At 71.2% G+C, this 57202-nt stretch carries 48 protein-coding genes and 1 tRNA gene (2 of these 49 only partly in view); 22 read left to right on the forward strand and 27 right to left on the reverse strand.

Going from position 1 to position 57202, the window contains the following annotated elements:
- Nucleotides 1-8: the final stretch of a hypothetical protein gene (locus tag VFR90_RS17305; protein ID WP_326407412.1), read on the forward strand. 487 nt of this gene lie to the left of the window's left edge; 8 of the gene's 495 nt are visible here — the last part of the coding sequence; its start codon lies beyond the left edge, outside the window; it ends in the stop codon at nt 6-8.
- A gap of 129 nt (nt 9-137) precedes the next feature.
- The gene (locus tag VFR90_RS17310; RefSeq protein ID WP_326407413.1) at nt 138-857 is read left to right on the forward strand and encodes a hypothetical protein; all 720 of its coding nucleotides are present in this window, start codon (nt 138-140) and stop codon (nt 855-857) included.
- Between the two features lie 842 nt (nt 858-1699).
- Here the strand turns inward: VFR90_RS17310 and VFR90_RS17315 are convergent.
- Nucleotides 1700-2344 (reverse strand): DUF6988 family protein, encoded by a 645-nt coding sequence (locus VFR90_RS17315; protein ID WP_326407414.1) that lies wholly within the window; start codon nt 2342-2344, stop codon nt 1700-1702.
- A gap of 220 nt (nt 2345-2564) precedes the next feature.
- Here VFR90_RS17315 and VFR90_RS17320 point away from each other — a divergent pair, with 220 nt between their 5' ends.
- The gene (locus VFR90_RS17320) at nt 2565-3767 is read left to right on the forward strand and encodes a hypothetical protein (RefSeq protein WP_326407415.1); all 1203 of its coding nucleotides are present in this window, start codon (nt 2565-2567) and stop codon (nt 3765-3767) included.
- 10 nt (nt 3768-3777) lie between these two features.
- On the opposite strand, the gene VFR90_RS17325 is transcribed toward VFR90_RS17320, so the two are convergent.
- From VFR90_RS17325 to VFR90_RS17340, 4 genes are all read right to left on the reverse strand, one after another.
- On the reverse strand, nt 3778-5265 hold the full coding sequence (locus VFR90_RS17325) for a site-specific integrase (protein ID WP_326407416.1): 1488 nt from the start codon (nt 5263-5265) through the stop codon (nt 3778-3780).
- 260 nt (nt 5266-5525) lie between these two features.
- Nucleotides 5526-5602, reverse strand: a tRNA-Met gene (locus VFR90_RS17330).
- A gap of 54 nt (nt 5603-5656) precedes the next feature.
- Nucleotides 5657-5851: a DUF2905 domain-containing protein gene (locus VFR90_RS17335; RefSeq protein WP_326407417.1), complete on the reverse strand. Its 195-nt coding sequence runs from the start codon at nt 5849-5851 to the stop codon at nt 5657-5659.
- Nucleotides 5852-5868: 17 nt separating this feature from the next.
- A complete protein-coding gene (locus VFR90_RS17340; protein ID WP_326407477.1) occupies nt 5869-6957 on the reverse strand; it encodes a class I SAM-dependent methyltransferase in 1089 nt (362 codons plus the stop codon).
- Between the two features lie 64 nt (nt 6958-7021).
- Here VFR90_RS17340 and VFR90_RS17345 point away from each other — a divergent pair, with 64 nt between their 5' ends.
- Genes VFR90_RS17345 through VFR90_RS17355 form a run of 3 tightly spaced genes read left to right on the forward strand, consistent with a single transcriptional unit; the run spans nt 7022 to nt 9476 of the window.
- A complete protein-coding gene (locus VFR90_RS17345) occupies nt 7022-7855 on the forward strand; it encodes an SDR family oxidoreductase (protein ID WP_326407418.1) in 834 nt (277 codons plus the stop codon).
- The gene (ttcA, locus tag VFR90_RS17350) at nt 7852-8799 is read left to right on the forward strand and encodes a tRNA 2-thiocytidine(32) synthetase TtcA (RefSeq protein WP_326407419.1); all 948 of its coding nucleotides are present in this window, start codon (nt 7852-7854) and stop codon (nt 8797-8799) included. The genes VFR90_RS17345 and ttcA overlap by 4 nt, the downstream gene beginning before the upstream one ends.
- 41 nt (nt 8800-8840) lie before the next feature.
- Nucleotides 8841-9476, forward strand: coding sequence for a DUF4136 domain-containing protein (locus tag VFR90_RS17355; RefSeq protein WP_326407420.1), 636 nt, complete (start codon nt 8841-8843; stop codon nt 9474-9476).
- 14 nt (nt 9477-9490) lie between these two features.
- Here the strand turns inward: VFR90_RS17355 and VFR90_RS17360 are convergent, their stop codons facing one another.
- Nucleotides 9491-10372: a DUF6279 family lipoprotein gene (locus VFR90_RS17360; protein ID WP_326407421.1), complete on the reverse strand. Its 882-nt coding sequence runs from the start codon at nt 10370-10372 to the stop codon at nt 9491-9493.
- On the opposite strand from VFR90_RS17360, the gene glmU reads away from it, so the two are divergent.
- Together glmU and VFR90_RS17370 are read left to right on the forward strand one after the other, a co-directional pair.
- Nucleotides 10371-11765 carry a bifunctional UDP-N-acetylglucosamine diphosphorylase/glucosamine-1-phosphate N-acetyltransferase GlmU gene (glmU, locus tag VFR90_RS17365; RefSeq protein WP_326407422.1) on the forward strand — a complete coding sequence of 465 codons (1395 nt, stop codon included), beginning with the start codon at nt 10371-10373 and terminating at the stop codon, nt 11763-11765. The two genes, VFR90_RS17360 and glmU, sit on opposite strands and share 2 nt — an antisense overlap.
- 98 nt (nt 11766-11863) lie before the next feature.
- Entirely contained in the window at nt 11864-12352 is a 489-nt protein-coding gene (locus VFR90_RS17370; protein WP_326407423.1) for a J domain-containing protein, read from the forward strand.
- A 6-nt stretch (nt 12353-12358) separates the two neighbouring features.
- Here VFR90_RS17370 and VFR90_RS17375 read toward each other — a convergent pair whose 3' ends face one another.
- Nucleotides 12359-12847: an Lrp/AsnC family transcriptional regulator gene (locus tag VFR90_RS17375; RefSeq protein WP_326407424.1), complete on the reverse strand. Its 489-nt coding sequence runs from the start codon at nt 12845-12847 to the stop codon at nt 12359-12361.
- 144 nt (nt 12848-12991) lie between these two features.
- Here VFR90_RS17375 and glmS point away from each other — a divergent pair, with 144 nt between their 5' ends.
- Together glmS and VFR90_RS17385 are read left to right on the forward strand one after the other, a co-directional pair.
- The gene (gene glmS, locus VFR90_RS17380; RefSeq protein WP_326407425.1) at nt 12992-14860 is read left to right on the forward strand and encodes a glutamine--fructose-6-phosphate transaminase (isomerizing); all 1869 of its coding nucleotides are present in this window, start codon (nt 12992-12994) and stop codon (nt 14858-14860) included.
- A gap of 100 nt (nt 14861-14960) precedes the next feature.
- Nucleotides 14961-16145 carry a PAS domain-containing sensor histidine kinase gene (locus VFR90_RS17385; RefSeq protein WP_326407426.1) on the forward strand — a complete coding sequence of 395 codons (1185 nt, stop codon included), beginning with the start codon at nt 14961-14963 and terminating at the stop codon, nt 16143-16145.
- 10 nt (nt 16146-16155) lie between these two features.
- Here the strand turns inward: VFR90_RS17385 and VFR90_RS17390 are convergent, their stop codons facing one another.
- From VFR90_RS17390 to VFR90_RS17455, 14 genes are all read right to left on the reverse strand, one after another.
- Complete coding sequence (locus tag VFR90_RS17390) at nt 16156-16620, reverse strand: response regulator (RefSeq protein WP_326407427.1); 465 nt, start codon at nt 16618-16620, stop codon at nt 16156-16158.
- 24 nt (nt 16621-16644) lie between these two features.
- Nucleotides 16645-18027 carry an ATPase domain-containing protein gene (locus tag VFR90_RS17395; RefSeq protein WP_326407428.1) on the reverse strand — a complete coding sequence of 461 codons (1383 nt, stop codon included), beginning with the start codon at nt 18025-18027 and terminating at the stop codon, nt 16645-16647.
- A 22-nt stretch (nt 18028-18049) separates the two neighbouring features.
- Complete coding sequence (locus tag VFR90_RS17400; protein WP_326407429.1) at nt 18050-22405, reverse strand: ATP-binding protein; 4356 nt, start codon at nt 22403-22405, stop codon at nt 18050-18052.
- A 190-nt stretch (nt 22406-22595) separates the two neighbouring features.
- Nucleotides 22596-23969, reverse strand: a complete 1374-nt coding sequence (gene miaB / locus VFR90_RS17405; protein WP_326407430.1) for a tRNA (N6-isopentenyl adenosine(37)-C2)-methylthiotransferase MiaB — start codon at nt 23967-23969, stop codon at nt 22596-22598.
- Nucleotides 23966-24373, reverse strand: a complete 408-nt coding sequence (locus VFR90_RS17410) for a hypothetical protein (RefSeq protein WP_326407431.1) — start codon at nt 24371-24373, stop codon at nt 23966-23968. Before VFR90_RS17410 ends, miaB begins: the two co-directional genes overlap by 4 nt.
- 93 nt (nt 24374-24466) lie before the next feature.
- The gene (locus VFR90_RS17415; protein ID WP_326407432.1) at nt 24467-25606 is read right to left on the reverse strand and encodes a CaiB/BaiF CoA transferase family protein; all 1140 of its coding nucleotides are present in this window, start codon (nt 25604-25606) and stop codon (nt 24467-24469) included.
- A gap of 26 nt (nt 25607-25632) precedes the next feature.
- The gene (locus VFR90_RS17420) at nt 25633-26595 is read right to left on the reverse strand and encodes a M48 family metallopeptidase (RefSeq protein WP_326407433.1); all 963 of its coding nucleotides are present in this window, start codon (nt 26593-26595) and stop codon (nt 25633-25635) included.
- Nucleotides 26596-26635: 40 nt separating this feature from the next.
- The gene (locus tag VFR90_RS17425; protein ID WP_326407478.1) at nt 26636-27409 is read right to left on the reverse strand and encodes a lysophospholipid acyltransferase family protein; all 774 of its coding nucleotides are present in this window, start codon (nt 27407-27409) and stop codon (nt 26636-26638) included.
- A gap of 103 nt (nt 27410-27512) precedes the next feature.
- Nucleotides 27513-28154: a D-glycero-beta-D-manno-heptose 1,7-bisphosphate 7-phosphatase gene (gene gmhB, locus VFR90_RS17430; protein WP_326407434.1), complete on the reverse strand. Its 642-nt coding sequence runs from the start codon at nt 28152-28154 to the stop codon at nt 27513-27515.
- Complete coding sequence (locus tag VFR90_RS17435) at nt 28151-28684, reverse strand: hypothetical protein (RefSeq protein WP_326407435.1); 534 nt, start codon at nt 28682-28684, stop codon at nt 28151-28153. Before VFR90_RS17435 ends, gmhB begins: the two co-directional genes overlap by 4 nt.
- Nucleotides 28681-29001: a hypothetical protein gene (locus VFR90_RS17440; RefSeq protein ID WP_326407436.1), complete on the reverse strand. Its 321-nt coding sequence runs from the start codon at nt 28999-29001 to the stop codon at nt 28681-28683. Before VFR90_RS17440 ends, VFR90_RS17435 begins: the two co-directional genes overlap by 4 nt.
- Before the next feature lie 26 nt (nt 29002-29027).
- Nucleotides 29028-31208 carry a glycine--tRNA ligase subunit beta gene (gene glyS, locus VFR90_RS17445; RefSeq protein ID WP_326407437.1) on the reverse strand — a complete coding sequence of 727 codons (2181 nt, stop codon included), beginning with the start codon at nt 31206-31208 and terminating at the stop codon, nt 29028-29030.
- Nucleotides 31208-32125 (reverse strand): glycine--tRNA ligase subunit alpha, encoded by a 918-nt coding sequence (gene glyQ, locus VFR90_RS17450; protein WP_326407438.1) that lies wholly within the window; start codon nt 32123-32125, stop codon nt 31208-31210. Before glyQ ends, glyS begins: the two co-directional genes overlap by 1 nt.
- A 100-nt stretch (nt 32126-32225) precedes the next feature.
- Nucleotides 32226-33695 carry a cytochrome P450 gene (locus tag VFR90_RS17455; protein WP_326407439.1) on the reverse strand — a complete coding sequence of 490 codons (1470 nt, stop codon included), beginning with the start codon at nt 33693-33695 and terminating at the stop codon, nt 32226-32228.
- Between the two features lie 302 nt (nt 33696-33997).
- On the opposite strand from VFR90_RS17455, the gene VFR90_RS17460 reads away from it, so the two are divergent.
- The 4 genes from VFR90_RS17460 (at nt 33998) to VFR90_RS17475 (ending at nt 40677) form a co-directional block, all read left to right on the forward strand.
- The gene (locus tag VFR90_RS17460) at nt 33998-35407 is read left to right on the forward strand and encodes a TolC family protein (protein ID WP_326407440.1); all 1410 of its coding nucleotides are present in this window, start codon (nt 33998-34000) and stop codon (nt 35405-35407) included.
- Between the two features lie 70 nt (nt 35408-35477).
- Entirely contained in the window at nt 35478-36773 is a 1296-nt protein-coding gene (locus VFR90_RS17465; protein ID WP_326407441.1) for a hypothetical protein, read from the forward strand.
- Between the two features lie 215 nt (nt 36774-36988).
- Nucleotides 36989-40225 (forward strand): efflux RND transporter permease subunit, encoded by a 3237-nt coding sequence (locus tag VFR90_RS17470; RefSeq protein ID WP_326407442.1) that lies wholly within the window; start codon nt 36989-36991, stop codon nt 40223-40225.
- 38 nt (nt 40226-40263) lie between these two features.
- Entirely contained in the window at nt 40264-40677 is a 414-nt protein-coding gene (locus VFR90_RS17475; RefSeq protein WP_326407443.1) for a chemotaxis protein, read from the forward strand.
- A 9-nt stretch (nt 40678-40686) separates the two neighbouring features.
- Here the strand turns inward: VFR90_RS17475 and lnt are convergent, their stop codons facing one another.
- Nucleotides 40687-42267, reverse strand: coding sequence for an apolipoprotein N-acyltransferase (gene lnt / locus VFR90_RS17480; protein WP_414676553.1), 1581 nt, complete (start codon nt 42265-42267; stop codon nt 40687-40689).
- Entirely contained in the window at nt 42267-43178 is a 912-nt protein-coding gene (locus VFR90_RS17485) for a CorC family transporter (RefSeq protein WP_326407445.1), read from the reverse strand. Before VFR90_RS17485 ends, lnt begins: the two co-directional genes overlap by 1 nt.
- Before the next feature lie 110 nt (nt 43179-43288).
- On the opposite strand from VFR90_RS17485, the gene VFR90_RS17490 reads away from it, so the two are divergent.
- The gene (locus tag VFR90_RS17490; RefSeq protein ID WP_326407446.1) at nt 43289-44332 is read left to right on the forward strand and encodes a CobW family GTP-binding protein; all 1044 of its coding nucleotides are present in this window, start codon (nt 43289-43291) and stop codon (nt 44330-44332) included.
- Nucleotides 44333-44449: 117 nt separating this feature from the next.
- On the opposite strand, the gene VFR90_RS17495 is transcribed toward VFR90_RS17490, so the two are convergent.
- Nucleotides 44450-44743 carry a hypothetical protein gene (locus tag VFR90_RS17495; protein ID WP_326407447.1) on the reverse strand — a complete coding sequence of 98 codons (294 nt, stop codon included), beginning with the start codon at nt 44741-44743 and terminating at the stop codon, nt 44450-44452.
- An 82-nt stretch (nt 44744-44825) separates the two neighbouring features.
- Here VFR90_RS17495 and dksA point away from each other — a divergent pair, with 82 nt between their 5' ends.
- The 6 genes from dksA to VFR90_RS17525 all read left to right on the forward strand — a co-directional run bounded on the left by dksA (nt 44826) and on the right by VFR90_RS17525 (nt 50805).
- The gene (gene dksA / locus VFR90_RS17500; protein WP_326407448.1) at nt 44826-45452 is read left to right on the forward strand and encodes an RNA polymerase-binding protein DksA; all 627 of its coding nucleotides are present in this window, start codon (nt 44826-44828) and stop codon (nt 45450-45452) included.
- Nucleotides 45453-45579: 127 nt separating this feature from the next.
- Nucleotides 45580-47445 carry a hypothetical protein gene (locus tag VFR90_RS17505; RefSeq protein WP_326407449.1) on the forward strand — a complete coding sequence of 622 codons (1866 nt, stop codon included), beginning with the start codon at nt 45580-45582 and terminating at the stop codon, nt 47443-47445.
- A 35-nt stretch (nt 47446-47480) separates the two neighbouring features.
- On the forward strand, nt 47481-48017 hold the full coding sequence (gene hslV / locus VFR90_RS17510; RefSeq protein WP_326407450.1) for an ATP-dependent protease subunit HslV: 537 nt from the start codon (nt 47481-47483) through the stop codon (nt 48015-48017).
- Nucleotides 48014-49354, forward strand: coding sequence for an ATP-dependent protease ATPase subunit HslU (hslU, locus tag VFR90_RS17515; protein WP_326407451.1), 1341 nt, complete (start codon nt 48014-48016; stop codon nt 49352-49354). Before hslV ends, hslU begins: the two co-directional genes overlap by 4 nt.
- Nucleotides 49355-49440: 86 nt before the next feature.
- Complete coding sequence (locus VFR90_RS17520; protein ID WP_326407452.1) at nt 49441-50475, forward strand: M4 family metallopeptidase; 1035 nt, start codon at nt 49441-49443, stop codon at nt 50473-50475.
- Nucleotides 50476-50520: 45 nt separating this feature from the next.
- Complete coding sequence (locus VFR90_RS17525) at nt 50521-50805, forward strand: protealysin inhibitor emfourin (protein ID WP_326407453.1); 285 nt, start codon at nt 50521-50523, stop codon at nt 50803-50805.
- Nucleotides 50806-50824: 19 nt separating this feature from the next.
- Here VFR90_RS17525 and VFR90_RS17530 read toward each other — a convergent pair whose 3' ends face one another.
- The 3 genes from VFR90_RS17530 to VFR90_RS17540 all read right to left on the reverse strand — a co-directional run bounded on the left by VFR90_RS17530 (nt 50825) and on the right by VFR90_RS17540 (nt 53949).
- A complete protein-coding gene (locus VFR90_RS17530) occupies nt 50825-51919 on the reverse strand; it encodes an NAD(P)-dependent alcohol dehydrogenase (protein WP_326407454.1) in 1095 nt (364 codons plus the stop codon).
- A gap of 106 nt (nt 51920-52025) precedes the next feature.
- Nucleotides 52026-52796: a type III pantothenate kinase gene (locus tag VFR90_RS17535; protein WP_326407455.1), complete on the reverse strand. Its 771-nt coding sequence runs from the start codon at nt 52794-52796 to the stop codon at nt 52026-52028.
- A 28-nt stretch (nt 52797-52824) separates the two neighbouring features.
- Nucleotides 52825-53949, reverse strand: coding sequence for a hypothetical protein (locus VFR90_RS17540; RefSeq protein WP_326407456.1), 1125 nt, complete (start codon nt 53947-53949; stop codon nt 52825-52827).
- 184 nt (nt 53950-54133) lie between these two features.
- On the opposite strand from VFR90_RS17540, the gene icmF reads away from it, so the two are divergent.
- Nucleotides 54134-57202 carry the 5' portion of a fused isobutyryl-CoA mutase/GTPase IcmF gene (gene icmF / locus VFR90_RS17545; RefSeq protein ID WP_326407457.1) on the forward strand. The gene runs 276 nt beyond the window's last position, so 3069 of the gene's 3345 nt are visible here — the first part of the coding sequence; its start codon is at nt 54134-54136; the stop codon falls past the right edge of the window.

Raw genomic sequence — 57202 nt, forward strand, 5'->3', positions numbered from 1 at the left:
ACGCCTGACAACGTATGCCCGAGCAGCTGCCGCAGTGGACACGCGACACGAGCTGGCGGCAGGGCCATGTCCTGCCGCAGGATGCTGCAGCCCGCTTCGGACTGACAAACGCCGCAGACCCAGGCTCGACCTGTGCCGTGGTCATCGCCCACGATTGCGACCTAGCAAACGACAGCTTGGAGGCCGAGCCGTACGTCGAGGTCATCATCGGGCGCACGGTCGCCGCTGCGAACGGCAACTTCTCCTGGGGCAAGGCTCCACGGACCTTGCACTACCCAGTGCAGTGCGAAGGAGCACCGGCCACCGTTGAGCTGGTCGCGACCGAAAAGGTCACCCTTCTCAAGTCCGAACTGGCTTGGTTCGAGCCGGACACGCGCTTCAGCGTGGACGGCCAGACCCTTGCGGTGCTGCGTAGTTGGCTCAGTGCTAGGTATGACCGCGCAGCCTTTGCCGATGCGTTCGTGGCTCGGATGAGGGAAACGAAGGCCGATGCCAAGTTGGCCAAGGCCCTGGAAGCTCACGGGAAGAATGTGTCATTCACGTACTTCGACGTTGACAAGGGCCAGTGCGTTGAACGGCTCGAGGGTGACCCATACTCGTTGAAGGTGGTCCTAGTCTTCAATCCTGGCGACGACCCAGATGCTGCAGCAGATGCCGCTGAGAAAGCGGCTGAGGCCGTAGAGGAGGCGCTGCGCGGACGGCTCCCAGAGGGAGGCACAGCTATCCGGCTCGATGCCTGCTTCGCAATCTCCGAAGACGATATCTCGGTGAGTCAGGCCAGAGTGCTCAACCACTGGCGCCTGGAGTACATGACCCACCGCGCCGAAGGACAGCAGCTCGGGCCTAAGGCGGACTGACGCCCCGTCCTGAGGCCCCCTTCCATAAAGACACTTCCTGATGGCTGCCCGTACTAAGGGCCAGGTGCGTTGGCGCGGCGCGCCTTCAATGTCGGCTTCCGGACGCCGCTGTCATAGGCGCACGATTCCAGAATGGCTGCAGGCAGTCTCCAGCCGACCCTCCGCTCCGGGCACGACAGGCGCTGCTCTGTGGGAAGTCGGCCAAAGCCGCACCGCAAACCGTCGTCACCACGACTCGAAACGTCAGTCGTGGTTCCTATCGAGCGCGGTCCGCGCGTTCGACGCAGACCACCGGTACCCGAGTGGCCGACGAGCTGTATGGGCTGCCGCGAGAGGTCAGCTGCGATCTATTCGGACAGCCAGCCTGCAATCTATTCGGACGCCGCGTCACAACCTATTCGGACAGGCGCTCTCCTGTCCGAATAGGTGCCCAGATGCGAAGCAGATGGGCCGGCAAGCCGTCGTGAGACGGCGCGCAGTCGAGCGTTAGCGCGACGGAGCTCTTTCGGGCGGCCTGCTGAGGGCCGACCGAAAGATGGCAAGCCGGCATGAGCCGGCGCGCAGTCGAGCAGGAGCGAGACGAAGGTCTTACGGTCGACCCGCTGAGGGTCGGCCGGAAGACGCAAGCCGGCACGAGCCGGCGCGCAGTCGAGCAGGAGCGAGACGAAGGTCTTGCGGTCGACCTCCTGAGGGTCGGCCGAAAGACGCAAGCCGGCACGGCCGGCGCCCAGTCGAGCTCAAACGCGATCGAGGACTTGCGGGCGGCCCCGCGAGGGCCGCCCGCGAGAGTACGAGCTGGCGAACGATGCCGAAAACTCCCCCGCTCTCCCTCAGGACAGTCCTCACCGCCGCCTATTCATGCAGTCGGAGTAGCTGGTGAACAGCACGTTCACGTCGCCTTGCCGCTCCGGAACACCGCCGGCATGCACGATAGACATCGCGGTCAAGTACGTGAGGCCGTTTGACGCGACGAGCGTGGTCGCCATCTCCCGTTCGAAATGGCCGTCGTGGCGACGCAAGGGATGCAGCCCCGCGTGAGAGTGCGAGTTCAAAACGTCCTTGCTCGACTCTCGGAACTCTCTCAACGCCAACTTCAGAGGAGGCGGGGCTCCAGAAGACAGCTCGATCGCGGTCAGGAGTTCGACCGAGGTGCCCAGGTTCTTGCTTGCTTGAAGTGTTCCAGGGGTCAGCGGCGCGCTGAGGATCGCGACCTCTTTCTCGGTCGCAGCGAACATCAGCCAAGCACCTCGGAGGACGGCCTCGTACTGCATGCGCAAGACGCCTATCGCCGAGGACAGCAACTGCGCCCGAGCAAGCACGACGACGGCTTCGGCGTGCTGACGAGCGACTAGCAAGGCGTCGAGGGTCACGGCCGATCGCAGGTCGTCGTAAGCGAGGCCCGCGTCCCCAAGCGTCTCGTCAAACCGCGAAAGCAGCTGTTCCGTCCTCGACAGCAGCCTTGCAAGTGGTGGCGGCGCCCAACTCATGCAGCACTTTGAGCTGAACGGACCAGCCGCTGATCTCTGCACACGGCGAGCTACGGCCACAAGTACGGTCCGTTCGTGAACTTCGGCCGCTTCGATGCGAAAGCCACTTCAACGAATCGATCGCCCGACCGTTGAACGGCAAGGCCGGGTAGCACCACCTGCCTCAATCTCACTGCGGAGGTGCGCCCTGACTGCCATCCGATACCAGCTTCCCATCTCGTTGGAAGAACAACACCAACTACAGCGTGACACCACAGCTCTAGTTCAGAACCAGACGCTCAAGGCGGCCTTGAACAAGCTGTGCCCGCGGGGAACGCCCGAGCAAAAAAGCTTCGCCGCTTCACAGTTTGCGTCGATCGACGAAGTCGTCGCGCACGCTGGCACGATCAGCGAGGACACGAAAGCGCGCTACAGGACCCGCTGCCTGTCCATCATTAAAGACGCTTACGTAAGGAGTCTGGACCCATGGGACATGGTGGCGGACCGATCTACAACACGGGACAGCTGGTACACGTTCAAAGCCGGTCTGCACTTCTTCCTTCTCGAGCAGGTCCCCGAGTTGAAGCGTAAGGTCGACCAGTCTTTGAGACGCCAGTCGGTATGGACCGACGACGATCGAGAGGGCCATGACTTGTTGATCGAGTGGCTCGTGTGGCTCGCGAACGTTCTGGCCTCGACGCCCGAGGGTCCGCCGGAAAAGTTCAAGGGTGACGGCAGATCGAAGCGTTCGGTCAGAAGCAAGTCAGCGAGCATTCGAGGCCTTCCCAGCGACTGGCGCGAGCAGTTCGCTAGCAAGCAACAAGGCGACTTCAAGTTGCTCGTCCTGATCGAAGCTGTGACCGGTTGCCGACCGGTCGAGTTGAAGAACGGAGTCGTGGCGGAGCTGACGACAGACGGGGCAATTTCCTTCCGCATCACCGGCGCGAAGCTTTCGAAGTTTGCGGGGCAGCCGTGGCGCGCCCTCACTGTGCACGCGAACCATGGGCCTGCACGGCTGTTGGCGGATGAGATGGGTGAGCACGGCTCGCGGCTGGACTCAAACGTCCTGTTCGGGCCCATGTTGGTCAACACGTACTGCACGCAGGTTGCCCGCGCGATGAAGAAGGTGTTCCCCTTAACGAAGTCCACGCGGAAGCTCTCGGCTTACTCTTTGCGGCACCAAGTCAAGACCGATCTGCTGGCATGCGGACTTAGTCGGGAAACACTGGCCAAGGGCCTGGGGCACGCAACGACAAAGTCGGCGTCGTACTACGGCGGCGGTGTCCAAGGGGGCTCAGGTGCGGTGAAGCCCCGAAGCGTCGAGGCTGCGCGGGAAGTCAAGATCCGAAGCTCGTACCCCACATCGGCTTCCTCCACCAGCAAACGATCGGGCGCCCAACCAGAACTTGCGGCGCCAGTGCGGCGCCGCAAGCTCAGACGGTAGGGGCTGAGAACTAGCCTAGCCGCGCCAGTCTTTCGGCATGTCCTTTAGACAAGACCGACCAACCGCTCTTGAAGCCCTTGGGTCCGCGCACCGTCGACTCACGCACGATGGCCGCCGCCTTGCGCAGGGCCACGTAGTCGAGCCCGAGGTTCACGGCGTCGAGATGGCCCTTGAGCCGCTCGATGGGGTGATCAACGTTCAGGCGCGGCCTGTTTGCTTGTGCGTACGTTTTCAAGTGAACACTGCGGGTCTGCCCAACAGTCAGTTCGCCTGCGAGCACGGCAGCGCTCTGGGCTTGGTGCCCGACCAGCTGCATAGCGTCGTTGACCGGCACATTGTTGTCCTGAAGCGCGGAAACGATGGTGTGCCGGAAGCTGTGACAAACCAGAGCCGGGTCGCTGATCCCCCGCAGGCTGAGGTACTCGCCGAACTGCCTGCTGACATATTTGGAGGGGTCGTTTTTGAGAGTTCTGCTCTCGAAGTCGACGTGCGGGAAGAGTCGGTCGGCGCCGAGGGCTTGCACGTGTTCGACGTACTCGATGAACCCGATTTCGACAAGCCGCCGCGGTACAGGTAGCCGGCGAGCCGAGTTCCTGTTCTTAGCTTCGTCGATCTTGACGTTGAGGACCCAGATACCCGTCGGTTCGTGGAGATGGATGTCAGACAGACGCAGCGTCAGGATCTCCTTCAACCGACTACCGACATGCGCCGCGATCAATGGCGCCCAGAAGTAGTCGGCGCTTCGATTGAAGCCGAGGTAAGCCTCGGCCGCGAAGATTTTTGACAGATGCTCGGACTTGAAGGGGGCATAGCTGCGGGCTTGCTTGTCACCGACTTGCTCCTTGAGCTCCTTGATCCGCTGAGCCAGGCCGAGCGCCGGGTCGGAGCGCGTCATCTGTCGCTCGCCGGCCGCCCACGCGAAGAACTTGACGATATGAGACGTCTTTTTGAGCGTGGTGCGAGCCGATGCGAGCTGTGCGGTTTTCGAGCCGCGGGTGGTGTGCAAGTGCCCGACGGTGTCGAGGAAGGCAGCCAGGTGATGTGTCTTCACATCGTGCACCCACGGGTCCGGCCCTAAGGTTGGCACCGACTGCACCACGTGGGCGGCCACTGCCCCCAGCACTTTGCCCTTCTCAAGCTTGGTCCTGGGCTTCACCTTGCCTGTGTCGAGATGGAGGGTGATCGCCTCCGACATCCGCATCGGATTGTCCGGTGCGCCGTTAGCCTGGCCCGAAAGGCTCTCGGCTTGATGCTGAGCAGCGTAATACTTGACCCGCTCATGCATCGCCTGTTCGGCCGGCGTGTACTCGCGCTCGAACCTGCGCGCCACAGCGGCAGCGATCTTCGGGTTGCCCTTGAGGAAGTTCTGCAGGTTCCGGCTGTCCTCCTCACCGTCTGCAGAAATGCCTTGATCGTTGATCGTCCATCCGAGGAAGTCCGCGCCGATCAAATTCCATAGGTCTCGGCGCTGCGTCATGGTCAGTGCTTGCTCGAGCATGGCGTTGGCCCACAGAGCCAAGGCGCGAGCCCTTCTTGGATCCTTGGTCCGCAATGACTGCCGAACCTCCAAGCGGCGTCTTCGACACAGTTGGTCTGGACTTGAGTCGGTCGATCCGAGCAGGACGCGGATGAAGAACGTACCGCAGCGCTTGCGGTACAGCCTTGGTGTGTAGATGGAGCCCAAGTGGCACCCCCATGTGGCGCCCCCGGCAAAGAAAAAGGCTTGTAAGTCCTTGACCTACAAGCCTTCTGCAGTTTTGGTGGCGCTTCAGGGACTCGAACCCCGGACCTGCGGATTATGATTCCGTCGCTCTAACCGACTGAGCTAAAGCGCCAAGGGCGCGCAGTATAGCGAGGCGCCTCGAGGCCCACGCAGGCCTCGAGGCCGCTCAGATCAGGTGGCCGATCAAAGCGGCGATCAGACTTAGCGCGACGGTCGTCCCCAGCGGCAACCACACCTCGCGGCCCCGCAGCCGAAAGCGCACATCGCCCGGCAGCCGGCCGAGCCCCATGCGCTCCAGCCAGGGACGCAAGCCCTGGAACAGCAGCAACGCAAGCACGACGATCAGCAGCCAGCGCAGCATCGTCCCGATCCTGCGGCTCAAAGCGTGTGCGAGCGATCGCCGCGGCGAAAGCCGATCGCATCGAAGCTGGGCTTGGCGAAGCCGATCACCTTGAAGAGTTCGCCCATCTCGTGCTCGGTCAGCAGCTTCTGCGCGCGCGACACGGTGGCGACGTCGGCGCCGTGCAGGTCGTCGAGCAGGCCGCAGTTGACGAGGAAATGCGCCTGGCTCGTGTAGCCGAGCACCTCGAACCCGGCGTCCTGACCAGCCAGCGCGATCGCGGTGAAGTCGACGTGCGCGGTGATGTCCTTCAGGCCGATGTCCACCAGCGGATCGCCGTCGGCGCGATGGCCGCGATGGCACATCAGCGTGCCGCCGCGGCGCTGCGGGTGGTGGAACTCCGCCTCGGGAAAACCGTAGTCGATGAAAAAGGCGGCGCCACGGCCAAGGGTCGCGGCCAGTGTGCGCACGAAGGCTTCGGCGTGCCGGCCCAGCTCGGTGGTCGTGCCCGGCACGGCCGTCTCGGCGAGCGGCGGGCGCAGCGCGGTCGGCCGGTCCGCGAAGACGACGCGGCCGGCGTCGAGCGCCACGCCGCGCTCGAACCAGCCGGCGCCGTCGAAATGCAGCAGCGCGACCGGCATCGCGTCGAGCACCTCGTTGCCCACCAGCACGGCATCGAGCCGCGCCGGCAGGGCCTCGGCCCAGGCAACGCGGGCGAGTCGATCAGGCTGCCGTGCCGCAAGCGTCGCGCGCTGCCGCTCGCGCAGCGCAGCGGACAGCTCGACGATCGTGTAGCGCTCGATCGCATCGCCCAGCGCTTCGGTCAACTGCGCCGCGAGCGCGCCCGAGCCGGCGCCGAATTCCCAGACCTCGCGGGTGCCTGTCGCGTCCAGCGCCTGCCGCAGCTGCCGCGCGAGCGCGCGGCCGAACAGCGGGCTCAGTTCGGGCGCGGTGACGAAGTCGCTGCCCGAGGCGGGCGAGTCGCCGAAGACACGATCGCCGCGTGCGTAGTAGCCGAGGCCGGGCGCGTAGAGCGCGAGCTCCATGTAGCGCTCGAAGCCGAGCCAGCCGCCGGCCGCGGCGATCTCGTCGGCGATGCGTCGATGCAGGGCCGAATGGGCCGTCATGCCGGCGGCGACGAGGGCGCTGTCTACACTCACGGCGGCATTGTCTCGAAGCGCGCCGTCCCTCGTGAGCACCGTACCCGAAGCCTCCGCATTGAACGCGCCTGTCTCGCTGGTCACCGGCTCGGCGCGCCGCCTCGGGCGCGAAATCGCTTGGCGGCTCGCACGCGACGGCCACGACATCGCGGTCCACGCCCACCGCATCGACAGCGACGCCGAAGCCACCTGTGCCGCGATCCGCGCACTCGGCCGACGCTGCGACATCTTCGAGGCGGATTTCATCGACGAGGCCGCGACCGAGGCGCTGCTGCCCGCCGTGATCGAGCGCTTCGGCGGCGTCGATGCCGTCGTGCACAACGCCTCGATGTTCCAGCACGACGATCTCTCGAACTTCGGCTATGCGGCGCTGGCTTCGCACGCCTGCGCGAACGCCGGCTCGGCGGTGCTGCTCGCGCGCGGCCTGGAGCGCCACCTGCGCGGCACCTCGCGCAGCGGCGCGCTCGTGCTGCTGCTGGACCAGCGCCTGTGGAATCCGAACGCCGACTACCTTTCGTACGCGCTGGGCAAGAGCATGCTCGGCCACCTCGTGCCGCTGCTCGCGCGCGCGCTCGCGCCCGCGGTGCGGGTGGTCGGCGTCGCGCCGGGGCTCACGCTGGGCAGCGCGCTGATCGACGAGCGGCGCCTCACGGCGCTCGGCGAACGTTCGCTGACCGGCCGCGCGGTGCAGTCCGACGAGGTGGCCGACGCGGTCGCCTTCGCGCTGCGCAACCGCGCGCTCACCGGCAGCAACCTGCTGGTCGACGCCGGCTACCACCTGCAGCCGATGGCGCGCGACTTCGCCTTCCTCGAAGACGCCGACCTGCCCGCCGTCTCGAGTCTCGCCACAGGCCGCCTGCGATGAACATCACCGCCGTCGAACGAGAAGCCGCCGTCTGGGCACCGCCGCCGGCCACATCGGTCACCGCCGCGAAGCTCGGCAAGCGCTTGCACCGCCAGGTCGGCCAGGCAATCGCCGAGTTCAACATGATCGAAGCCGGCGACCGCGTGATGGTCTGCCTCTCGGGCGGCAAGGACAGCCACGCGCTGCTCGACATCCTGCTTGCGCTGCAGCAGCGCGCGCCGGTGCGCTTCGAGCTGGTCGCGGTCAATCTCGACCAGAAGCAGCCCGGCTTTCCCGCCGAGACCTTGCCGGCTTACCTGCGCGCACGCGGCGTGCCCTTCCACATCGAAACGCAGGACACCTACAGCATCGTCAAGAAGCTGGTGCCCGAGGGCAAGACGATGTGCAGCCTGTGCTCGCGCCTGCGCCGCGGCATCCTCTACCGTGTGGCCGGCGAACTGGGCGCGACCAAGATCGCGCTCGGCCACCACCGCGACGACATGCTCGCGACGCTGATGCTCAACATGTTCTTCGGCGCGCGGCTCAAGGGCATGCCGCCGAAGCTGGTCAGCGACGACGGCCGTCACGTGGTGATCCGCCCGCTGGCCCATGTGGCCGAGCGCGACCTCGAAGCCTGGGCCGCGCAGCGCGGCTTCCCGATCATTCCGTGCACGCTCTGCGGCAACCAGGAGAACCTTCAGCGCAAGCAGGTCGGCGCGATGCTGCGGCAGTGGGAGCGCGAGCATCCGGGCCGGCTCGACAACATGGCGCGCGCGATGGCACACATCGTGCCGTCGCACCTGCAGGACCGGAACCTTTATCACTTCGCCGACCTCCGACCGACCGGCGTGCCCGACGCCGGCGGCGACATCGCTTTCGACGAGGCGGACGAGGCCGGATGCGCGCCGGTCGGCACGGCGGCCGTCGAGCCGAGCGCCGTGCGCTGGATCGCGCGCGAGGACTGAGCCGACCGCCCACCGGGCGATCGGCACGAAGGAGAGCTTTGATGGGCCGGATCGATCGTCGTCATCTTTTGCTGAGCGTGGTGTGCGCCGGCGCGCTGAGCGCCTGCGGCGGTTTGTCCTCCGTCTCGATCGACGTGTCGAGCCAGGGGGACTGGCCCAACGGCGCGAAACCCGGCACCTACGCGATCGAGCGGCTGCCGTCGCAGCAGGCTAACGCGGTCGAGCAGGCGCGCATCGAGGCGGCGGCGCTGCCGGCGCTGGCCGCGGCCGGCTTCACCCAGGCGCCGGCCGACACGGCCGACGTGCTGATCCAGGTCGGCGCGCGCGCCTTCGACGTGGTGCGCCGCGATCCTTTCGCGAGCCCGTTCTACTGGCGTAGCAACTGGTGGTACGGCGGCTACCACCGCCCGTTCTTCTACGGCCCCGGGCTTTACGGCCCCGGCTTCTACCGGCCCGGCTGGGGCTACGACGGCTACGACGTCGACGTGCAGCGCGAGGTGGCGGTGCTGATCCGCGACCGGCGCAGCCAGCGCATCGTCTACGAGACGCGCGCGTCCTACCTGAACCGCTGGGGCGGCGATGCGCTGTTGCCGGCGATGTTCGAGGCGGCGATGAAGGACTTCCCGAACACCGCGATCAGCCCGCGCACCGTCGTCGTCAACCTGCCGCGCGGCTGAGCGCGGGAAGCGGCTCAGCCCGCGCCGGCGAGCCGGCGGAAGTCGCTCTCCCAACCACGCAGGCGGCGCTGCGCTTCGGCACGCTGCTCGGGCGTCGTCTGGTTGTGGATCTCGGCGAAAAACTCGCAGTTGTAGGTTTCCAGCGCCTGCTGGTAGCGCGCGTAGTCGGCGTCGGGCGAGCGCAGCGCGTGACGCCAGAGATCGCGCAGTTCACCGGCGATCGCCTCGCGCGAGGCCTGCGGCTGCTGGGCCCGGGTGACGGTTGCGACCAGCTCGCGCTGGCGCCGCAGGCGTTCCTGGTTCCAGCGCTCGGGATCGAAAGGCGACGCGGCAACGCGCTGCTCGACGAGCTTGCGCTGGGCCTCGTTGAGCCGGCCGTAGAGCTGCTCGCTGCGCTCGATCGCGCGCTCGACCGACCTGGCCTGCCGCTTGGCCGGATCGCGCTGAAGGAAGTCGTCCTTGAACTCGGCGTTGTTCTTCGCGTGCTTGCGTTCCAGCGCGCGCAGTTGCTCGGGGCCGAGCGAGGCGAGCAGCGCCGCGGCCTCCGGCAGCGCCTGCTCGACCGCCACGTCGGCGCGCCGGCGCACCTGCGCGAACCATTCGCAGCTGCGCGTGCCGGTGGTGTCCTCGCCGACGCCGTTGGCGACCGTGCGCAGCAGCTCGGCGTAGTCGGGCAGCTGGCTGCGGCGGTGCCAGGCGAAGTACTGGTTCAGCGTTTCGCGCGCGCGCACCGACTGCGCGTCGTCGAAGTCGAGGTAGCCGTCGAGCCACCAGTAGGTGATCTCGTTCGCCTGGCCGTAGACGAGCCGCATCGCACTGCAGGCGCCGAGGGTCAGCGCGATCGTCGTCGCGGCCACAATCGTCGCCCACCGCCACCACCGTTCGCTGTTCAGCATGCTCGACATCGTGATCATGGCCGCCGGCAAGGGCACCCGGATGAAATCCGCCCGGCCGAAAGTGCTGCACACGCTCGCCGGGCGGCCTTTATTGCAGCACGTGCTCGCGAGCGCCCGGGGGCTCGGCGCGCGAAGCCTGATCGTCGTGACCGGGCATGGCGCTGCGCAGGTCGAGGACTTCGCGCGCGGGGAGTTCCCTGCGCTGCCGCTGGTCTTCGTGCGGCAGGAGCCGCAGCTCGGCACCGGGCATGCGGTGCAGCAGGCGCTGCCGGCGCTCGGTGACGAAGGCACGACGCTGATCCTCAACGGCGACGTCCCGCTGGTGCGCGGCGAGACGAGCCGCGCGCTCGCCGAGGCCTGCGCGGGCCGCGTGCTCGCGCTCCTGACCGTGACGCTGCCCGACCCGAGCGGCTACGGCCGCATCGTTCGCGACGGCACCGGCGCGGTGCGCGCGATCGTCGAGCACAAGGACGCGAGCGAGGCCGAGCGCGCCATCGACGAGGTCTACACCGGCATGATGGCCGCTCCCACCGCGGCGCTCAAGCGCTGGCTCGCCTCGCTCGACAACGACAACGCGCAGCGCGAGTACTACCTGACCGACATCGTCGCGATGGCGGTCGCCGACGGCGTGCCGGTGGTCGCGGTGAGCGCCGCGAGCGAAACCGAGGTGCTCGGCGTCAACAGCCCGCAGCAGCTTGCCGAGCTCGAGCGCCGCTTCCAGCGGCGGCAGGCCGAGGCGCTGATGGACGCCGGCGTGCGGCTCGCCGACCCGGCGCGCATCGACGTGCGCGGCTCGCTCGTCTGCGGCGAGGACGTCGAGATCGACATCGGCTGCATCTTCGAAGGCGCGGTCGAACTCGGCGCGGGCACGCGCATCGGCGCGCACTGCGTGCTGCGCGACGCGAAGCTCGGCGCCGGCGTCGTGCTGCGGCCGTTCTGCGATGTCGAGGGCGCGTCGATCGGCGACGCTGCGCTGGTCGGTCCGTTCGCGCGGCTGCGCACCGGCGCGCGACTCGGGCCGGAGGTGCACATCGGCAACTTCGTCGAGGTGAAGAACTCGACGCTCGCGCGCGGCACGAAGGCCAACCACCTCGCCTACCTCGGCGATGCCAGCGTCGGCGAGCGCGTGAACTACGGCGCCGGCAGCATCACAGCCAACTACGACGGCGCGAACAAGCACCGCACGGTGATCGGCGCCGACGTGCACGTCGGCAGCAACTGCGTGCTGGTCGCGCCGGTGACGCTCGGCGACGGCGCGACGATCGGCGCCGGCAGCACGATCGGCAAGGACGCGCCGGCCGGCCAGCTCACGGTCGCGCGGGCCCGGCAGGCCTCGATCGCCGGCTGGAGGCGGCCGAGCAAGAAGAGCGCGAAGGACGGCGGCGGCGCGTGAAGCTTCGCGCGGCATCGCCGGCCGGCGACACGCGCGCTGCCATCTTTGCCGCACAAGTTACACGCGCGCGCGAGGGCCGGCGCTAGCATCGCCGCCCTGTGAAACGCACCAAGATCGCCACGTACTACGGCCGTCTGAAGGTGGCGCAGGATGCGCCGCCGGAAGTGATCCGCGCGGCCTACAAGGTGCTGGTGCAGAAGTACCACCCCGATCGTCATCAAGGCAGCCTGCGGCACGAGATCGTGCTCACCGCGCTGAACAAGGCGCAGGAAGTCTTGCTCGATCCGGCCCGGCGCGCCGGGCACGACCAATGGATCCGCGCCGAGGAAATCCGCCTCGGCCTGCGCGACCCCGGCCCCGATGAGCAGCCGACGCTGCGCGAGCGCTGGGACGGGCTTTGGGCCGGCATGCGCGAAGAAGGCATGCCCTTCGAGGAAGCCTGGCGCATGCACTTCACGCGCCGGCAGCGCATGGGCGTCATCGCGGCCGGCACGGTGCTGATGGCGCTGCTGCTCGTCGGCCTGCTCGCGGTGCTGTGGCCCGAGCAGAACGACGTGCTCGTGCGGCTCTCGGCGCGGGGCCGCTGACGCGGATCAGTCGCGCAGCGGCAGCTCGCTGCCGAACTTGGCCCGTTTGATCGCGAAGAAGGCGCGCACATTGCGGACGTCGGCGTCGCCGGTCAGGAGCCGCGCGGCGAAGGCCTGATAGGCCGCCATGTCGCGCACCGCGATCACGAGAACGAAGTCCGGCCCGGGCGACACGCGCCAGCACTGCTGAACCGCCGCGTCGGCGCTCGCCCGGCGCTCGAAGGCATCGAGCCGCTCGGCGGTCTGCACATCGAGCGTGATCTCGATCAGCGCCTGGAGCAGCGGATGCCCCGCCGCGCGCAGCGCATCGGGCGACAGCAGGGCGACGCTGCGCTCGATCAGCCCGGCGTCCTGGAGCCGCCGTACGCGGCGGTGCGCGGTTGCGGCGGCCACATGGGCAAGGTCGCCCAGGGCCTGGTTGGACAGGAAGGCATCCCGCTGCAGGGCTTGGAGAAGCCTCAGATCTGTGTCGTCGAGCGGCAAGTTGGAGATCATCTTTCGTCAGACCCACTTCTTGTGCAATTCTCTTCCGCATCACGTGCAGTCTGCAATCTCGTTTCATTGCAGATCAACTTGCGAGATTGATTTTCCGCCACCCTGCCTAGCATCGGCGCCTCGTCAACAGCGCGGAGAGCGCTCATGTGCGGCATCGTCGGCGCGGTCAGCACCCGCGACATCGTCCCCATGCTGGTCGAGGGCCTCCGGCGGCTCGAGTACCGCGGCTACGACTCCTGCGGCGTCGCCGTCCACCAGGCCGGTGCGCTGCGGCGCAGCCGCAGCGTCTCGCGTGTCGCGGAACTGGCGGCGCTGGTGGCGGCCGACGGTGTCGAAGGCGGCACCGGTATCGCGCACACGCGCTGGGCGACGCACGGCGCGCCGGCGGTGCACAACGCGCATCCGCATTTCTCCCAGGGGCCACGCGCCGATGCGGCAAAGCCGGCGCGCATCGCGCTCGTGCACAACGGGATCATCGAGAACCACGAGGAGCTGCGCGCCGAGCTGCGCCAGCGCGGCTACGCCTTCGCGAGCCAGACGGACACCGAGGTCGTGGCACACCTGATCGATTCGCTCTACGAGGCGGATCTCGGCGAGGCCGTGCAGGCCGCGGTGCAGCGGCTGCACGGCGCCTACGCGATCGCGGTGTTCTGCCGCGACGAGCCGCACCGCGTGGTGGCCGCACGCGACGGATCGCCGCTGGTACTGGGCCTCGGCACCGGCGACAAGGCCGACGAGCGCTATGTCGCGAGCGACGCGATGGCGCTGGCCGGCTTGACCGACCAGATCGTCTACCTCGAAGACGGGGACGTGGTCGATCTGCAGCTCGGCCGGCACTGGGTGCTGGCCCGCAAGGAAGGCGGCGGCCATCGCCGCATCGACCGCGCGGCGCGCACGGTGCAGGCCCACACCGGCGCCGCCGAGCTCGGCCCCTACCGGCACTACATGCAGAAGGAGATCTTCGAGCAGCCGCGCGCGCTCGCCGACACGCTCGAAGGGGTCGAGGGCTTCGTGCCGGAGCTGTTCGGCGCCGACGCGGCGCCCGTCTTCGAGGCGATCGACAACGTGCTGATCCTCGCCTGCGGCACCAGCTACTACGCAGGCTGCACCGCGAAGTACTGGCTCGAAGGCATCGCCGGCATCCGAACCAACGTCGAAGTCGCGAGCGAGTACCGCTACCGCGACAGCGTGCCCGACGCGCGGACGCTCGTCGTCACGATCACGCAGAGCGGCGAGACCGCCGACACGCTCGCCGCGCTGAAGCACGCGCGCGCGCTCGGCATGCGCCACACGCTGACCGTCTGCAACGTCGCGACCAGCGCGATGGTCCGCGAATGCCGGCTTGCCTACATCACGCGCGCCGGCGTCGAGATCGGCGTCGCGTCGACCAAGGCCTTCACGACGCAGCTCGCCGGGCTGTTCCTGCTGACGATGGTGCTCGCGAAGCTGCGCGGCCGGCTCGATGCCGACGGCGAGGCAGCCCACCTGAAGGCGCTGCGGCACCTGCCGGCATCGCTGCAGGCGGTGCTGGCGCTCGAACCGCAGGTGATGGCCTGGGCCGAAGTCTTCGTGCGGCGCGAGAACGCGCTCTTCCTCGGCCGCGGCCTGCACTACCCGGTGGCGCTGGAGGGCGCGCTGAAGCTCAAGGAGATCAGCTACATCCACGCCGAGGCCTACCCCGCCGGCGAGCTGAAGCACGGGCCGCTCGCACTTGTTACGGCGGCGATGCCGGTGGTGACCGTGGCGCCGAACGACGCACTGCTCGAGAAGCTGAAGAGCAACTTGCAGGAAGTGCGCGCGCGCGGCGGCGAGCTGTTCGTCTTCGCCGATGCCGACACCCGCATCGACAGCAGCGAAGGCGTCCACGTGATCCGCATGCCCGAGCACTACGGCGCGCTGTCGCCACTGCTGCACGTGGTGCCGCTGCAACTGCTGGCCTACCACACCGCCTGCGCGCGCGGGACGGACGTGGACAAGCCGCGCAACCTGGCGAAGAGCGTGACGGTCGAGTAGGCGAGCCACGGCCCGAGCCGACGCGGGCTTGGGTCAATGTCCGACAGGCTGGACGCGCCGTGTGAGGGAGGCTGACGGCGCATCTACGAACCGCGCAAGGATGAGTGATCCCCAGCCGCTGCGTCCGCAACGAGCGACCGACATCGCGCAACGCTTCATCGAGCAGACCCGTGAACACGCCGTGGTCGTGGCCGACCCGGCGGGCATGGTGATCGGCTGGCTCGGCGCCTCCGAGCAGGTCCTCGGCTACCGCGCCGAGGACGTGCTCGGCCGGCCGCTCGACACGCTGTTCACGCCCGGCGACCGCGCGCTCGGCCTGCCGGCGCAGGAGCTGGCCGTGGCGCTGGCCGGCGGCACCTCGGAAGACGATCGGTGGCACCGGCGCGCCGACGGCGTGGCCGTCTGGATCACCGGCTCCGTGCATGCGGTGCACGGCGAAGGTGGCGAACTGCTCGGCTACGTCAAGGTGATGCGCGACCGCACCGACCTGAAGGCGCAGCTCGAAACCCTCGACCACCGGCTGCGCGAAGCCGAGGCGATCGCGCGCCAGCGCAGCCGCGTGCTCGACACGCTGGGCCACGAAATGCGCAGCCCGCTCGCCGCGATCTCGAACGCGACCGCGCTGATCGGCATGCAGGCGGCCGGCGGTGCGACCGAGCGCGCCGTGCAGGTGCTGGAGCGCCAGATGCGGGTGTTGCAGCGCCTGGCCGACGATCTGATGGAAAGCACGCGCGGCCGCCATGGCCGGCTCGTACTGCAGCTCACGCGCGTCGACTTCGTCGAAAGCATCCTGCTCAAGGTCGAGAGCATGCAGCCGCGCTACGACGCGAAAGGCGTGCGCCTTTTCGCGCTGTTGCCCCACGCGCCGATCTGGCTCGAGGCCGATGCGGTGCGACTACAGCAGGTGCTCGCGAACCTGCTCGACAACGCCTGCAAGTACACGCCCGAAGGCGGCAGCGCATGGGTCAAGCTCACCGTCGAGGCGCCCTATGCGGTGCTGCGCGTCGAAGACAGCGGCATCGGCATCGAGCCGCAGATGCTGCCGCGCATCTTCGAGCTGTTCACCCAGGAAGAACGCTCGGTGCCGCTGGCGCAAGGGGGCGTGGGCATCGGCCTGGCGCTGGTCAAGGAGTACGTCGAGCTGCACGGCGGCATGGTCGAGGTGCGCAGCGGCGGCGTCGGCAAGGGCAGCGAGTTCGCGGTGCGCCTGCCCTTGCACGGGCCGGCCGCGCCCTCCTCGGCGCACCAGGTGCCGCTGCCGCTGGAACGGCGGGTGCCGGACTGAGCACGGTGCCTCAACCCGGCGCGCGCGGCCTCCCGAGCAGGCCGGCCAGCGCCTCGGCGATCGAGCGCATCACGGGCCCGTCGCCGCGTCCCTGCCGCCGCGCCTGCGCACCGCGCGCAAGCGCGCTGCGCAGCACCTCGAGCAGCTCGTCGATCCGGTAGGGCTTGTGCAGGAAGGCGTCGTAGCCGGTGAAGGCGCGGCGCACTTCCTCTTCCTCGGCGGCGCTCATCATCACGATCGGCACCGCGGCCGTCGCCGGTGACGTGCGCAGCGCGACACCGAGTTGCGCGCCGCTCATGCCCGGCATCATGAAATCGGTCAGCACGAGGTCGGGCAGGTGCTGCGCGATGCGCTGCATCGCCTCGTGCCCGTTGCCGGCCAGCATCACGCGATAGCCTTCGACCTCCAGCATGAGCTGCAGCACTTCGGCGGTGCCGTATTCGTCTTCGACGACGAGGATGGTCTTCTGGGACATTCGCTGCTGCCTTTCGCTTGGCGCTCAGTCGGCCGGGTCGAGGCGCAGTCCCAGCGCCGAGATCTCGAAGCTGCGCGGCGCCGGATCGAAACCCTGTCCACGTGCTTTCTCGATGCGCAGCTGGCGCCGGCCGCCGACGACGGACAGCCGCAGCGTCTGCTCGGCCACCGCATCGAGGCCGCCGAGGGCCGACGGCGCGCCGAGCGCGGCGAGTTCATCCTGATCGCAGACGATCAGCGTCGCGACGCCACGCTGGCGCAGCTCGGCGCACAGCGCGCCGACGAAGCGCGAGCCGCGCTCGGGAAACATCACCGTCGCCGCCAGCCCACCGATCGAATCGATCACGACCCGCCGCGCGCCGAGCCGGTCGACGGACTGGAGCAGCAGGTGGCCGAGCTGGTCGAGCGCGTGGCGCTCTGCGACCAGGCCGCAGAACTTCAGTGCACCGGCTGCCAGCACGCGCTGCAGATCGATGCCGACACCGGCGGCCAGTTCGCCCAAGTCGTCCATGTCTTCGTTGAAGCCGAGCATCACGCCGCGTTCTTCGGCACCCCCCTCGGCCAGGAAGCGCAGCGCCAGCAGCGTCTTGCCGACACCGGCGGGCCCCTTCACCAAGGTCGTCGAGCCACGGCGCAGCCCGCCGCTGCCGAACATGGCATCGAGCGCAGCAACGCCCGTGCCCGTCACGCCGCGCGCATCGTCGGGCCGTGGAGCCATCTGCTGCACGCTCTCGAGCCGCGGAAAGATGTGCAGGCCGTCGCCGGTGATGCAGAACGAATGCTTGCCGCGCACCGGCGCGGCCCCGCGGAACTTGGTGATCTGGATCAGCCGCTCGTTGCGCATGCCGAAGGCGTGGTCCTCGAGCACGAAGATGCCGTCGACCATCGTCTGCTCGGCCGCGATGCTGCGCCCCTGGCCGCTGGTCAGCAGGAGCACGTTGCAGCCGATCAGCGTCGCGAGGCTCTGCATCTCGTGCACGAATTCCTTGAGCTTGGTGCCTGCGTCGTCCTCCGCGCCGGGAGGCAGCACCAGACCGTCGAGCACCAGCATCGTCGCGCGCTGGCGCGTGAGCTCGGTGCGTACCAGGCCGACGATCGCCTTCAGGTCCCCGCCGACCAGCGCGCGGTAGCCGCTCACGTAGCCGATGCGGCTGCCCACCAGGCTCGCGTCGAAGAACGACTGGCCGAGCATGTGCTGCATCATCCTCGCGTGCGATTCGGCCAGCAGCGTGAGGTACAGCGCGTTGCCGCCCGCGGCGATGTGCGCGAAGCACAGCTGGTTCGCGAGCGTCGTCTTGCCGGTGCCCGGCGCACCCTGCAGGAAGTACACGCCGGCTTCGAGCAGGCCGCCGCCGAGCAGCGTGTCCAGCCCCGGCAGATGGGTCTTCACCCGTCCCAAGGTCTTCATTTCCGTCCTCCCTCGATTTCGTTCACTCGGCATCGCTTGATTCGGCCGAGGAAAGTGTCGCCGCGATCAGCCGCTGCAAGGCCTGCAGGTCGATCGGCTTGACCAGGTGCTCGTCGAAGCCGGCGGCGCGGGTGCGCTCCCTGTCGCGCGCCTGGCCCCAGCCGCTGACCGCGACCAGCGTCACGTCGTCGAAGCCCGCCATGCGCCGCAGCTCGCGCGCGACCTCGAAGCCGTCCATCTGGGGCATGCCCAGGTCCAGCAGCACCAGCCGCGGCCGCAGGCGCGCGGCGGCTTTCAGCGCAGCCGCGCCTTCGTGCACGACCGTCACGCTGGCGCCGAGCAGTTCAAGCAGCTGGCCGAGGCTGTCGGCGGCGTCGCGGTTGTCGTCGCACACGAGCACCTTGATCGTGCCCGGCGCCTCCGCGGTCGCGACTGGCGGCCCGCCGTCGCCGTGCGCCGGTGCCGGCGCGGCCACCAGGGGCAGGCGCACGACGAAACTGCTGCCGCGACCCGGCCCGTCGCTGTGCGCCGAGACGCTCGCGCCATGCATCGCGAGCAGGTTGCGCACGAGGCTCAGGCCGATGCCCAGACCGCCCTGGGCACGCGCGGCGCCGGCCTCCGCCTGCGCGAACAGGTCGAACACGCGCGGCAGCAGCTCGGCATCGATGCCCACGCCGTTGTCGCGCACGCTCACCACCGCCTCGTCGCCTTCGCGTTTCGCGCTCAGCGAGATCAGGCCGCCGCGCTCGGTGTACTTGGCGGCGTTGTTCAGCAGGTTGGCGAACACCTGCGCGAGCCGGACCGCGTCGCCGTCGACCACCATCGGCTCGGGCGTGACGATGTCGATCTCGAGCCGGTGGCCGGCCTGGTCGATCAGCGGCCGGGCGGTCTCGACCGCGCTGGCGAGCACGCCGGCCAGCGGCAGCGGCGCGCGCTGCAGGCGGATCTTGCCTTCGCTGATGCGCGCGACTTCGAGCAGGTCGTCGACGAGGCGCACGAGGTGATCGAGCTGGCGCTTCATCATTGCGTGCAGCCGGTCGGCGACCGCCGGCTCGACCTGCATCTGCAGCAGGTGCAGCGAATTGCGCAGCGGGGCGAGCGGGTTGCGCAGCTCGTGGGCGAGCGTCGCGAGGAACTCGTCCTTGCGGCGGTCGGCACGCTGCAAGCCGTCGTGCGCGGCCTTCAGCGCGTCGGCGTGGCGCTTCTGGAAATCGACGTTGGTCGAGGTGCCGTACCAGCGCAGCAGCCGGCCTTGCTCGTCGAACGCCGGCTCGGCGCGGGTCAGGAACCAGCGGTATTCGCCGTCGCTGCGGCGCAGCCGGTAGTCGGCGGTGAACGGGCTCTGGCTGCGCATCGCGTGCTGCCAGCGCGCGAAGACCTGCGGCCGGTCGTCGGGGTGGATCACCCGCGGCATCACCTCCGGCCCGGCCTCGACGAGCCCGGTGAATTCGCGCCACTGGCGGTTGACGAACTCGAGCCGCCCGTCGGGGCCGTTGACGTAGACGATCTGCGGCATCGCGTCGGCCATCTGCGCGAGCCGCTGTCCGCTCGCGAGCAGCTCCTGCTGCGTGCGCGCCCGCTCGATCGCGTCCCAGCAGCGGCTCGCGACGCCCTGCATCAAGGCGACGTCCTCGGCCTGCCATGCGCGCGGCTGGCGCTGCTGCACGCCGAAGACCGCGACGAGCCGGCCGTCCTTCAGCAGCCCGACCGAGACGTTGGCGCGCGTCTGCAGCGCGCGCAACGCGGGCCGCTGCTCGACGAGCCGCTCGTCGGTCTCGACATCCTCCACCACGTAGGGCAGCCCGGCGCGGTACAGCGCCAGCTGCTCGCGGCCGTAGCCCACGAGGCCCAGGCGGCCGGCCGGCACGGGCATCTGCGCGTCGCGCACCCAGACGCCGTCGGCCAGGACCTCGACGCCGTCCTCGTCGGAGGTGACGGTGGCGAAGAGGCAGCGGTCGACGCCGAGGTGCTTGCCGAGCAGGCGCGTGGTGGCACTCAGCACTTCGCGCGGCGTGCGCAGCGCCTGGGTGTGCTCGTGCAGCGTCAACAGGAAGCGGTGCCGCGATTCGCTCTGGCGCAGCGCCGCGTCGCGCTCGGCCAGCTCGGCGCGCGTGCGCGCCAGCGCGATCACGCCGTCGATGCGCGCGAGCAGCTCGCGCGCCTGGAAAGGCTTGACGAGGTAGTCGTCGGCCCCGGCCTGCAGGCCTTCGAGCCGCGCCTCGTCGCCGGCGCGCGCCGACAGCAGCACGAGCGGAAGCGGCCGCGTGCGCGGGTCGGCACGCAGCGCGCGCAGCAGCGCGAAGCCGTCGAGCCCCGGCATCATCACGTCGCTCAGCACCAAGTCCGGCTGCGCCTCGCGGGCGAGGCGCAGCGCCTCGTGGCCGTCGGCCGCGCTCAGCACCCGATGCCGGCGCGCGAGCAGCCGCCGCAGGTAGGCGCGCATGTCGGCGTTGTCGTCGGCGACCAGCACCGTGGTGGTGGCAGCCGCGCCATCGGCGCTGCCGGCGGCGGGCGCCTCGGCGCCCGCCGGCGCAGGCTCGTCGATTGCGGCGGAGCCGGTGTCGCGCAGCCAGTCGCCGGCCAGGTCGGTCCAGGTGCCGGCTTCGCGGGCGGGCTCGTGCGGTCCCCAGGCCGTCGGCGGCGCGAGCCGCTCCGGCGGCAGGTGGGCGCATCCGAAGCGCAGCCGCACGCTGAAGCTGCTGCCGCGTCCCGGCTCGCTGAGCAGCGCAACGCTGCCGCCGTGCAGCCGTACCAGCTCGGCGACCAGCGCGAGCCCGATCCCGCTGCCTTCGATGCTGCGCCCGCGGGCGTCCTCGACGCGGTAGAAGCGCTCGAACACCTTGGCCTGCTCGGCCGGCGCGATGCCGATGCCGGTGTCGCTGACGGTGAGCAGCGCGCCTTGCGCATCGGCCGCGAGCCGCACCTCGATGCCGCCCTCGTGCGTGTACTTCAGCGCGTTGCCGACGAGGTTGAAGACGATCTTCTCCCACATGCCGCGGTCGACGTGGACCGGCTGCGGCAGCGGCTCGCAGCGCACCTCGAAGCCTAGTCCGGCGCGCTCGATCGCGGCGCGGAAGACGCTGGCCAGGTCGGCGGTGCAGGCGGCCAGATCGACCGGCTCGAAGCTCGCCTGCATCCGCCCTGCCTCGATGCGCGAGAAGTCGAGCAGCGGGTTGACCAGCCGCTGCAACCGGCTGCCGCTGCGCTGCGCGAGCTGCAGCAGCTCGCGCGTGCCGTCGTCGCTCTCGTCACCGTCACTGCTGCGCGCGAGCAGCTCCTCGACCGGTGCGAGCATCAGCGTCAGCGGCGTGCGCAGCTCGTGGCTGACATTGGCGAAGAACGCGGTCTTCGCGCGGTCGAGCTCGACCAGCGCGTCGCGGCGGCGCTGTTCCTCTTCGAGCGCGCGCGCGTCGTCGATCGCCTTGCCCACCTGCGCGGCGAGCAGCGCGAGGAAGCGCTCGTAGGCATCGTCGAACGCGAGCCGCGGGCTCAGGCCGCAGACGAGGAAGCCGGACAGCTCGTCCTGCCGCCCGGCGCGCGCGAGCGGCAGCACCCGCGCGCGCGCGACGGCCTCGGGCCACGGCGCCGCCGGTTGGGCGCCGAAGCGCTCGATCACGTCGTCCACCGTCGCCGCGCGGCCGCCGTCGCGCACTTCGGCGAGCGGCCATTCGGCAGTGCCGTCGCCGCGCACCGCCCGCAGGCTCTGAGCCGCCGGCAGCGCGGCCGCGCCGTCGAGGCCCTGCGCGAACTGCAGCGTGGCGGTGTCGGTGGCTTCGTCGATCAGGTAGAGCAGCACGAAGGGCAGGTCGCTGCGCGCCTTGGCCAGCGCCCCCTCCACCTGCGCTGCGGCCTGCGCGACGCTGCGGGCTGACGAGGTCGCGTTCGACAAGGCCGCCAGCATCGCGAGGCGGCGCTCGGCGAGGCGGCGCTCGGTCTCTTCGCTGACCACGCACAGCATGCCCTCGACCGCGCCGGCATCGCCGTGCACCGGGCTGTAGGAGAAGCTGTGGTACGTCTCCTCCTTGTAGCCGCGGCGTTCGAGGAAGAGCAGCAGGTTCTCGTCCCACGTCGCTTCGCCATCGTGCAGCACGTGCTCGATGCGCGGGCCGATCTCGCTCCAGATCTCGGCCCACACCTGGCGCGCCGGCGCGCCGAGGAAATCGCGCTTCGAGCCGAGCGTGGGCCGGTAGGCGTCGTTGCAGAAGAAGACGAGCTCGGGACCCCAGGCGAGCCACATCGCGAAGCGCGAGTCGAGCATCAGGCGCACGACGGTCTTCAGGCTGCGCGGCCAGTCCGCCGACGGTCCGAGCGGTGTCTTCGACCAGTCGAAGGCGCGCATCGCCGCGCCCATCTCGCCACCGCCGGACAGCGTGTTCATGCGCGGGCGTCGACGGCGAACACCGACTGCGGATTCACGGCGGATTGCCCGGGTTCGAGGTGCATGAGGCCCGCGACTCTAAGCGCGTGTCTACACGCCGTCGATGGTGTGACGGAGCACACCCACAGGCATGCCGATTGCCGCTCACACGGCCGTTTTTCAGGCGCGTGTTTCTCGGCGCCGTCCCGGGTCAGGCAGCGTGCTGCGCTTGGGCGATGGGCACTTCACCGCGCAGCGAATGCGGGTAGGCCGCGACGATGCGCACGTCGATCAGCTGCCCGACGAGCCGATCGCCGCCGGCGAAGTTGACGATGCGATTGCATTCGGTGCGGCCCATCAACTCCGGTACGCCGCCCGCGCCGGGCTTGCGTGCCGCGCCCTCGACCAGGATGCGTTGCAGCGTGCCGACGCGGCTCGCGCCGATGCGGCGCTGGTTCGCCTCGATCGCCTCCTGCACCTGCGAGAGGCGCGCGAGCTTCACCTCGCGCGGCGTCTCGTCGGCGAGCGCCGCGGCCGGCGTGCCAGGGCGCGGGCTGTAGACGAAGCTGAAGCTCGCATCGAAGCCGATCTCGTCGATCAGCTGCATCGTCTTCGCATGGTCCTCGTCGGTCTCGCCGGGGAAGCCGACGATGAAGTCGGTCGACAGGCTGATCCCGGGCCGCAGCGCGCGCAGCCGGCGCAGCTTCGACTTGTATTCGAGCGCGGTGTAGCCCCGCTTCATCGCCGCGAGGATGCGGTCGCTGCCGTGCTGCACCGGCAGGTGCAGGTGGTCCACCAGCTGCGGCACGCGGGCGTACGCGTCGATCAGCCGCGCGCTGAACTCGAGCGGATGGCTGGTCGTGTAGCGCAGGCGCGCGATGCCCTCGACGGCCGCGACGCGCTCGATCAGCGTCGCGAAGTCGGCGAGCGGCGCGTCGTCGTCGCTTCCGACGCGGCCGCGCCAGCCGTTGACGTTCTGGCCGAGCAGCGTCACCTCGCGCACGCCTTGGGCCGCGAGCGCCTCGATCTCGCCGATCACGTCGGCCAGCGGCCGCGAGACCTCCTCGCCGCGCGTGTAGGGCACGACGCAGTAGGAACAGTACTTCGAGCAGCCTTCCATGATCGACACGAAGGCGCTCGGCCCCTGCACGCGCGCGGGCGGCAGGTGGTCGAACTTCTCGATCTCGGGGAAGCTGATGTCGACCTGCGCGCGCTTGGCGGAGGCGTCGAGCAAGGCGGGCAGCCGGTGCAGCGTCTGCGGGCCGAACACCACATCGACATACGGCGCGCGTTCGAGGATCTGCGCGCCCTCCTGGCTCGCGACGCAGCCGCCGACGCCGATCTTCACGCCGCGCGCCTTCAGGTGCTTGACGCGGCCGAGGTCGCTGAACACCTTCTCCTGCGCCTTCTCGCGCACCGAGCAGGTGTTGAACAGCACGAGGTCGGCCTGTTCGACGTCGGTGGTCGGCTCGTAGCCCTGCGCCGCGCGCAGCACGTCGAGCATCTTGTCGGAGTCGTACTCGTTCATCTGACAGCCGAAGGTCTTGATGAAGACCTTCTTCGCCGGCGGCTGCGCGCCGCTCACGGCCGGCTCCAGAGCTGCGCCGCGGGATCGAAGCGCCATTGCTGCGCCTCGAGCGGCGTCGCGGGCCACAGGCCGGTGGCTTCGTCGTTGCGCAGGATCCAGACGTCCTTGACGAGCCCGAGGGTGTCCACGGTGTAGAGCACGCGCGCCTGCAGGCCGGCGACCGCGCCGCTGACGAGCAGCAGGTTGTCGGGCCCGCGCAGCCGCAGGCCGGGCGCGAGGCGCGCGCCGGAGCCGTTGAGCCGCACCTCGGGCGGATCGGTGAAGGCGATTTCGCCGCGCAGCGCGTTCTGCGGGAAGTTGCGCTGCACCTGCGCCGGCGCGGCGGTGGCGAACGCGAGCAGCGCGACGAGCGCCAGGCCGGCGCGCCGACGCGCGAACCGGCGGGGATTACAGCGGAGCATGGTGTAGATCCAGGGGCTGCAAAGGCCCGGATTCTAGGAAGGCCGGCCTGCGCGGGCCGGCACGCGAAGCGCTGGTCGGCGACCGATGCGGCGCTAGTTCGCGCCTTCGCGGCCCAGCGCGGCGACGAGCGCGGCATCGACGCCCCAATCGCGCAGCACCGCTTCGCCGTCGGCGCCCGGCCGGGGCGGCGGCCGCGGCGTCGCGGCCACCGTGCGATCGAAGCGCGGCGCCGGCGCCGACTGCACGATGCCGTCGATCTCAACATGGCTCGCGCGCGAGCGAAGGTGCGGGTGCGCAGCCGCCTCGTCCCAGTCGAGCACCGGCGCGACGCAGGCGTCGCGGCCTTCGAAGGCCGCGCACCAGTCGTCGCGCGAGCGGGTCGCCATGACCGCGGCGAAGCGCTCGCGCCACGCCGGCCAGCGCGCGCGGTCGCCCTGCGGCGCGAACTCGGCCGCGTCGAGCCCGAGCCCGCGCAGCAGTTCGGCGTAGAAGGCCGGCTCGATCGCGCCGACCGCGAGGAAGCGCCCGTCCGCACAGGCGTAGCAGCGGTAGAACGGGGCGCCGCCGTCGAGCAGGTTCGCTTCGCGCGCGCCGTGCCACTCGCCCGCGGCACGCAGCCCGTGGAAGAGCGTGCCGAGCAGCACCGCGCCGTCGCACATCGCCGCGTCGACCACCTGGCCGCGCCCGCTGGCACGCGCCTCGTGCAGCGCGCACATCAGCCCGAAGGCGAGCAGCAGCGCGCCGCCGCCATAGTCGCCGACCAGGTTCAGCGGCACCGGCGGCGGCTCGCCGTCGCGGCCCATCGCATGCAGCGCGCCGCTCAGCGCGATGTAGTTCAGGTCGTGGCCGGCACGGCGGCTGAGCGGGCCGGTCTGGCCCCAGCCGGTCATGCGGCCGTAGACCAGCTTCCGGTTGCGCGCGAGGCAGGGCGCGGGGCCGAGGCCGAGCCGCTCCATCACGCCGGGGCGAAAGCCCTCGATCAGCGCATCGGCGCGTTCGACCATCGCCAGCAGCACCGCGGCCGCGCTCGGCCGCTTCAAGTCGAGCGCGAGTGAACGCCGGCCGCGCGCCGACAGGTCGAAGCGCGGATCGAGCCCCAGCGCGCCGCCGGCGCCGGGCCGGTCGATGCGCACGACCTCGGCGCCCTGGTCGGCCAGCAGCATCGCGGCGAACGGCGCGGGGCCGAGCCCGGCCATCTCGATCACGCGCAGGCCCTGCAATGGCCCCGGCATCGACGGCTCCTTCGTGCGGCCGCGCGTCAGTCGAGCGCCGGCAGCACCTCGGCGCGCAGCGTGACGCGCGCGGCTTCGACGTCAGGGATCACCGAGCGCACCACGTCCCAGAAGCGCGGGCTGTGGTTCATCTCGCGCAGGTGCGCGAGTTCGTGCGCGACGACGTAGTCGATCGTCGGCAGCGCGAAGTGGATCAGCCGCCAGTTCAGGCGCACCGAGCCGTCGGCGCTGGCGCTGCCCCAGCGCGTCTGCGCGGCGCTCAGCGCAATGCGGCGCACCTGCACCCCGAGCTGCGGCGCGTAGTGCGCGCAACGTTCGTCGAACACGCTGCGCGCCTGGCGCTGCAGCCAGGACTGCACGAGGTCGCGGATCTGCTCCGGCGCGGCCGTGTGCGGCAGGCCCACCCGCAGCAGCCGCCGCGGCACGCCGGCGAGCGCGCGCTGCCCGGCCGGCGCGGGCTCGGCGTCCAGCCGCGCACCGGCGATGCGCGGATCGAGCAGGAGCACCAGCGTCTCGCCGAGGAAGGGCAGGCTCGCGCCGTCGCGCCATTCGATGCGCGCCGCTGCGTGCCGGCGCGCGCGCTCGCGCTGCTCGGCGAGCTTGGCCTGGATCCACGTCGACTTCTCGCGCAGCGCCGCCTCGACCTCGGCCACGCCGACCCAGCGCGGCGCGCGCACCGTCAGGCCTTCGACGCCGACCACCATGCCGATCGAGCGGCGCCGGGCGCGGCGGAACTCGTAGCGCACGAGCGCGCGGCCGAGGGCGATCTCGCGGTTGGCTTGCGGGTGCTCGAAGCGCTCGGGCGGGGTCATCGGCGGCGGGGGCTTCGGGACAGGCCGCGGCGCTTCGAGGTCGAGTCGCGGGGCCGCGGCCGCGCCGGAGCGCAGCGGCGCTTCATCGGTCGCGGCGGACGCTTCGTCGTCGGCGAACAGCGGCAGGTCGAGCTGCTGGTCGCAAGCGACGAGGTCGGCGGCGGGCCGGCGTTTCATGATGGGCGGCGAGTATAGAAGTCGCCCCTCACATCGCCGCTCAGCTCGTGTAGGCGGCCGGGTCGATGCGGCGCATCTCGGCTTCGATCCAGGCTTCGACTTCGCGCATCAGCTCGTCGGCCTCGCGGCCCACGCTCGGGATCGGCGCGCCGATCGATACGTCGATCGTCCCCGGCGTCAGCACGAAGCTCCTGCGCGGCCAGCACACCGCCGAATTGACCGCGATCGGCACCACCGGCACGCCGGTCGCGACCGCCAGCCGCGTCGCGCCGTTCTTGTAGCTGCCGCGCTCGCCGCGCGCGATGCGCGTGCCTTCGGGAAACATGATCACCCAGTGGCCGCGGCTCATGTACTCGCGGCCCTGCTCGGCCACCTTCGACCATGCCTCGGTGCGCCGGCTGCGGTCGATGTGGATCATGTCGAGCCGGCCCATCGCCCAGCCGAAGAACGGGATGTAGATCAGCTCGCGCTTGAACACGTAGCACAGCGGGTGCGACATCAACGCCGGAAACGCGAAGGTCTCCCAGGTGCTCTGGTGCTTGGGGCACAGGATCACCGGCGCGAGCCGGTCGCTGGAACTCTCGCGGGACGGCAGGCGCTCCATACCGTGCACGCGGTAGCGCACGCCGCAGATCGCCTTCGCGCCCCAGATCGACAGGCGCAGGAAGCCCACGCACATCCAGTAGAGCCGGTCGCCGCGCAGCACGATCGACGCGAGCAGCACCGCGATCGCGATCGGCACCACCGTGATCGCCATCCATGCGACGAACAGCGCCGAGCGGATGCGCGCGAGCAGCGTCACCCGGCGCGGCATCGGCATCGGCGCCGGCTGCGGCGCCGAGGACGGGGCGCCGTCGATCGACGCGGAGGAAGGAGACGGTTTGGCGCTCATCGTTGTGAAAGTGGCAGGCGCGGCATCAGACGCGGGTGACGAGCCCGCCGGCGTCGCTGTCGGGCTCGTCGGCTTCGCCCCGCGCGGCGGCGCGCGCGCGGCGTTCGCGCTGCACGACGAACTCTGCGAACTGCGTCAGGTCCGCATGCGCGGTGCTGCCCGGCACCCGGGCCAGCAGCGCCTCGCCGGCGGCATCGTCCAGCCCCTGCGACTTGCCGGTCAGCACCAGGTGCGGCTCGCAGCCCGCGGCAGCCGCGGCCTGCAGATCGCGCAGGCTGTCGCCGACGGCCGGCACGCCGGCCAGCTCGATGCCGTAGCGCCGGGCGATCTGCTCGAACAGCCCGGGCGCGGGCTTGCGGCAGCCGCAGCCGTCGGCCGGCGCATGCGGGCAGAAGAACACCGCATCGACACGCCCGCCCACGCGCGCGAGTGCCGCGTTCATCTTCGCGTGGATCGCGTTGAAGGCCGCCGCGTCGTACAAGCCGCGGCCCAGGCCCGACTGGTTGGTCGCCACCACCACGTGCCAGCCGGCGTGGTTGAGTCGCGCGATCGCCTCGAGCGAACCCGGCAGCGGCTGCCACTCCTCGGGCGACTTGATGTAGTCGTCGCTGTCGGCGTTGATCGTGCCGTCGCGGTCGAGGATGACGAGCTTGTGGGTGGGGTTCATGCGGTGGCGCGGCCCGACCCGTCGATGCGGCGACGCGCCCAGGCTTGCATCGTGTCGATCGCGGCGCGCGCCGGATCGAGCACCGCGATGCGTTGCAGCAGCCGGGTCGGCTCGATCTTGTGGCGCAGCAGCGCACGCACGAAGTCGGCGTCCTTGTCGCGGCCGGGAACGCACTTCGAGACCGCGAGGTCGTGCAGCTCGGGGGAGATCGCGGTGACCTCGCCGAGGTGGTGGAGCGTGGCGTGGTTTATCCCGTCGGCGGGCATGACGGCGGTGTCCGGGCCGACGCCGTCGGCGTGGGAGCCGAAGGTTTCGTCGAAGCTGGACAGCGCGTCGATCGCGCCGTCGATGAGCTCGGCCCGCTCGGGATGCAGCGCGGGGTAGAGATCGACCTCGCGCGATACGAGAACCTCCTTCGGCGCAAGAGGATGCGGCAACAGCACGGCCTGTCTCCCCACCCCGATCAGCTTGTCCTCCTGCGCGATGGCGGCTGCGGCCCGAAGCACGTGGTCGAACTGTTCGCGCGTCATGAGCGGCGCGCTTCGCGCAGCAATTGCATGCGCTCGCCTTGCGTGATCAACACCGAGACAGGCGACACGCTGCGCAGCACCTGCGCGTCGTCGGTCGCGGCGCAGACGGCCGCTTCGAGCCGGGTCGCATCGCGCTCGTCGAGCATCGACTGCCATCGGTCCCCGTAAGCATCGCTGCGCGTCGCCCCGGACGGCCGTCGCCAGCGCGCCAACTGCTCGCTCGCCTTTCGCCGTGCCGATTCGTCCACACGCAAGCGCTTCACAGCCAGACGGTGGGCGGCCATCAGAAAACGATCGTTGACGACGCGCGGGTCCATGGGCCGCGATTATCGAGAGCCCCGGGTCACGCCGCCAGCCTGGACAGGTCGGCCACGCGGTTCATCGCGGCGTGCAGCGTCGCGAGCAGGCCGAGGCGGTTGGCGCGCAGCGCTTCGTCGTCGACGTTCACCATGACCTGGTCGAAGAAGGCGTCGACCGGCTCTTTCAGCGCCGCAAGGGCCTGCAGCGAAGCAGCGTAATCGCCGAGGGCGTAGGCGGCGTCGGCCTGCAGCTTGACCGCCTCCAAGGCTTCGGCGAGCGCGGCCTCGGCCGGCTGCTGGAGCAGAGCCGGATCGATGCGCGGCTCCACGCGGTCTTCGACCTTCTTGAGGATGTTGGCCACGCGCTTGTTGGCCGCGGCGAGAGATGCGCTCTCGGGCAGATGCGCAAACGCCGCGACCGCAAGCAGCCGGGGCCGCACCTCCACGAGAAGCACGGGCCGCAACGCAAGAACGGCGTCGACGTGCTGGGTGCGAAAGCCCCCCGGGGCATCGATGACGGCGTTCTGCCCGGTCCGCCGCGCAACTTCGGTGACTTCATCGAAGCCGCTCTGCACCGAGAAGTAATGGCGCGTGCGTTCATCGAGGAAGGCGAGCACCGGTGCCCGCGCCCCGGTCGCCGCATCGCCGAAGCTGGCCACCGCCCGGTCGACAAGCCCAGGCGTATCGAGGCGCAGCGCCTTCTCGGCCAGCAGACGGATGACGCCGAAGGCATGCCTGCGCAACGCGAACGGATCCTTCTCCCCCGTCGGCACCTGCCCGATGCCAAAGAGCCCGACCAGCGTCTCCAGCTTGTCGGCCAGCGCGAGCACCACGCCGACCTCGTTGCGCGGCAGTTCGTCGCCGGCGAAGCGGGGCTTGTAGTGGTCCTCGATGGCGAAGGCCACGTCCTCGTCGATGCCCTCGTGCTGCGCGCAGTAGCGCCCCATCGTGCCTTGCAGCTCGGGGAACTCGCCGACCATGTCGGTGAGCAGGTCGGCCTTCGCGAGTCGCGCGGCGAGCTCGGCCTTGGCGGCAAGCGCGGGGCCGCCGAGCTCTTCACCGATCGCACGGGCAATGGCCTCCACGCGCCGCACCCGCTCGCCCATCGAGCCCAGCTTCGCGTGGTAGGTCACCTTGTCGAGCCCGGCGGCGCGATCGGCGAGCCGCGTCTTCTTGTCCTTGTCGAAGAAGAACTTTGCATCCGCGAGGCGCGGCCGCACGACGCGCTCGTTGCCTTCGATCACGCGGCTCGGATCGGCAGGACTGATGTTGCTGACGATCAGGAAGCGGTTCGTCAGCCGCCCTTCGCCGTCGAGCAGCGGGAAGTACTTTTGGTTGGCCTTCATCGTCAGGATCAGGCATTCCTGCGGCACGTCGAGGAAGCTCTCGTCGAAGCGGCCGAGCAGCACCTTGGGGCGCTCGACGAGCGCGGTCACCTCGTCGAGCAGGGCGTCGTCGTCGATCGGGCTCAGGCCCTCGCCCGCGGCCGCGTGCTGCAGCTGGCGCGCGATGTCGTCGCGGCGCTCGGCGAAGCTCGCGATCACCGCGCCCTGCTCGCGCAGTTGCGCCGCGTAGCGCTCCGCGTGCTCGATCACGACGGGATCGACCGCCGCCTCGAAGCGGTGCCCGTGCGTCGTCCGGCCGGCCATCAAGCCGAGCACCGCGACCGGCACCACCTCGTCGCCATGCAGCGCGACCAGCCCGTGCGCCGGCCGCACGAACTGCACGTTGCTCCAGCCGGGCAGCGCGCCGCTCGACGGCTGGTAAGTCATCAGCTTCGGGATCGGCAGCTTCGCGAGCGCCTCGTCCAATGCCCTTTGCAGGCCGGCGGCCAGCGTCGCGCCGGGAACGACGCTGTCGAAGAACAGCGCCTCGACCTTGCCGTCCATCTGGCGCTTCAGCGCCGGCAGCACCGACGCATCGGCGCCGAGGCTCGCGAGCTTCTTCAGCAGCGCAGGCGTCGGCTGGCCGTCGGCCGCGAGGCCGACGCTCGCCGGCATCAGCTTGACCGACTGCGCCTTGTCGGCCGCACGCGGCAGCACCGCGCTCACTTGCGCGCCCAGCCGCCGCGGCGACGCATAGCCGGTGACCACCGAGTCCGCGGTCGCGAGACCTTGCGCCCTCAGGCCGTCGATCAGCCCCTGCGCGAAGGCCTCGCCGAGCTTCCTCAGCGCCTTCGGCGGCAGCTCCTCGACGAACAGTTCGACCAGCAGCGTCGCGCCCATCAAGCCGCCTTCTTTTCGATCGCCGCCAGCGCCTCGTCGGCCCAGAGCTTCGGCGCCATCGGGAAGCCCAGCCGCGCACGGCTGTCCAGGTAGCTCTGCGCGACGGCACGCGCCAGATGGCGGATGCGCCCGATGTAGGCGGCCCGCTCCGTCACGCTGATCGCGCCGCGCGCATCGAGCAGGTTGAAGCTGTGCGCCGCCTTCAGCACCTGCTCGTAGGCCGGCAGCGCGAGCTGCCGCTCCATCAGCTGCCTGGCGTTGCCTTCGTGCGCGGCGAAGGCGCCGAGCAGGAACTCGACGTTGCTGTGCTCGAAGTTGTAGGCGCTCTGCTCCTGCTCGTTCTGCAGATAGACGTCGCCGTAGCTCAGGCCTTCGGTCCACTCGAGCTTGTAGACGTTGTCGACGCCCTGCAGGTACATCGCGAGCCGTTCGAGGCCGTAGGTGATCTCGCCCGTGATCGGCCGGCAGTCGATGCCGCCGACCTGCTGGAAGTAGGTGAACTGCGTGACTTCCATGCCGTTGAGCCACACCTCCCAGCCGAGGCCCCAGGCGCCAAGCGTCGGGTTCTCCCAATCGTCCTCGACGAAGCGCACGTCGTTGCTCTTGAGGTCGAAGCCGAGCGCCTCGAGGCTTCCGAGGTAGAGCTCGAGGATGTCGTCCGGCGCCGGCTTCAGCACCACCTGGTACTGGTAGTAGTGCTGCAGCCGGTTCGGGTTCTCGCCGTAGCGGCCGTCCTTCGGGCGCCGGCTGGGCTGGACGTAGGCCGCCTTCCACGGCTCGGGGCCGAGCGCGCGCAGGAAGGTCGCGGTGTGGCTGGTGCCGGCGCCGACCTCCATGTCGTAGGGCTGCAGCAGCGCGCAGCCGTGCCCGGCCCAGTAGGTCTGCAGGCGCAGGATGAGTTGTTGGAAGCTGAGCATGCAGGAGACGGACGCGGCCACGGCCCGGGGCGGGGTGCGCGAGTTTAAGAGTGCGGTCCGGGCGTGCGGCCTGCCTCGGGCCGGGCGCCCGCAGGAGCGCTCAGGCTTCCCGCAGCCTCAGCCGCATCTTCAGACCCACGGGATGCATCGTGAAGCTCATCCGCTCCTCGGGCTCGCCGCCGCCGTCGGTGCCGACGTGCAGCAGCTCGAAGTTGCGCGCCAGCATCGCGAGCACCATCTTCATCTCCAGCAGCGCCAGGTAGCGGCCCGGGCACAGCCGTGGGCCGGCGCCGAAGGGCATCGAGGCCTTCTGCGCCTCGCGCTCGCCGCCGGGGAGCCAGCGCGCGGGGCGGAAGTCGGCGATGTCGGCAGCGCCGCGCGCATCGAGCGCCGCCGCGCGCATCAGGCACATCAGCGGCGTGCCGCGCGGCGCGGCGCAGCCGGCGATCACGGTGTCGTGGTTGCTCTCCAGGAACAGCAAAGGCGCGACCGGCTTCAGCCGCATCGCCTCCTGCACCGCGCGTTCGATGCCGTCGAAGCCGCGCGCCACCTCGAAGCCCGCCGGCAGCGGCTCCGCGCCCAGGGCGCCATCGACCTCCTCCACCACCGCCTGCCACGCGTCGCGATGCGTGTGCAGCAGCCACAGCGCCCAGCCGAGCGTGTGGGCGGTCGTGTCCTCGCCGGCCAGCAGCACGGTGACGACGTTGCCGGCGATTTCCTCCTCGGTCAGCGCTGCACCGTCGGCGTCGCGTGCGGCGAGCATCGCTTCGAGCAGGTCGGTCGGCTGCCCGCGTCGCTGGGGCTCGTCCTCCAGCCGCTGCCGCGCGGCGCGCACGAAGCCCTGCACCGCCTGCTGCACCGCGGCCAGGTGGCGGTCGAAGGCGCGGTCGATCGGCAGGCGCAGCCAGCGCCAGTAGGCGAACGGCAGGTTGATGCGCCGAAACAGCATCGGGAACAGCTTGTCCAGGTGCTCCTGCAGCGGCTGCGGTGCCTCGAGCGTGTTGAGATCGGCGCCGAAGGCCAGACCGGTCGTCACGTCGACCGTGTAGCGCGTCAGCGAGGCCTGCAGGTCGATCGGCTCGCCGCGCCCGGCCGCCTCGCGCCAGCACGCCGCGAGCCGAGCGGTCACGCGCCGCAGCGACGGGTAGAAGCGCTTCAGGTGGGCCGGATCGAAGGCGCTCATCACGAGCCGGCGCTGGCGCCGCCAGTCGTCGCCCTCGCACGAGAACAGGCCGTGCCCGCCGGCCTCGCGGATCACCGCCTCGATCGGTCGGATGCGCCGCCAGGTGTCGGGCCGCTCGCGCAGGGCGCCGGCGATGACCTCGGCGTCCGCGACCACCAGCGCGTCGCGCCCGCCGAGGCGCAGCCGGTACAGCGGGCCGTGCTGCGCGGCCCAGGCTTCCATCTGGCGATGCAGCCGCCGCAGCTTGAGCTGCAGCGCGTTGCCGACGATCGGCCAGGGGCGCGGCCCGGGCAGGTCGGCGACGCGGCGCAGCGGGGCGGCGGGGGCGCTCGTCGTCGGCGCGGCGGCCGTGGATTCGACGCGATCTGCATGAGGCAAGGCCGACATCGCAGGCTCCTCCGATGCCCGGCCGTGAGCGCGGCGAGGCCGGACGATTCTGCGCGCGCACGGCCGCGACCGCCGCCGAAGCGCATCCCGCGAGGCCCGTCCTGACACAGCCGGCGCGGCCGCACCACGCCCGGCGCGGCCGCGCCAGCCCGGACTGGCCCGGGTTCGGCGCACAAGCCGTGGGCATAGCATCGAGCGGCGCCGTGGCGGCCGCGGTGCCGGCTTCTCGCCGATCGCGGCCTGCCCTTCGTCGCACCGAGGCCGCCGTTGGCCCTTGCCGTTCGTCCTTCGCTCCCGAACCCGTGAACCGCCCCGCCCTGCCGACGGCCTTGCCGATCGCCCTGCTGCTCGCCGCGCTGCTCGGCGGCTGCGCGACGCAGCGCCACGAGCCGCGGCCGATCGAGCCGGCCGCCGAGCAGGCGCGCTGGCTTGCCGCCGACCCCGACGACCCGGCGCTGCGCGAGCGCCTCGCCGCGCTCGGCGCCGACACCTCGAACTGGCCGCTTCCCGAATGGAACGCCGACGCGCTCACCGCGCTCGCGCTCGCGCGGCATCCCGACCTCGCGATCGCGCGCGCCGAGCTCCAGCGCGCCGAGGCCGCGCGCGCCGCGGCGCTCGAGCGGGGGCCGCTGGGCGCGGAGACCACGCTCGAACACCACAGCGCCGACGGCGTCAGCAGCTCGCCGTGGAGCCTGACGCTGGTCTTCGATGCGCTGCTGACCGGCCGCGAGCGCCGCGCCGCGCAGGCCGAGGCGGCCGAGTCGCTGGCGCGCGAGGCGGTCGCGCTGGCGGCCGACGCGGCCTGGCGCAGCCGCCAGCGCGTGCACGGCGCGCTGCGCGAGTTGCGCCACGCGGTGCCGCGTTCGCGCGCGAGCGAGGCGGCGCTCGCGCAGCAGCGCGTGATCGTCGCCGCGCTCGAAAGCCGGCTCGCGCAGGGCGTGGCCGACCGCGGCGAGCTGCTGCTCGCGCGCCGCGCCGAAGGCGAAGCGCAGCAGCAGGCCAGCGCCGCGCGCGAAGCCGTCGCGCAGGCCGGCCTCGCGCTGGCTGCCGCGGTCAACCTGCCGGCGACGACGCTCACCGCGCTGCGCATCGACACCGCGCCCGCCGCGCAGGCGATCGACACGCCGGCGATCGAACTGCAGCGCGCGGCCCTGCTGAACCGCATCGACCTGCGCGCCGCGCTGGCGCGCTACGCGGCGGCCGACGCGGCGCTGCGCGTCGAACTGGCGAAGCAGCACCCTGAGCTGGTGCTCAAGCCCGGCTTCGGCTGGGACCAGGGCGACCGGCTCTGGACGCTGGGTCTCGCGCTCCAGCTCCCGCCCGGCGGGCGCAACCAGGCGGCGATCGCGCAGGCCAGCGCGCAACGCGAGATCGACGGCGCGCGCGTGCTCGCGCTGCAAGCCGCGGCGCTGGCCACGCTCGACGCCGCCCGGCAGTCGCTCGCGGCCGCGCGGCTGCGGCGTGACGAGGCCGAGGCGCGCTGGTCGCTCGCGCGCGAGCAGCTCGCGCGCACCGAGCGGCGCTTCGACGGCGGCGGCGCCGACCGCATCGAGCGTGCCGCCGCGCGGCTCGCGGCCGCCGACGCGGAGCGGCAGTTCGTCGAGGCGCAGGCGGCGCAGGCCATGGCGCTCGGCGCGCTCGAAGACGCGGTGCAGCAGCCGCTCGAGGCACCGGCGCGCGGCTTCGCGTCGACCCGGGCGGGGGCGCGATGAGCGCCGCCCTGCCGCTCGGCCAGCGCCGGCGCGCCGCCGGCCAGGCGGCGTGCGGCGCGGGGGCGCTTCGATGAGCCGCGCCGCGCTCGTGCGGCTGCTGGTCGCGCAGACCGTGCTGCTGGTCGTCGTCGCCTGGGCCGGCATCTGGTTCGCGCGCGACGAGTACCGGCGCGCGACGGCGCCGCTCGACGACGACGAAGGGCTGGCGCGCGCCGCCGCGGCGGTCGAGGAGGACGGCGTGCCGACGGTGCGGCTCAGCGTCGCGGCGCAGCGCAACGTCGGCATCGAGGTCGCGATGCCCGAGCCCGCCAGCCACGGCGCCGAGGCGCAGGTGGCGGTGGTCGTGCAGGACGCGCAGCCGCTGATCGAGCTGCAGGGGCGGCTGCGCGCGGCGCGCCACCAGCTCGAGGCGGCGCGCAGCCAGTCGGCCGCGAGCGGCGCCGAGGCGCGGCGGGTGCAGGCGCTGTACGACGACGATCGCAACGCCTCGCTCAAGGCGCTGGAAAGCGCGCGCGCCCAGGCCGCGGCCGACGCGGCGCGCGAGCGCGAGGCGCTGGCCGCGCTGCGCGCGCTGCGCGAAGGCGCGCGGCTGCCGTGGGGCGCGGCGCTCGCGCGCGAACTGGAGGACGACGCGGCCGGCGGCCGGGTCGCACGCATCGCCTCGGGGCGCGAACTGCTGCTGCGCGCGCTGCTGCGCGGCGACGCGGCGGCGCCCGAACGCGCGCAGCTCGCGGTGACGCTGCCCGGCCGCGACGCGCCGCTGCTCGCGCGGCCGCTCGGCGGCGTCGGCACCTCGGCCGCGGGCGGCGAGGCCGCCGGCGCGCGCAGCCTGCTGTTCCAGGCCGCCTGGCCCGCGAACGCCGGGCGCGCGCCGGCCGCGGGCCAGCGCTACACCGGCCAGCTGCGCGATGCCGATCGGGCCGCGAACGCGGGCGTGCTGGTGCCGGCCTCGGCGATCGTCTGGCATGCCGGGCAGCCGTGGATCTACATCCGCGAGAGCAACGAGCCGCAGCCGGTGTACGCGCCGCTGCACGGCGAGCCGCTGCCCGGCATGGCAGCGAGCGCCGCCGCGCCGAAGCCGGCACCGGAGAAGCCCGCGAAGCGCGACGACGATGACGACGACAAGCCGCGCCCGGGTTCCGCGAGCGCGGCCTCGGCGCCGGCCGCGAAGGCCGCGGCGGCCGCCGAGCCGCCGCCTGCCGCGACCCACGCCTTCCAGCGCCGTGCGGTGCCGCAGGCGCGCCGCGTCGGCGACCACTGGTTCCTCGACGGCTATGCCGAGGACGACCCGGTCGTCGTGCGCGGCGCGCAGGTGCTGCTCAGCGAGGAGCTGAAGTACCAGATCCGCAACGAGAACGACGACTAGATGTCGACCACCCCGTTGCGGCTTCGCCGCGTTCCACGCCCTCGCAGAGCTCGGGCGGCTCGCTTGGCGTTCGAGTCCGCGCAGGCGGACTCTCTCGTCCCGCTCGCCCCTCCAGGGGCGCCGTTGGCGGACCGGCGAAGCCGGATCCGCGGCGGCCCCTCGGTGGGCCGAGCGATGCACGCGCCGGTGCACCGAGCGGCAGCCGGCCCTTCGCTGTGCTTGCAGCCCTGATCCGCTTTTCCGTGCGCCGCGCGGCGCTCACCGTCGCGCTGGCGCTGGCGCTGCTCGGCTTCGGCGTGAGCCGCATGTTCGGCGCGAGCCTCGACGTCTTTCCGGAGTTCGCGCCGACGCAGGTGGTCATCCAGACCGAGGCGCCGGGCCTCGCCGCGCCATGGGTGGAGGCGCTGGTGACGCAGCCGATCGAGCGCGCGATCCAGGGCCTGGAGGGCCTGCAGTCGCTGCGCTCGCAGTCGATCCCGGGGCTGTCTGTGGTGACCGTCATCTTCACCGACCGCAGCGACATCCACCGCCACCGGCAAAGCGTCGCCGAGCGGCTCGCGCAGGCCGTGGGCGAGCTGCCGCCGGGCATCGCGCCGAACCTGACGCCGCTGACTTCTTCGGCCAGCACGGTGCTCGGCCTGGGCCTCACCGCCGCGCGCGACGCGAACGGCGCGCCGCGGCTCGACGCGCTCGCGCTGCGCTCGCTGGTCGATCGCACGCTGCGCCCGCACCTGCTCGCGGTGACCGGCGTCGCCGACGTCAACGTCTTCGGCGGCGAACGCGCGCAGTGGCAGATCCGCATCGATCCGGCCCGGCTCGCCGCGGCGCGGCTGTCGCTCGGGGAGCTGGCCGCGGCCGCGCGCGAGGCGACCGGCGTGCGCGCGGCCGGCTTCGTCGAATCCGCGAACCAGCGCATCGCGCTCGGCATCGAGCCGCCCGGCGTGGGCCGTGGCGCCGACGACCCGCAGGCGAACGGCGAGATCGCGCGCGAGCTCGAACGCGCGGTCGTGCGCGCGCCCACCGGGAACGGCGCCGCGCTCCTGCTGCGGGACGTGGCCACGATCGCCCCCGGCGGCGCGCCGCGCATCAACGCCGCGCTGATCGACGGCACGCCCGGCGTCTTTTTGCTGGTGCAGGGCCAGCTCGGCGCGAACACGCGCGACGTGACGCTCGCGCTCGACGCGGCGCTGGATCGCATCGCGCCGGTCGTCGAGCGATCCGGCGCGACGCTGCACCGCGACCTGTTCCGCCCGGCCGGCTTCATCGAGACCGCGGTCCGCAACGTGCAGCGCGACGTCGCGATCGGCGCGGCACTCGTCGTCGTCGTGCTGTTCGGCTTCCTCTACAACGTGCGCACCGCGGTGGTCTCGGCGCTGGCGATTCCGCTGTCGCTGGTCGCCGCCGTGGAAGTGATGCGCGCCCTGGGCCAGAGCCTGAACATCATGGTGCTCGGCGGCCTGGCGATCGCGCTCGGCGAGGTGGTCGACGACGCGATCATCGATTGCGAAAACATCTACCGCCGGCTGCGCGAGAACCGGCTGCTCGCGCAGCCGCGGCCGGTGCGCGAGGTGGTGGTCACCGCCTCGATGGAGGTGCGCTCCTCGGTCGTCTACGCGACCTTCATCGTCGCGCTCGCTTTCGTGCCGCTGCTGACGCTGTCGGGCGTCGCGGGCAAGCTGTTCGCGCCGCTCGGCGCCGCCTACATCGCGGCGATCCTCGCGTCGCTGGTGGTGGCGGTGACGGTGACGCCGGCCCTGTCGATGCTGCTGCTCGGCGCCGCGAAGCTGCCGGCGGCCGAAGCGCCGCTGGTAGCGTGGCTCAAGCCACGTTACCGGCGCGTGCTGGTCGCGGTCGAGCGGCGCGCGGGCGTGGTGCTCGGCGTCGTCGGCGCGCTGATCGTCGTCGGGCTCGGCACGCTGCCGCTGTTCCGCAGCGAGTTCCTGCCGCCGCTGAAGGAGGGCCACTACATCGCGCACATGGCGGCGGTGCCGGGCACTTCGCTTGACGAATCGATGCGCCTGGGCGAGCGCGTCTCGGCGGCGCTGCTGGCGATCGACGGCGTGAAGTCGGTCGCGCAGTGGATCGGCCGCGCCGAGAACGGCGCCGACACCTTCGGGCCGCACTACTCCGAGCTGGAGATCGAGATCGGCCAGGTCTCCGGCGCCGAGCAGCGCCGGCTGCTCGCGGCGATCCGCGAGACGCTGGCCGGCGAGGACGACGATGCCGCAGGCGACGGCGACGCGGCCCCGCGCGACGCCGACGGCCATCAAGCGGGCTTCGCCGGCCTGCAGTTCGGCGTCAACACCTTCCTGACCGAACGCATCGGCGAGACCGTCTCCGGCTTCCCGGCCGACGTGGTGGTGAACCTCTACGGCCAGGACCTCGACGCGCTCGAACGCGACGGCCAGCGCGTCGCCGCGCTGCTCGCGGCGCTTCCCGGCGCGCGCGAGGTCGGCCTGCTCGCGCCGCCCGGCGCGCCGCAGCTGAGCGTGCGGCTGCGCGCGGAGCGGCTCGCGAAGCACGGCCTGACCGCCGGTGAGGTGATGGACGCGGTGCAGATCGCCTACGACGGCCTCGCGGTCGGCCGGCTGCAGCAGCGCGACGCCGCGACGCCGCTGGTGCTGGTGCTGCCGCCCGAGGCGCGGCGCGACGCGAGCGGCGTCGCGCGGCTGGCGCTGGTGACGCCGCTGGGCGCGACGATCGAGCTGGGCGAAGTCGCCGACGTCGAGATGGTGCAGGGCCGCGCGAAGATCCTGCGCGACGGCGGCCGCCGCGTGCAGACCGCGACGGCCAACATCGCCCCGGGCCAGGACGCCGAGGCCTTCGTCGCGACGCTCGAGCAGCGGCTCGCGAAACCGGGGCTGCTGGCCGCCGGCCACCACGCCGAGGTGCTGAGCAAGGCGGCGGCGCAGCGCGCGGCGCGCGTGGAGCTGATCCAGGTCGCGCTGCTCTCGGGCCTGGGCGTCGCGGGGCTGCTGCTGCTCGCCTTCGGCTCGGCACGCCACCTCGCGCTGGTGTTCGTGAACCTGCCGTTCGCGCTGATCGGCGGCGTCGCCGCGGCGCTCGCCACCGGCGGCGTGCTGAGCCTGGGCTCGGTGGTCGGCTTCGTCACGCTGTTCGGCATCACGCTGCGCAACTCGATCATGCTGGTGTCGCACTACCAGCACCTGTGCGACGTGGAGCGGCTGCCCTGGAACCTCGACACCGCGCTGCGCGGCGCGATGGAGCGGCTGCCGTCGATCTTGATGACCGCGCTGGTCACCGGCCTCGGCCTCGCGCCGCTGGCGCTGGGCAGCGCCGAGCCGGGCCGGGAGATCGAAGGCCCGATGGCGACGATGATCGTCGGCGGCCTCGTGAGCTCGACGCTTTTGAACCTGCTGGTGCTGCCGACGGTGCTGCTGCGCTTCGGGCGCTTCGGGCGCGCCGGCGTGCCGGAGACTGCGGCGGCATAGCGATTGCCGGGCTCGCTCAACGAAGGAGTCAGCCCACCATGGCCACCAGCAGCATCCTCGGCGCAGACCGCGCCCCCCAACAGGCCGCCGGCCGCGACAACGAAGCGCTTGGCCCGAGCGACAGCTCGGACAGCGCGAGCGACGTCGCCGGCATCGACGAGCTCGACAGCGGCGATCCGAGCATGCCGGTCGATGCCGCGATCCGCGGCGACAGCCGGCATCCGGACACCTCGCTCGAATCGATCGGCCCCGGCATCGACGCCGATGCCGCCGGCACCGGCGAGCGCCGCAGCGCGGCCGGCGACGCCGGCAGCCGGGAGGCGAGCGACATCGCGCCGGATCGCATCGAAGGCGGCATGGAGGCCAGCGACGAGGACGAGGCGCTCGACGCGATCGACACCGCCGCGACCGACGCCGACGCCGACGCGGACGCGGACGCCGACGGCGACTGAAGGCCGCCTTCAGCCGCGCCGCCGGCCCGCGGCGGCGGCGAACGCGATGGCCAGCAGCGCCGCCGCGACCAGTGGCCACAGCCCGAAGCGGCCGGCCCAGGCGGCGTAGGGGGTCGTGCCGACGCGTCCCTCGACGGTGGCTTCGAGCACGCCGCGCGTGTGCGGCGCGATCTGCTGCGTCACCCGGCCGCGGTGGTCGATCGCGACGGTGGCGCCGGTGTTGGTCGCGCGGATCATCGGGCGCTGCAGTTCGAGCGAACGCAGGCGCGAGATCTGCAGGTGCTGGTCGATCGCGACCGTGTCGCCGAACCAGGCGATGTTGCTCAGGTTCGCGAGGATCGTGGGCGCGCGCGCCTCGTCGACGAAGCGCGCGGCCAGCTCCTCGCCGAACAGGTCCTCGTAGCAGATGTTCGGCGCCACGCGCTGCGCCCCGACCTCGAACGACGGCGCGACCAGCGGCCCGCGGGTGAAGTCGCCGAGCGGCATCTTCATCGCGTCGACGAACCAGCGGAAGCCGAAGGGGATGAACTCGCCGAAGGGCACGAGGTGGTGCTTGTCGTAGCGGTAGAAGCCGCCGGCCAGCGTGCTGGCCGAGGCCGACAGGCCGGCCGCGGAGTTGGTGTATTCGTTTTTCGCAATCTCGCCGAGCGGCAGGCCGACCAATGCGCTGCGCGAACCCTCCGAGAAACGCGCCGCCAGCGAGTCGAGGAAGCCGGCCGGCAACTGCTCGGGCAGCAGCGGGATCGCGGTCTCGGGCAGCACGACAAGTTCGGCCTGCGCGCCGGTCAGCGCGCGCAGCATCCAGTCGATCGCCTCGGGCTGCCGCTCGACGCGGAACTTCTCGTCCTGGGGCACGTTGGTCTGCACCAGCGCCACCGACAGCGAGCCGTTCGAGCGCGAGAACTCGAAAGCCGCCGGGGCGACCGACACCGCGAAGGCGGGCGCCCACCAGGCGACGAACGCGAAGGCGAGGCGCAGGCGCCAGCGCCACCGGGACGTGGTGCCGCGCGCAGCACCGGACAACGCGCCCGCCGCGACGGCCGCGAGCCCGGCCGACACCGCGCCGATGCCGTAGACGCCCACCCACGGGGCGAGCGCAGCCAGCGGCCCGTCGCTGTGTGCATAGCCGGCGGCGATCCACGGGAAGCCGGTGAAGATCGCGCCGCGCGCCCATTCGGCCAGCAGCCACAGCGCGGCGAACGACAGCGCGTCCAGCGCGACACGCCCGCTGCGCAGCCGCACCCACGCGGCCATCGCCGCGGCCAGGTAGAGCGAGAGGAAGGCGCACAGCGCGAGCACCGCGCTCGCCGCCATCCACGCCGGCAGCCCGCCGTAGCGGTGCATGCTGATGTAGAGCCACCAGACGCCGCCGACCAGCCAGGCGGTCGAGAACAGCAGGCCGAGCAGCGCGGCGCGCGCGGCCGAGGCGCCGGCCGCGACGCGCCAGGCGAGCAGCGCCACCGTGAGCGTCTGCAGCCAGGGCGCGTCGTTCGGCGCAAAGGCCAGCGCGTGCAGGCCGCCGGCCACGAGCACCGCGACCACGTCGGCCGCCAGCGGCCAGGCGCGCGCGCCCGGATCACGGGCGCGGATCAAGTGCCGGGGCTCGGCGCGGCGCCGGACGCTTCGGCGCCGTCGGCCGGCTTCGCCTCGGCGCGCACGACCTTAAACCAGCGCACCGCGCCGCCGCGCGCGAGCATGACCGAGAAGCGCAGGCCGCCGACCTCCACCGCCTCGCCGCGCCGCGGCACTCGGCCGAGCTCGTGCGCGACCAGGCCGCCGATGGTGTCGAAGTCCTCGTCGGAGAAGGCGGTGTCGAACGCGGCGTTGATCTCGGCGATTGCCGCGTCGCCGGCGACGCGCTGGCTGCCGTCGGCCAGCGTGAAGACGCCCGACTCGGCATCCTTGTCGTCGAACTCGTCCTCGATCTCGCCGACGATCTCCTCGAGCACGTCCTCGATCGTGATCAGCCCGGCGGTGTTGCCGAACTCGTCGATCACGATCGCCAGGTGGTTGCGGTTGGAGCGGAAGTCGCGCAGCAGCTCGTTCAGGCGCTTGGTCTCGGGCACGAAGGTGGCCGGGCGCAGCAGCGCGCGCAGGTTCAGCTCGGGCGCGCGCTGCAGCTTGAGCAGGTCCTTGGCCATCAGGATGCCGATGACCTGCTCGCGCCGGCCTTCGAAGACCGGGAAGCGCGAATGCGCGGTCTCGATCACCACCGCGAGCAGCTCGTCGTAGGGCGCGTCGATGTCGAGCAGGTCCATCCGCGGGGCGGCGACCATCACGTCGCCGGCCGTCATGTCGGCCATGCGCAGCACGCCTTCGAGCATGCTGCGCGACTCGGGCTCGATCAGTTCGCGGGTCTCGGCATCGGCGAGCGTCTCGATCAGCTCGTCCTTCGAGTCGGGGCCGGGCGAGAGGAATTCGACGACGCGCTCGAAGAGCGTGCGCCGGTCGGCAGCGCGCGCCGTTCGGCCGGCGCTGCGGCCTGTCTGAGGCTCGGACACGTGAGGTGCCGGGAGTCGGGGGAAGTCCAGAATACCGCAGCGGTGTGGCGGCTCGGCTTTTGCTTCACACTCGCGGCCCTTCCGTTTCGACCGGCGCTCGCGCATCCGCCATGGCACTGATTCCCGCCACCATCCTCACGGGCTTCCTGGGCTCGGGCAAGACCACGCTGCTCAAGCGCGTGCTGTCCGAAGCGCACGGCCAGAAGATCGCTGTCATCGAGAACGAGTTCGGCGAGGAGAACATCGACAACGAACTGCTCGTGATGGAAAGCAAGGAGCAGATCGTCCAGATGAACAACGGCTGCATCTGCTGCACGATCCGCGAAGACCTGCGCGCGACGCTGGCCGAGCTGGCCGAGAAGAAGCGCAAGGGCGAGCTGGACTTCGACCGCGTCGTGATCGAGACCACCGGGCTCGCCGACCCGGGCCCGGTCGCGCAGACGTTCTTCATGGACGACGAGATCGCCGAGGGCTACCTGCTGGACTCGATCCTGACGCTGGTCGATGCGAAGCACGCCGCCACGCAGCTCGACGACCGGCAGGAGGCGCGCCGCCAGGTCGGATTCGCCGACCAGATCTTCCTGAGCAAGACCGACCTCGCCGCGAAGGACGCGACCGACGCGCTGATCCACCGGCTGAAGCACATGAACCCGCGCGCGCCGATCAAGCCGGTGCACTTCGGCGAGGTGCCGATCAAGGACGTGTTCGACCTCAAGGGCTTCAACCTCAACGCCAAGCTCGACATCGACCCGGAGTTCCTGAAGGCGGACGCGCACGACCATCATCACCACGACCACGCTCACGGCGAGCACTGCGACCACCCCTCCCACCATCACGGGCACCACCACGCGCACGACGATGACGTGAAGAGCTTCGTGTTCCGCTCGAACCGGCCGTTCAACCCGCAGCGGCTCGAGGAGTTCCTCGGCACGATGGTCAATCTCTACGGGCCGAAGATGCTGCGCTACAAGGGCGTGCTGCGCGTGCAGGGCTTCGACAAGAAGGTGATCTTCCAGGGCGTGCACCAGCTGATGGGCAGCGACGTCGGCCCCGCCTGGGCCGCCGGCGAGACCAAGGGCAGCAAGATGGTCTTCATCGGCATCGACCTGCCGCGCGACATCTTTCTGCAGGGCCTGGAGCAGTGCCTGGCCTGATCGAAGCGGGCGCTGGAGCACGGCAGCGCATCGCTACAATCCGCGCCCGTTCGTCGCTGGGCGGTTCTCGGGTGAATCCGTACCGGAACGCAGCGGCGGCGCCGGGAGGTCCACCCGTCAAGGACGCTGCCAAGAGAGGTCGACCGTGAGCAAGACACCGGCGAAGACCAGCGCCCGCCCCGCGGCGAAGAAGAGCGTCCCGACCAAAGCCGCGGCCAAGAAGGTGCCGGCGAAGTCGAACGGCAAGACGGCCCCGAAAGTCGCCGCGAAGAAGCCGGTCGCCAACAAAGCGCCTGTCACGTCGGCGAGCAAGACTTCCGCCAAGCCTGCGACCGCGGCGCCCATCAAGTCCGCCGCGCCGCCGCCGACAAAAACCGCAGGCAAGCCGACGGCCGCGGTGGTCGCCTCCAAGAAGCCGGCCGTTGCCGCCCCTGTCCCGAAAGCCGCTTCGGCGGCTCCAGCCACCGCACCGATGCCAGCCAAGACCCCGCCCGTGAGCGAAACGACCGCCCCCAAGCCCGCGCCGGCCGCGAAGCCGCCGACGCGCCTGAAGCCGACGAAGGCGCCTCCGGCCGTCGTCGATCACCACCCGCCTTCGATCCCGCTGCCGCCGCCGAGCCGCCCGCCGGCGAGCAACGTCATCGACCTGCCGCGCCCGGCGCGCAAGATCGACCCGAAGCTCGCGAACGTCTGGAAGAGCAAGAGCGGGCGCGAGCTGAGCGACGACGAACTGCTGGCGATGCCCGACAGCGAGTACATGAACGACAAGCAGCTGGAGTTCTTCCGCCAGCGGCTGATGCAGCAGCGCAACGACCTCCTCGAGAACGCCGGCGAAACCACCGAGCACCTGCGCGAGGACACCTCCATCGTTCCCGACCCGGCCGACCGCGCGACCATCGAAGAGGAGCATGCCCTCGAGCTGCGCACCCGCGACCGCGAGCGCAAGCTGCTCAAGAAGATCTCGCAATCGATCGCCCGCATCGACGCCGGCGACTACGGCTACTGCGACGAGACGGGTGAGCCGATCGGCCTGGGCCGCCTGCTCGCCCGCCCGACCGCGACGCTTTCGCTCGAGGCGCAGCAGCGCCGCGAGATGAAGCAGAAGATGTTCGGGGATTAGATGACGACCACCCCGTTGCGGCTTCGCCGCGCCCCTCGAGGGGCGCCGCTGGCGGACCGGCGGAGCCGGACCCGCGGCGGCTGCCGGGTTGTCTTTTCCTTGCTGTGAGCGCCGGGGCTTCTCGCTGATGGCCGATTCCGATCTCGATCCCAAAGCGGGAGGCTCGTTCTTCCGCAAGGTGGTGAAGTTCGTCGCCAATCCGGCGACCGACTGGGCCGAGATCGGCAGCAACGGCGCGACCGACGAGGCGCTGCAGGGCGGCTACGCCAAGAGCGAGCTCAAGGCGATGATCGAGCGCAAGCGGCGCAACGACTTCGTGCGCAAGCGCGAGTTCGACATGCTGCGCAAGATCCGCCGCGAAGGCCTGCCGGCCGACGGGCTGGCGGGCGTCGCCGGCAACTCCGAGCTGGAAGAGTCCGACCCGCCGCGCTCCTACGGCGTCGCGCGGCCGGACGACGTCGCGGTCAAGGCCAAGATCGACGAGATCGAGCAGCAGATGGAAGGCGAGACCCACGCTCGCCGCCATGGCGTGCCGCCGGCGCGCCCGCCCGCCTTCTACGCGCAGCCGACCGAGCGCGGCGGCTTCGACGAGACCGCGCCGCCGCTGAACGAGCCCTTCCAGGTGGGCGGCCCGGCGAGCGCCGACGCGCCCGCGAGCCATCCGCCGCGCGCGCTGCCGCCGTCCGGCGTCGAGATCCCCGTCGTCAACGAGGTGGCCTGGGACCCGACCGAGCCGCTGATGAACGCCTCGCTGCTCGGCGCCGGGCAAGGGCCGCTGGTTCCGCCGGCCGTGGCACCGGTGGTGCCCCCGCCGCCAGCCCCGGTGGCGAAGCCGGCGGCCGCCACGGCACCCCCGGCTGCGCCGGTCGCGAAGCCGCGCGGCGGTTTCCAGGACACCTTCGACGTCGAGGTCAACGAGATCGCGCACGACCCCGATCTCGACGAGGCGGTGATCGCCTTCGCGAATGCCGAGTTCGAAGCCTGCGAGCAGGCGATCGCCGCGCTGATCGCACCCCACGGCGACCGCGCCAACCATCCCGAGACCTGGCTCGTGATGTTCGACCTCTACCGCGCCACCGGCCGGCAGGCGCCGTTCGACAGCCTCGCGCTCGACTACCTCCAGCGCTTCGGTGCCTCGGCACCGCAATGGCATTCGATCCCGCAGCGGCTCGCCACCGAAGCGGCGCAGGCCAGCGCGCACGGCGAGTCGCTGCGCGTCGACGGCGCGGTCGGGTGGGTCGCGCCGGCGCTGCTGGACGCCGAGGCCGTCACCGCGCTGGGCGCGAAGACACTGCAGATGCCGATGCCCTGGGTGCTCGACTGGACGCCGGTCACGACGCTCGACGCCGAAGGCTCGAGCGAACTCTCGCGCCTGATGCGCCACTGGGCGACGCAGAAGCTCGACATGCGCTGGATCGGCTTCGACCGCCTGCTCGGCGTGATCAACGAAGCCGCGCCCGCCGGCACCCGCGACGCCGACCCGGCGCACTGGCTGCTGCGCCTGGACGCGCTGCGCCTCGCGAACCGGCCCGACCAGTTCGACGAGGTGGCGATCGACTACTGCGTCACCTACGAGGTGTCGCCGCCGTCGTGGGAGTCGGTGCGCTGCAGCGTCAAGATGCTCGACACCACCGGCGCGACGCTGTCCTCGCGCGCCTCGGTCACCGAGCCGCCTTCCGGCTTCGCCGAGTCCTTGCTCGACGAACACGACGGCACCGCGACCGTCGCCCTCTCCGGCCAGCTGGTCGGCGACATCGGCGCGGTGTTGAAGCAGCTCGAAGGCGAGCTGGGCCGGGCGAACGTCGTCACCGTCAACTGCGCGCTGCTGATCCGCATGGACTTCATCGCCGCCGGCGACCTGCTGAACTGGGTGCTGCAGCGCCGCGGGGAGGAACGGCTGGTGCTGTTCGAGGAAGCGCACCGCCTGCTCGCCCTGTTCTTCAACGCGATGGGCATCAGCGAACACGCCCGGGTCAAGATCCGGAACGTCTGACGCCTGTGGGCGCGCCTCGTGCCCTCCCCTTCCCCATGGACAGCTTTCACGGCACCACCATCCTGAGCGTGCGCCGCGGCGCCCGCGTCGCGCTCGGCGGCGACGGGCAGGTGACCCTCGGCAACATCGTCGTCAAGGCGGGCGCGCGCAAGGTGCGCAAGCTGCATCACGGCCAGGTGCTCGCCGGCTTCGCGGGCGCGACGGCCGACGCCTTCACGCTGTTCGAGCGCTTCGAGGCCAAGCTCGAGAAACACCAGGGCCAGCTCGCGCGCGCCGCGATCGAGCTCACGCGCGACTGGCGCACCGATCGCGTGCTGCGCCGTCTCGAAGCGATGCTGGCGGTCGCCGACCGCGAGACCTCGCTGGTGATCACCGGCAACGGCGACGTGCTCGAGCCCGAGCACGGCGTCGTCGCGATCGGCTCGGGCGGCGCCTTCGCGCAGGCCGCCGCCCGCGCGCTGCTGCACCACACCGAGATGGCGCCGGCCGAAATCGTCAAGCGCTCGCTCGAGATCGCCGGCGACCTGTGCATCTACACCAACCAGCAGCACGTCGTGGAGACGCTGGAGTGAGCCTCACCCCCGAGCAGATCGTCGCCGAACTCGACCGCCACATCGTCGGCCAGAAGGACGCCAAACGCGCGGTCGCGATCGCGCTGCGCAACCGCTGGCGCCGGCAGCAGGTCGAGCCCGGCCTGCGTGCCGAGATCACGCCGAAGAACATCTTGATGATCGGGCCGACGGGCGTCGGCAAGACCGAGATCGCGCGCCGGCTCGCGAAGCTGGCCGATGCGCCGTTCATCAAGGTCGAGGCGACCAAGTTCACCGAGGTGGGCTACGTCGGCAAGGACGTCGATTCGATCGTGCGGGATCTGGTCGACGTCGCGATCAAGCTCACCCGCGAGGCCGCGATGCTCGGGCAGCGCGCCCGCGCGGAGGACGCGGCCGAGGAACGCATCCTCGACGCGCTGGTGCCGCCGCCCTCGGCCAGCGGCCTGGGCTTCGGCCAGCCGGAGCCGCCGCAGGACAGCCATGCGCGCCAGACCTTCCGCAAGCGGCTGCGCGAAGGCACGCTCGACGACAAGGAGGTCGAGCTCGATCTCGCCGAGCCGCGCGCCGCCGTCGAGCTGCTCGGCCCGCCCGGCATGGAGGACATGGCCGAGCAGCTCAAGGGCCTGTTCGCCAACCTCGGCCAGGCCAAGCGCCAGCGCCGCAAGCTCAAGATCGCCGAGGCGCGCAAGCTGCTGATCGACGAGGAAGCGGCCAAGCTCGTCAACGACGACGACGTCAAGGCCCGCGCCCTCGCCGCGGCCGAGCAGCACGGCATCGTTTTCATCGACGAGATCGACAAGGTCACCTCGCGCAGCGAGGGCCAGCAGACGGGCGCCGAGGTCTCGCGCCAGGGCGTGCAGCGCGACCTGCTGCCGCTGGTCGAAGGCACCGCGGTCAGCACCAAGCACGGCACGGTGCGCACCGACCACATGCTGTTCATCGCCTCGGGCGCCTTCCACCTCAGCAAGCCCAGCGACCTGATCCCCGAGCTGCAGGGGCGCTTCCCGATCCGGGTCGAGCTCGGGGCGCTCGGCGTCGAGGAGTTCGTCGCGATCCTCACCCGCACCGACGCGAACCTGACGCGCCAGTACCAGGCGCTGCTCGCGACCGAGGGCGTGACGCTCGAGTTCGGCGACGACGGGGTGCGCCGCCTCGCGCAGATCGCCTGCGAGGTGAACGAGCGCACCGAGAACATCGGCGCCCGCCGGCTCTCGACCGTGATGGAGCGTCTGCTCGACGAACTGAGCTTCGACGCTCCCGCGCGCGCCGGCCACAAGGTGCACATCGACGCTGCCTACGTCGACGCGAAGCTGGCCGCGCTTGCCGTCGACGAGGACCTGTCGCGCTTCATCCTTTGAGCGAGCGGGGCCTTGGCGCCCGCCGGGGATGGGCGGCACGCGCATCGCGCCTAGGCTTCGCGCTCCACCACGTGAAGGGAAAGCGCATGTACCGCTGCGTCTGCTGCATCGTTCCGAGCGACGTGCTCGACCGCCTTGCGCACAACAAGCAGTTCGGCATCGAAGCCCGCAAGGCCGCGGCCGACACCGCCCGGCTCTCGCAGCAGATGCGGCTGCTGCGCGACGAGGCGAGCAAGCTGACCTACGTCGCGACCGCCCGCGGCGGCCCCGAGGTGCAGCTCGCCCCGAAGCCGAAGGTGAGCGTGTTCGACTGCAAGCAGTCGCAGTCGCTGCCCGGCGTGCCGATCGCGAGCCCGAAGACCTCGAAAGACGCGACGGCCAAGCGCACCTTCGCGCAGACCACCGCCGTCGCCGACTTCTACAAGCGGGCCTTCCAGCGCAATTCGATCGACGACACCGGCATGACGCTGATGAGCTCGATCCACTACGGCGTGCGCTTCAACAACGCCATGTGGACCGGCACCCAGATGGTCTACGGCGACGGCGACGGCTCCCTGTTCCTCGACTTCACCGCAAGCAACGACGTGATCGCCCACGAGCTGGCCCACGGCGTGACCCAGCACACGCTGCAGCTCAAGTACGCGGGCGACGCCGGTGGCTTGAACGAGAGCCTGTCCGACTGCTTCGGCGCGATGTTCCGGCAGTGGCAGGCGAAGCAGGACGCCGCCGCCGCCGACTGGCTGATCGGCCGCGACATCATGGGTCCGGCCGCGCAGGCCAAGGGCTACGTGGCGCTGCGCGACATGGCGGATCCGGCCAGCAAGAAGGCGCTCGCGCCGCAGCCCACGCTGTACGCGCAGATCACCCCCGGCATGGACCCGCACTACAGCAGCGGCCCGCCCAACCTCGCGTTCTGCACCGCCTGCCTGGCGATCGGCGGGCGCAGCTGGGAGACGATCGGCCGCGTGTGGTACCGCGCGATGACGGGCTTCGGCGCGAGCCCGTCCTTGACGATGCCGGACTTTGCCGCGCGCACGCGGCAGGTCGCGACGCAGTTGTTCGCCGGCGAGCCGGTGGTCGTCGCCGCGGTGGATGCCGGCTGGAAGAAGATCGGGCTCTGAGGTACGGACGACGGTGCGCCCGATGGCGCGCAAGGGGGCTTGCCGATGGACGAGATCGAGATCGAACGCCTCGGCGGCTTCGCCGGCTTCGGAGGGCCCGGCGCGCACCTGCGCAGCCGCGGCTGCGTGGTCTGGACCGAGCTGTCGCTCAGCGAGCAGCGGGCCTGCCAGGTCCTGTTCGCCCACCCGCCCGAGGATGCGACGCCCGCGCCGGACGGCTTCCGCTACCGGCTCACCTGGCGCTCGACGCACCGCGAGCAGACGATCGAAGCGCCCGAGCACGACGTGCCGAGCGCGCTGCGCAAGGCGGTGAAGGACGAACTCGTTTGAGCCCGCGCGCGCGCCGCGCTCACTCGCGCTGCGCCTTCAGCGACGCCAGGTCGATCACGTAGCGGAAGCGCACCTCGCCGCGCTCGACCTTGTCGTAGGCCTCGTCGATCTCGTCGATGCCGATGATCTGCACGTCGGGCCCGATGCGGTGCTCGGCGCAGAAGTCGAGCACTTCCTGCGTCTCGGCGAGGCTCGCGATCAGCGAGCCGGTGACCGACTTGCGATGGAAGGCCACCTCCTGCTGGTTGACCGGCGCCATCGGCTCGAGCGCGCCGACGATCACCAGCGTGCAGTCGCGCTTGAGCAGCGGGATGAACGGGTTCACGTCGTGCCGCTCGGGCACGGTGGAAAGCAGCAGGTCGAAGCTGGCCTTCAGCGCCGCGAGCGCCTTCAAGTCGGAGCCGAGCACCGCGTCGACGCCCAGCCGCTTCGCCTCGGCGAGCTTGGCTTCGGTGCGGGTGAAGATCGTGACCTGCGCGCCCATCGCCTTCGCCAGCTTGGCGGCCATGTCGCCGAGCCCGCCGAAGCCGATGACGCCGACGCGCTGCCCCGCCTTCACGCCCCAGTGCTTCAGCGGCGAGTAGGTGGTGGCGCCGGCGCACAGGATCGGCGCGGCCACCTCGGGCCGCAGGCCGGCGGGGATCTTCAACGCGAAGTCCTCGGGCACGACCAGCACGTCGCTGTAGCCGCCGAAGGTGTTGTCGCGGCCGTAGACGTTGCGCTCGCCGGGCGCCTTCTCGGCCGGAACCATCGGGCCGTTGTAGGTCGCGAGCCAGCTGTTCGGGCCTTCGCAGTAGTTCTGCTCGCCGGCCTTGCACGGCGCGCATTGGCGGCAGCTGTCCATCATGCAGCCGACGCCCACCAGATCGCCGACCCGGTGCCGCGCGGCGCCGCTGCCGAGCTTGCGCACGCGGCCGACCACCTCGTGCCCCGGCACGCAGGGATAGACGGTGTTCGACCACTCGTCCTTCACCTGGTGGATGTCGGAGTGGCAGACGCCGCAGAACAGCACCTCGATCTCGATCTCGCCGGCGCCGGCTTCGGCGCGCTCGAAGTGGAAGGGCTCGAGGCGGCGGGTGGATTGCTGCGCGGCGTAGCCGAAGGCCTTGAGCATGCGGGACTCCTGGGATCGATGGACGGATCCACGCGACCGGCAAGCCCCATTCCCGTCGCGCCGCACGACCGCGGCTGCCCGCGCCCAGCGCGGCGGCGCCAAAGCGTCAAGGCTTGCGCGAACGTTCGGCCGCGAGCGCCAGCAGGCCGTCGAAGATGAGGTGCTCGACCAGTTCGTGCTCGAGCTGCAGCGCCGGCACCACTTTCCAGCCCGCACCGCCGGCCACCATGCACACCGGCTCGGCGCCGCTGCGCGTGCGCAGGTGGCGGTGCATGCGCTCGATCGCGCCGGCGATCGCGTAGTTGCCGCCGCTGGTCAGCGCGTCGCTGGTGTTGGTGGGGAAGTCGCGCACCTCGCCGGTCGGCACCCGCAGGCCGGCGGTGCCGGACTCCAGCGCCTTGAGCATCAGGCCGTGGCCGGGCAGGATCAGACCGCCGAGAAAGCGGCCGTCGGCGCCCAGCGCGTCGACCGTCACCGCGGTGCCCGCCATCACCACCAGCACCGGTGCCACACGCCCCTCGGCCTGCATGCGCGAGCGCGCGCCGATCAGCGCGACCCAGCGGTCGCTGCCCAGGCGCAGCGGGTGGTCGTAGCCGTTGACGACGCCGCCCTCGGCCGCGCTCGACACCACCCATTGCGGCACCACGTCCCACAGCTCGAGCTGTTCCTCGACGCGATGCCGCACCGCGTCGCTCGCGACGCAGCAGCCGAGCATGCGCTGCGGCGGCTCGAGCCGCGCCCAGTCGCCTTCGGCGAGCCGGTCGATGGTCTCGAGGAAGGCCGCCCCCTGCGCATGCGGCTCGCTGCCGAGCAGCGGGCGGTCGTACAGCGCCCACTTCAGGCGGGTGTTGCCGATGTCGATCGCGAGGAAGCTCATGAAGCGGGACAGCCGTGCTGCGCGAGGCTCACGACCGCGTCTTGGGGGGCGGCAGGGTGCGCGGGAAGTCCGGGCTCGTCTCCTCGTCGACGACGGTGTTGCCCAGGCCGAGCAGATCGCGTGCCTTCGCGAGCCGCGTCTGCGCCTCGCGCGGCCGCTTCGCGCGCACCAGCGTGCGTTCGATCTCCCAGACCAGCGCGGTGAGGTCGAAGCGGGTGCGCGCCTTGCGCACGCGCAGCGCGGTCAGCGAGCTGGTCACCGGGCCATCGACCAGGAGCGTTCCGATCAGCAGGCTGCGCACCTCGCCGAGCAGCTTCGTTTCGTGCTCGTCGTCCAGCGGTCCGGCGGGCGCCGGCATCTTCATGCGCGCCGGCTTGGCCGGCGGCTTGGCAGGTGTGAGCCTCGGCTCGTCGCGGCGCGCGCCGGCCGCGGCATGGCGGCGCGACGGCGGCTTTGGCGGCTTCTGCGCGGCGCCGCTGAACTTGACGCGGGCGACGCCGGCCGGCTCCCCGTCGGCCGTGAGCGCGCCGGGGCGGCTCGCGCGCGCGGGCTGGGCGGGCCGCGGCGTCGTGGCTTCGGCGGCCGGTCGGGTCTCGTCGGCAGGCACCGCATCGTCGAGCGTCGGCGGCGTCGGGCGGTGCGGGCCTGGGTGCGGGTGCGGGAGCGCGGCGAGGTCGCCGGCCGGCGCAGCGGCGGGCAGCGGGGTCGGGCCGGCCGACGGCGCGGATTTGGCGAGCACCTCGGCGATCGCGCGTTCGATGCGGGCGTCGGCGCCGGGCTCGTGGCGCGGCGCCTCGACACGCGCCGAAGCCGCTGCGGCGGGCGCGACCGGCCGTTCGGCTTGCAGGCGCACCCGCGTCGTCGATGCGGCATCGGCCCAGGCGCCCGGCGCGTCGGCCACGGGCGTCGCCGTGCCCGCGATCTTCGTGCGCGTCTCGGCGCGCGCCTCGACGAGGCCCATCGCGACCAGCTCGTCGAAGAACTCCGCGCCGACGCCGGCCTGCGACGCCAACGCCAGCACCTCGCGGCGGCTGCGCTGCCCGTTGACCAGCAGCAGCATCGTCCGGTGACGCTGGCTGAGGCCGCGCGTGCGGGCGCGCAGCTCGTCGAGGCCGAGCTCGGTCTTGTGCGGATGGCCGGCCGGGGCGCTCATCGCGGGCTGCTTCCTCCCTTCGCTGGCCCCCGACGGGGCGGCGGCCGATTGTGTCCCGTGCCGTGCCGCCGCGCGTGGGCCGCGGAGCCCGGCCGAGGCCCGGCCGGGCGGCTTGCGGCTACGATGCCGCGGCGTTGACGTTTACGTCAACGTCAGTCCGAGATGCACCGCGCCGGAGACGACGATGACCGACCTGTCCGCCGAATTCCAGGCCCTGGCCGACTACCGGCCACGGCGCCTGCTGCGCTTCGTCACCGCCGCGTCCTTGTTCGACGGCCACGACGCCTCGATCAACATCATGCGGCGCATCCTGATGAGCATGGGCGCCGAGGTGATCCACCTCGGCCACAACCGCTCGGTCGACGAGGTGGTGACCGCGGCGCTGCAGGAGGACGCGCAGGGCATCGCCGTCAGCTCCTACCAGGGCGGCCACCTCGAGTACTTCAAGTACATGGTCGAGCTGCTGCGCGAGCGCGGCGGCCAGCAGGTGCAGGTGTTCGGCGGTGGTGGCGGCGTGATCGTGGCGGCGGAGATCCGCGAACTTGCCGCGCTCGGCGTGCGCATCTTCAGCCCCGAGGACGGCCAGCGCCTGGGCCTGCAGGGAATGATCGGCGAGATGCTGATGCGCTGCGACCAAGGGCCGGCCGCGGCGCCACCGGGCGGCCTGGCGGAACTGCAGGGCCACAGCGAAGCGGCCTGGCGCGCGCTGGCGCGGACGATCACCGCGCTGGAGGACGGCAGCGCGCCGCGGGCGCTGACGGAGGCGCTGCATGCCGCCGCCAAGGACGCGAAGACGCCGGTGCTCGGCGTCACCGGCACCGGCGGCGCCGGCAAATCGAGCCTGACCGACGAGCTGATCCGCCGCCTGCGGCTGGACCAGGACGACGCGCTGCATCTCGCGGTGATTTCGATCGACCCGAGCCGGCGCAAGAGCGGGGGCGCGCTGCTGGGCGACCGCATCCGCATGAACGCGATCGGGCCATGGACGAAATCGGCGGGCGGCGCGGCCGGAGCGCATGGCGGCCGGCGCGTCTACATGCGTTCGCTCGCGACGCGCGAGGCGGGCAGCGAGATCAGCGCGGCGCTGCCCGACGTCATCGCCGCATGCAAGGCGGCCGGCTTCGATCTGGTGATCGTCGAGACCTCGGGCATCGGCCAGGGCGACGCGGCGATCGTGCCGCTGGTCGACGTGCCGATCTACGTGATGACGCCCGAGTTCGGCGCTGCCAGCCAGCTCGAGAAGATCGACATGCTCGACTTCGCCGAGTTCGTCGCGATCAACAAGTTCGACCGGCGCGGCGCGGCCGACGCGCTGCGCGACGTGAGCAAGCAGGTGCAGCGCAACCGCGAGGCCTTCACGCAGCCGGTCGAAGCGATGCCGGTGTTCGGCACGATGGCCAGCCGCTTCAACGACGACGGCGTGACCGCGCTGTATCAGGCGCTGAAGCCGCGGCTCGTGGCGCTGGGCCTGCGGCTGCCGGACCCCGCGGGCGGGCGCCTGCCCGCGGTGGGCGTGCGCGCCAGCAGCCGCCTGCATGCGATCGTGCCGGCCGCGCGCGCGCGCTACCTGGCCGAGATCGCCGACACCCTGCGCAACTACAAGCGGCGCGTGCGGGCGCAGGCGGCGCTGGCGCGCGAGGTGCAGCAGTTGCGCGCGGCGGCGGCGATGCTTGCCCAGGGCAAGCCCGACAAGCCGCGCGCGGCCGAAGCCGCGATCGACCTCGCGGTCAAGCGCGAAGCACGGCTCGATGCCGACGCGAGGGAGCTGCTCGCGCAGTGGCCACAGACGCAGCGCGCGTATGCGGGCGACGAGTACGTGGTGAAGATCCGCCCGGGCTCGACGCAGGAGCGGGAGGTGCGCACCGCGCTCGTCAGCACCAGCCTTTCGGGCACGCGCATCCGCAAGGTCGTGCTGCCGTCCTGGGAGGACCACGGCGAGCTGCTGAAGTGGCTGATGCTCGAGAACGTGCCCGGCAGCTACCCGTACACCGCCGGCGTCTTCGCGTTCAAGCGCGAAGGCGAAGACCCGACGCGCATGTTCGCCGGCGAGGGCGACGCCTTCCGCACCAACCGCCGCTTCAAGGTCGTGAGCGAAGGCCTGCCGGCCAAGCGGCTCTCGACGGCGTTCGACTCGGTCACGCTCTACGGCCACGACCCGGCGCTGCGCCCCGACATCTACGGCAAGGTCGGCAATTCGGGCGTGAGCATCGCCACGCTTGACGACATGAAGGTGCTCTACGACGGCTTCGACCTCACGAGCCCGAGCACCAGCGTCAGCATGACGATCAACGGCCCGGCGCCGTCGATCCTGGCGATGTTCATGAACACCGCCATCGACCAGAACCTCGCCAGGTTCGCGCTGGAACACGGCCGCGAACCGACCGGGACCGAGGCGCGGGAAGTCCGCGCGTGGACGCTCGCGAACGTGCGCGGTACGGTGCAGGCCGACATCCTCAAGGAGGACCAGGGCCAGAACACCTGCATCTTCTCGACCGAGTTCTCGCTGAAGGTGATGGGCGACGTCGCCGAGTGGTTCGTGCAGCACGACGTGCGCAACTTCTATTCGGCGAGCATCAGCGGCTACCACATCGCCGAAGCCGGCGCGAACCCGATCTCGCAGCTCGCGATGACCTTGAGCAACGGCTTCACCTTCGTCGAGGCTTATCTCGCACGCGGGATGCACATCGACGACTTCGCACCGAACCTGAGCTTCTTCTTCAGCAACGGCATGGACCCGGAGTACACGGTGCTCGGCCGCGTGGCGCGGCGCATCTGGGCGGTGAGCATGAAGGAGAAGTACGGCGCGAACGAGCGCAGCCGCAAGCTCAAGTACCACGTGCAGACCAGCGGGCGCTCGCTGCACGCGCAGGAGATCGCGTTCAACGACATCCGCACGACGCTGCAGGCGCTGATCGCCGTCTACGACAACTGCAATTCGCTGCACACCAACGCCTACGACGAAGCGATCACGACGCCCACCGAGGAAAGCGTGCGCCGCGCGATGGCGATCCAGCTCGTCATCAACCGCGAGTGGGGGCTGAGCAAGTGCGAGAACCCGAACCAGGGCGCGTTCGTGATCGACGAGCTGACCGAGCTGGTCGAGGAAGCGGTGCTCGCCGAGTTCGAGCGCATCAGCGAACGCGGCGGCGTGCTCGGCGCGATGGAGACCGGCTACCAGCGCGGCAAGATCCAGGAGGAGTCGATGCACTACGAGATGCTCAAGCACACCGGCGAGCATCCGATCGTCGGCGTC

This window comes from Methylibium sp. (genome assembly GCF_035762065.1).
Lineage (GTDB): Bacteria > Pseudomonadota > Gammaproteobacteria > Burkholderiales > Burkholderiaceae_C > Methylibium.

Bases quoted from the DNA above. Each gene is read 5' to 3' on its own strand.
- VFR90_RS17420 (WP_326407433.1), bottom strand. From the start codon at position 26,595: ATGAAACGCCGGCCCGCCGCCGACCTCGTCGCTTGCGACCAGCAGCTC.
- VFR90_RS17355 (WP_326407420.1), top strand. From the start codon at position 8,841: ATGGGCCGGATCGATCGTCGTCATCTTTTGCTGAGCGTGGTGTGCGCC.
- VFR90_RS17525 (WP_326407453.1), top strand. From the start codon at position 50,521: ATGGACGAGATCGAGATCGAACGCCTCGGCGGCTTCGCCGGCTTCGGA.
- VFR90_RS17440 (WP_326407436.1), bottom strand. From the start codon at position 29,001: ATGGACCCGCGCGTCGTCAACGATCGTTTTCTGATGGCCGCCCACCGT.
- gmhB (WP_326407434.1), bottom strand. From the start codon at position 28,154: ATGAACCCCACCCACAAGCTCGTCATCCTCGACCGCGACGGCACGATC.
- VFR90_RS17520 (WP_326407452.1), top strand. From the start codon at position 49,441: ATGTACCGCTGCGTCTGCTGCATCGTTCCGAGCGACGTGCTCGACCGC.
- VFR90_RS17375 (WP_326407424.1), bottom strand. From the start codon at position 12,847: ATGATCTCCAACTTGCCGCTCGACGACACAGATCTGAGGCTTCTCCAA.
- glyQ (WP_326407438.1), bottom strand. From the start codon at position 32,125: ATGCTCAGCTTCCAACAACTCATCCTGCGCCTGCAGACCTACTGGGCC.
- VFR90_RS17415 (WP_326407432.1), bottom strand. From the start codon at position 25,606: ATGCCGGGGCCATTGCAGGGCCTGCGCGTGATCGAGATGGCCGGGCTC.
- VFR90_RS17315 (WP_326407414.1), bottom strand. From the start codon at position 2,344: ATGAGTTGGGCGCCGCCACCACTTGCAAGGCTGCTGTCGAGGACGGAA.
- VFR90_RS17455 (WP_326407439.1), bottom strand. From the start codon at position 33,695: ATGTCGGCCTTGCCTCATGCAGATCGCGTCGAATCCACGGCCGCCGCG.
- VFR90_RS17465 (WP_326407441.1), top strand. From the start codon at position 35,478: ATGAGCCGCGCCGCGCTCGTGCGGCTGCTGGTCGCGCAGACCGTGCTG.
- VFR90_RS17530 (WP_326407454.1), bottom strand. From the start codon at position 51,919: ATGCTCAAGGCCTTCGGCTACGCCGCGCAGCAATCCACCCGCCGCCTC.
- glyS (WP_326407437.1), bottom strand. From the start codon at position 31,208: ATGGGCGCGACGCTGCTGGTCGAACTGTTCGTCGAGGAGCTGCCGCCG.
- glmU (WP_326407422.1), top strand. From the start codon at position 10,371: ATGCTCGACATCGTGATCATGGCCGCCGGCAAGGGCACCCGGATGAAA.
- glmS (WP_326407425.1), top strand. From the start codon at position 12,992: ATGTGCGGCATCGTCGGCGCGGTCAGCACCCGCGACATCGTCCCCATG.
- VFR90_RS17475 (WP_326407443.1), top strand. From the start codon at position 40,264: ATGGCCACCAGCAGCATCCTCGGCGCAGACCGCGCCCCCCAACAGGCC.
- VFR90_RS17410 (WP_326407431.1), bottom strand. From the start codon at position 24,373: ATGCTCCGCTGTAATCCCCGCCGGTTCGCGCGTCGGCGCGCCGGCCTG.
- VFR90_RS17540 (WP_326407456.1), bottom strand. From the start codon at position 53,949: ATGAGCGCCCCGGCCGGCCATCCGCACAAGACCGAGCTCGGCCTCGAC.
- VFR90_RS17385 (WP_326407426.1), top strand. From the start codon at position 14,961: ATGAGTGATCCCCAGCCGCTGCGTCCGCAACGAGCGACCGACATCGCG.
- VFR90_RS17505 (WP_326407449.1), top strand. From the start codon at position 45,580: ATGGCCGATTCCGATCTCGATCCCAAAGCGGGAGGCTCGTTCTTCCGC.
- VFR90_RS17395 (WP_326407428.1), bottom strand. From the start codon at position 18,027: ATGAAGACCTTGGGACGGGTGAAGACCCATCTGCCGGGGCTGGACACG.
- VFR90_RS17490 (WP_326407446.1), top strand. From the start codon at position 43,289: ATGGCACTGATTCCCGCCACCATCCTCACGGGCTTCCTGGGCTCGGGC.
- ttcA (WP_326407419.1), top strand. From the start codon at position 7,852: ATGAACATCACCGCCGTCGAACGAGAAGCCGCCGTCTGGGCACCGCCG.
- VFR90_RS17335 (WP_326407417.1), bottom strand. From the start codon at position 5,851: ATGCTGCGCTGGCTGCTGATCGTCGTGCTTGCGTTGCTGCTGTTCCAG.
- VFR90_RS17400 (WP_326407429.1), bottom strand. From the start codon at position 22,405: ATGAACACGCTGTCCGGCGGTGGCGAGATGGGCGCGGCGATGCGCGCC.
- VFR90_RS17360 (WP_326407421.1), bottom strand. From the start codon at position 10,372: ATGCTGAACAGCGAACGGTGGTGGCGGTGGGCGACGATTGTGGCCGCG.
- VFR90_RS17390 (WP_326407427.1), bottom strand. From the start codon at position 16,620: ATGTCCCAGAAGACCATCCTCGTCGTCGAAGACGAATACGGCACCGCC.
- hslV (WP_326407450.1), top strand. From the start codon at position 47,481: ATGGACAGCTTTCACGGCACCACCATCCTGAGCGTGCGCCGCGGCGCC.
- VFR90_RS17340 (WP_326407477.1), bottom strand. From the start codon at position 6,957: ATGACGGCCCATTCGGCCCTGCATCGACGCATCGCCGACGAGATCGCC.
- VFR90_RS17425 (WP_326407478.1), bottom strand. From the start codon at position 27,409: ATGCCGCGCCGGGTGACGCTGCTCGCGCGCATCCGCTCGGCGCTGTTC.
- VFR90_RS17535 (WP_326407455.1), bottom strand. From the start codon at position 52,796: ATGAGCTTCCTCGCGATCGACATCGGCAACACCCGCCTGAAGTGGGCG.
- VFR90_RS17325 (WP_326407416.1), bottom strand. From the start codon at position 5,265: ATGCTCGAGCAAGCACTGACCATGACGCAGCGCCGAGACCTATGGAAT.
- VFR90_RS17435 (WP_326407435.1), bottom strand. From the start codon at position 28,684: ATGACGCGCGAACAGTTCGACCACGTGCTTCGGGCCGCAGCCGCCATC.